Source organism: Roseibium sp. MMSF_3412 (assembly GCF_030733265.1).
Classification (GTDB): domain Bacteria; phylum Pseudomonadota; class Alphaproteobacteria; order Rhizobiales; family Stappiaceae; genus Roseibium.
Genome location: NZ_JASHJI010000003.1, coordinates 398,237 through 455,138, shown reverse-complemented (window position 1 = coordinate 455,138; position 56,902 = coordinate 398,237). Strand labels below are relative to the sequence as shown.

The window sequence follows — 56,902 nt, the reverse complement described above, 5'->3', positions numbered from 1 at the left end:
CCTTCTGAAATGGGTCGGGCTCGGAGACAGAATGCATGTGCTGCCACCCGTTCTTTCCGGCGGTGAGAAACAACGCGCGGCAATCGCTAGAGCGCTGATCACACGGCCCGAGGTTCTGCTTGCCGACGAGCCTACGGGAAACGTGGATCCACCCCTTGCGCGCCGTCTGTTGCGTCTTTTCATAGAATTGAACAAACTCGGCACGTCCGTGGTCATCGCAACACACGATATCGCATTGCTGGAACAGGTGGATGCACGGCGGATGGTGCTCGCGGACGGACGCCTTTCGATATTCGACTAGCAATTCCCCCTTTAAAAAGAAGGGGTGTGGCGGAAGACAGACAACCAGGCAACAGAATGGCCCAACCAGACACAGAAGATGACAAGCAGGCGTCTGTCGTCGAAGTCAAACCGCCGAAACGGCCGGGGCGTCCCAAGCGGACCAGGAAAAAACCGAAGCCGAAAGCCGCAAAACCGGAACAGGGCGATGATGCCAAGCTGCGGCCGTCGGCTGCGATCGTGCCGCCGCAATCGGTCGCCGGCCGCGCGCTGACACTCGTTGTCGCCATCATGAGTTTCCTGGCCTGCCTCACGGTTGGTGCCGTGACCGTCGTCTGGGATGCCGCCGATGCCTGGCAGAACGATCTTGTTCGGGAAATCACGATCCAGATCCGGCCGACGGAAGGCGTCGACATGCTGCGCGAGATCGACAAGGCCGTTGCGCTCGTCCAGGAGTTCCCGGGCATCTCCGCCGTGCGCGCCCTCTCCGACGCGGAAACCAAGTCCCTGTTGGAGCCGTGGCTCGGCGAAGGACTTGAACTCGAAGGACTGCCTGTCCCAAGGCTGATCCAGATCTCGATCGGCGACCCCGACCTCGTGGACCTGCAACAACTGCGCACATCCGTGTCCCAGCAGGTAACAGGTGCCAGTGTCGATGACCACTCCATCTGGACATCGCGCCTTTCGGCAATGGCCGGCGCGGTTGTTGCCGGTGGTGTCGCCATCATGATCCTCGTGCTCGGATCCATGGTGCTCAGCGTGGTGTTTGCGACCCAGTCGGCCATGGCGGGCAACAAGGACGTTGTCTCCGTCCTGCACTTTGTCGGTGCCGAAGACGGTTTCATCGCAAGAGAGTTTCAACGCCACTTCCTTTTGCTCGGCCTCAAGGGGGGAGTGTCGGGCGGTGTCGCCGCGATCCTGTGTTTCGTATTTGTGGATCTGCTCACGCGCCAGTCTTCCGGGCAGGCGGGGTCCGATCAGTTGTCAGCCCTGTTCGGTTCCGTCTCCGTCAGCCTGCCTGGCTACCTGGGTGTGCTGGCGGTGGTCTTTCTTGTCGCGATCCTGACGGCACTGACCTCCGGACTTGCGGTGAAGGCGCATCTGGCAAAAGTGGATTGATTTTAATGGTCAATGCCGCGAAATTGGCTCAATCGAAGACCACACTCGTCCAATGATGCGTTTAGACACAGCGTTTGATTCGGCCTCTCGGAGTGGCCTGGAAGCTGGTGCAGCTGAAGAAAGTGGCACCGGCACCGCAAACGTGTCCGCGGAAATTACCCGGTCCGCGACCGGGGGTGTGCGGAAGAAACGCTTCGGGTTGCGCATTGCCTTCGTTACGGTGCTGCTTGCGCTTGCCGGTGGGATCCTCGGCCAATTTCTCTATTTCGCGCATCAGATCTCGACGGCGACGGTGCCGGACGTGACCAGTGCGGATGCGATTGTTGTGTTGACCGGCGGTCAGGCCCGCGTCAGCGAAGGATTGCGTCTGCTGGAAGAAGGCCACGCCGACCGGCTGCTGATATCCGGTGTGCACCCGGGTACGACGCGTGAGCAGCTGGCGGCTGTGACATCGTCAAGCATGCCGCTTGAAAAGGCCAGCGTCGATCTTGACAGGGTTGCCCTCAACACGGCGGGCAATGCCACGGAAACCGCGGTATGGGTGCAAAAGAACGGCTTCAACTCGCTTCTGGTGGTCACCAGCGCCTACCATATACCGAGAGCGAAGGCGGAACTCTCCGACGTGTTGCCGGACGTCAACCTGATTGCCTACCCGGTCTTCGCCAAAGACCTTGAATTGGACACCTGGTATCAGAAGCCTGCCACGATCCGGCTTCTCATGCGCGAATATGTGAAGTATATCCTCGCCAGACTCCGCAATACCGTAAGGGCCATGAGCTGAATTCGATCAGAACCTGGCTTAGCGGCGACCTTGCTCTGTTCTGGTTTTCTGGTGCCATGATTCTTCTGCGATCTACCCTTTTTCAGGTGCTGTTTTACGCGGTAACCTTCATTGAAATGATCCTGTTCTCGCCGGTGATGCTATTGCCGCGCAAATGGGGCTGGCCCATCGTGCCGTTCTGGTCGCGCAGCCTTATTTGGCTGATGCGCGTGGTCGCAGGCCTGAAGGTGGAGATCAGGGGCCGGGAGCACCTGCCGGAAGGCGGATATATCGCCGCGATGAAACACCAGTCCGCCTGGGAAACGGTGTCGCTTATCCCGTTGTTTTCAAGCCCGACTTTCATCCTGAAACGCGAACTTCGCTGGATACCGATTTTCGGATGGTACACGGCGAAATACCGGCAGATCCCCATCAATCGCGGCAAACGTTCAGAAGCGCTGGCGGCGATGATGGAAGCCGCCAAGGAAGCAATCGCCGAAGAACGCCAGATCATGATCTTCCCGGAAGGGACGCGCCGCCCTGCCGGCGCGGAGCCGAAATACAAATACGGGATCACGCATCTCTACCGGGACCTGAAATGCCCGGTTGTTCCGATCGCGCACAATGCCGGGCTCTACTGGCCGCGTTCGTCGTGGAAGGTCTATCCGGGAACGGTGATCGTCGAAATCCTGCCGCCGATCGAGCCGGGTCTTTCGAACGAGGTTTTCTATGAACAGCTGGTCGAGACGATTGAAACGGCCAGCAACAGGCTGATCGAGGAAGCCAGGACCGCGCCGGAGCCGTCCCCCGTGCTCAAGAATGTCGATGCGGGTAAGCGGGCCGCAGGGGCCGAGGTCATGTCCTCACAGTGATTTCAGGCGTTCGGCGAGCCAGGCAAGATTGCTGTCGGCAATCCCCATTTCCTCAAGATGCGCGGCTGTGTTGATCACGTATTCCGGGTTCTCGCCCGACTTTCCGACCGCCCCGTCCACGATTTTCAGCTGTTCCTCGAGCGGCAGCGCGCCCGCATATTGCGGATGGCCGTGGTCGACCATGTAGACAAGCGCATGCACCTTCTCGCCGCCATCAAGTTCGATGTTGTGCCAATGTTCCTTGTAGACCATCGTGGTCTGCTCACGGGCACGAAGATAGTCCAGAGTGTCCGGCCAGATATCTTCGGCCACCTGGTAGGCCATGCCGCGGCAGGCACCGCCATTGTCCAGTCCGAACACAAGTCCGGGCCGTTCCTGGGTGCCGCGATGAACCCATGAGTAAACACAGAGTGCCCGGTGAGCGCCTCTCAAAAGGGCCGGTGCGGATCGAATATGGTTGAATCCCGGGTTCCACATCAAAGACCCGTAGCCAAATACCCAAAAATTGCTCATATCGTCCTGTCTATCATTATGCCGCTGGCGGAGATAGCAATACCGGGACAATGATTCAATGAAGCGCGCATGCCGGTCTGATAGAGAGCGCCGAACCGAGAGTGATGAAAGCAGTGTCAGAACACGAGAACAAGCCAAGCAAGCCGTCAAGACGCCGGTACATCCTGCTTATGTGCGCCATCGGGCTGGTCATCGCCGGATGGTCGGGCGCCTGGTTCTTCGGCCGGTCCGTGCTCGCCGACCAGCTCGACACACAGCTGCAGGCCCTGAAAACCAACGGACTGGATCTCTCCTGTTCGGACCTTGCGATCGCCGGCTATCCCTTTCGGTACGAAGTATACTGCACGGAACTTGCGTCCAGTGACCGTTACGGTACCAGGGGATCGCTCGGGGGGCTCAATGCCGTCGCGCTGATCTATAACCCCTGGCATATCATTTTCGAGGCCAAGGCACCGGCATCCATCGCCGAACCGCTCGGCGGTGTTCTCGGCGAGATGAGCTGGGACACGGCACGCGCGAGCGTCAAGTTTTCCAGCAGCGCGCTCGGCGCGTTCGATGCCGTCCTGCAAAAGCCCGAGGCGGCTTTTGAAAACCCGGTGTCACGCGGGTTGTTTGCGGCCGAGAAGGCGGAGATCCACCTGCGCAACGCCCCTGAAACAACCAATGCGGTGGACGGTTTTATTTCCGTCGATGCGCTGCAGCTGAAATCTTTGCCGGAATTCGGTGCGGTGATCGACATGCGCGGCCACGTTCAGGTGGCGGGCGGTTCCGCGCTTCTGACCGGAGCCAATCTTGCCGCGCTGGTGCAACAGCAGAACGGCCGGCTTCCGGTCAAGCTGGTGCTGTTTGAGACCGTTGTCGGAGACAGCCGCGTCGATGCGGCCGGAGATCTTCTGGTCAACGGGGATGGAACGGTTTCCGGCAAAATCAATCTGACGATCGGCAATGCAGACGGGTTGCTTGAGTTGATCAAGCCGCTGTTTCCCCCACGCGACAACAGCTTTTCGATTGTCAGCAGTGTGGTTCAAAGCCTGAAAGGGGCGGAAAGCGATATCGACGGTGTTCCATCAATCGCGCTTCCCGTCGCAATCGATCAGGGACTGATACGCATCGGCTTCCTGACGCTCGGCCGGATCCCGCCGCTCTTTTCGGCAGGCACATAACACGGCAAGGGAGCCGTGCGCCGGTCAGTCTCCGGCGACACGGTCGATCGGGATCACATAGCTTTTGCGATGGTCGGGTTCGGCGATTTTTTCGTAAAGCGCAACCGCCGGTGCATTCTTGCCCGGCACGATCCAGCGCAGATGGAGCCAGCCGCGTTTCTTGCCCTCGCTTACGAGAGCCTCGATGATCCTTCTCCCAATACCTTCATTGCGGTGGTCGGGATGGACGTAGATCTCGTCAAGCTGGCCGATGCGCAGTCCCGTGATCAGTTCGGGCAGGTCGAAATACACACCGAACCCGACCAGGTCGTCACCTGAGAATGCGCCGAGCACTTCGGCGTTCCTGTCCGACAGGATCCGCTCCGCGTAGTAGTCGTCGGGGCGCCGTGGCGCGCCACGCTTCAGGGCCTGGGCGTTTTCCGCAATGAGTGGCGCAAGCTTGTGAGCATCATCCTGCCCAAGCGTTCTGATTTCCGCAGTTGTCATGAATTCCCCGGATATCACAGGTCAAAAATCGTGCCCCAACATGTCCCGAAACGGGAGCCGGGATCAAGGACCTGAGTGAAATTCTTCTCAACGCAAAGACACTCTTCCTGTTTTCGGCGAACTGTGCCAAGAGCGCAGGAGGGATTCAGGCGGGCAGGTCACAGTGGCAGATGTGGGACGAACAAGAGCAACGGTGATCGGCCTGAGCGCCGTCCTGATGTGGGCAACGCTTGGTGTCTTCGGCGCGGGCTCCGGGAACGTGCCTCCCTTTTTGCTGAATGCGCTGTGTTTCGGCATTTCCGGCTCGCTTGCGACGATCTGGCTGGCCTCGTCCGGCCGCCTCGGTTTGCTCAGGCAACCGGCCAGGATCTGGATTTTCGGGACCGTCGGGCTGTTCGGCTTCCATTTCTTCTATTTCACGGCCATCCGCAATGCGCCGCCGGTTGAAGCCAATCTCATCAACTACACCTGGCCGCTGCTGATCGTTCTTTTTTCCGCATTTCTTCCCGGAGAGAAGCTTCGCGCGCATCATGTTCTTGGTACGGTGCTCGGACTGGGCGGGGCCGCCCTTCTGATCAGCGGCGGCGACGGCATCCGATTTTCTGATGAGCATGCCATCGGCTATGGGGCGGCGGTTGCGTCTTCCCTTTTCTGGTCGAGCTATTCGGTTCTGTCCAGGCGGCTCGGCAAGGTGCCGACAGAGGCCGTTGCGGGTTTCTGTCTGCTGACCGCCGCGCTTTCGCTTGCCTGTCACCTGGTGCTGGAGCAGACGGTCTGGCCTGAAGATGCCGTGGAATGGGCCTCGGTTTTTGCGCTGGCGCTGTTTCCCGTCGGACTTGCGTTTTTCACCTGGGACATCGGCGTGAAGCGCGGCGACATCCAGGTGCTCGGGGCTGCCGCCTATTCAGCGCCATTGCTGTCGACGCTACTGCTCATTGCCTTCGGCTTCGGAGCGCTGACGCTTTCCGTCGTCATCGCCTGTCTCGCGATCACTCTGGGCGCCGTCATCGCGGCCAGGGACATGATTTTCAAAAAGGGCGGCGGCAACGGAAGCGCTGTGTGAAAACACCCGTCGCCTTCTCCCTTCGGTGAATTTCGCAGCGCGGTACAATCTTCTAGTCTGCGCCGACTTGGTTCCGTATCCACAGGATGTCCCGATGACCGCAACGATCAGGCCCCGCCGTTCCGCCCTCTATATGCCGGGTTCCAATGCCCGCGCGCTTGAAAAAGCGAAAACCCTTGATGTCGACTGCCTGCTGCTGGACCTCGAGGACGCCGTCGCGCCCGATGCCAAGGATCTCGCGCGCAGGCAGATCAGCGATGCGATTGCGGGGGGCGGTTACGGTGACCGGGAAGTCGTCATCCGGATCAACGCGCTGGAAACGCCCTGGGGTGAAACCGATCTCCAGGCGGCGATCCAGGCCGGTCCGGACGCGGTCCTGGTGCCCAAGGTGAACTCGGCGGCCGATCTGCAGCGGGTCGCGCACCTCTTGTCGCTGCACAATGCGCCCGCAAACCTGACGCTCTGGGCGATGATGGAAACACCGGAAGCCATGCTGAATGCCGGTGCCATCGGTGCCTGCGGCAGAGACCCCGAAGTCAGGCTGGACTGTTTCGTCATGGGAACGAACGATCTTGCCAAGGAAACCCGCGCGCAGCTCACACCCGGGCGGGCGGCAATGACGCCATGGCTCATGACATGCGTTGCCGCGGCGCGGGCGGGCGGTATCGACATTCTGGACGGTGTCTACAACGCCTTTCAGAACGAAGAGGGGTTCGCTGCCGAGTGCAGGCAGGGTGCGGAAATGGGCATGGACGGCAAGACCCTTATCCATCCGAAACAGCTTGCGCCCTGCCATGCCGCGTTCAGCCCGAGCGAAGAGGAAATCGACTGGGCACGCAGGATCAACGACGCGTTCGAGCAGCCCGAAAATGCCGACAAGGGCGCAATCCAGGTGGACGGAAAGATGGTCGAGCGGCTACATGCGGAGATGGGCAAGAGGGTTATCGCGATCGCCGATGCCATTGCCGCGCGTGGTTGACGGGACGGACAAATGAAACTCTACAGGCTGATTACAGGTACGGATGACAGCGCATTCTGCCATCGGGTGACCCAGGCACTGAACAATGGCTGGGCGCTTCACGGGTCGCCGTCCATTTCCTTCGACACCGCCAAAGGAACGGCGATCTGCGGACAGGCCGTGGTCAAGGAAGCAGAGGGCACCTATTCGCCCGACATGAAGCTCGGCGAGCAATAGCCGGCTGCAAATGTTTCCGGCACCGGATGTTCAACTGCGAAAGCCCGGTACCGTTCCATCTCAAGAAGCGTCGCTCCGGGGCTAGGGTACGGACCCATAAATGACGCCGATTTGGCGGCAGAAATGGCAAAACCTCGCGAGGAAGCGTGTGCAGAGCGGGCTTTTCGCCCGGTCAAGCGCGGTGACGCTGCGAGATACAGCCATTTTGCCGTCCTTCGGATTTGGCCGTTTTGGCCATCTGCAGCGTCGCGAAAGGCTTGAAAATGAAGCACATTTCCTGCGCTTTCGCTCCTTGCAGTTGGTCAAAACGATCCAAACCAAATTGACTTCATTTGTGAGTCCGTACCCTAGTGTTTCAGCCTGGTCTCCAGAAGCTCGGCAACGCTGGCCGCATCAAACGGCTCCTTGAGGAACTCGAACAAGGGTTCAAGCTTCCCGGCGCCTTCAAGATAATCTTCGTATCTCAGCCGGTGGCAGACCTCGGCGTTCTTTTGCGCATAATCTGCCGTCAGTTCCTCGAAGTTATCCCATTTCCTGCGAACATCTGCGGGCTGCATGTTTTTCCAGAACGACGATTTGACGACATTCTCAAAGGCGCGGTTCTGAAAAATGAAGCGGCTGCCCGGAAAATACGCGCGGATGGTATCGAGAAATTTCGGGAAGTATTTCGGATCGTTGTGATACCGGATTTCCTTGAAGCCGAGAACGCGGGCCTCGCCCTTCGGACAGAGCACCTTGGAAACGAATGTATCGAACAGGCTCAGCGCATAGTCATCGACGCTGACATCCTCCATGCCGTACCATGGATCGAGCGACGTGCCGACCATCTTGCCGAAATAGGGCCGCTCGCTGGAAATGATCGACCGCTGCGGTTCCTGCCTCTGCTGAAAATTCCCCTCGCCGCGGATGGCGGTTACCGAGCGGCACAAATGGACCAGCGCATTGCAGTTCTCCCCCCGCACGAAATAGCCCGGGATGGAATTCAGCAAATGCTGGGTCAGGGTCGAACCGGACCGCCCGAACGCCACCACAAAGATGTATCCATCCTTGGGGAAATACAGCGAAGGATACTGCCTGTGCAGCTGGAAACTGTCCTCCCGGAGCGGCAATACATTCGACATTTTCTTGATCTCCTAAACGAGCGGTGCCTGTACGAACCCCTTGGTCCGCCGGAACGCGCTTTACCCCAACCACCATGCCCGCGATCGCCGGTGCCTACCCGCGTGATTTCCATTACTTGAAACCTGATGTTGGCGGACAGTGTTCGATGCCGGCGATCAGCGGCATACTGAAAAGGAGACATGAAAAATGGCTGTTTTTTGTTGATGTGAAGCTTTGCGCTCTCAAATAGCGAAATTTAATTTGAAACATCGAAATTATTTCTAATTTCATTTCGATTTTTATAGTATTCTCTATCTGGTATCTTCTATTTGAAACTAATTTTCAAATAATTTTTGAAAAAGCGCAGTGTAGACGAACTTGACACATGTCGCTTCGTGAGGACCTTGCCGGTAGAGATTGTTCAACCCGGGGGCTGCGTTCACTTCCAGGACAGCAGCGCCGGCTTCCTGCCTATTGCCGCCGGGAACGATCATGTCCACGCCCGCATATCGCAGACCAAGTGCGGTGGCTGCCGCACGCGCGGTTTCAACGTGTTCGGGCGCGAGACGGTCCGTGACGATTTCAGCGGTTCCACCCGCGGACAGATTGGTCACGGGCAAGACCGCGATCCGCTCGCCGATGCCGGGAATACTGCCACGCGTGTATCCCTGCCGGGTCAGGGCGGCATCGATCCTGGCGTCGGACGCGACGATCTTCGGGTGAGCGTCGATCAGCGCCGCGATACTCAGACGGCCGTCACCGGTGACGGCAGGCGCCTTGCGTTCAACGGCGCACAGGACCACGCCGTCAAGAATGATAACGCGCAAGTCCCGGCCCCTGATTTCCTTTTGAACAAGCAGCTGAGCATGCGTGTCTGAAAGCAGCTGCAGCGCGCGCTCGAACTCAGCGCTGTCGCCGGCGCGCATGACATCCTGCCCTTCCTGACCGATGTTGGGTTTCAGGAAGAGCGGAAAGCCGTTTTTTTCAACGAATTCGGAAATGGATGCAGGCAGCTGGCGGCCATCGCGGATCTGCGAGCCGAAGACAAGCAGGGTTTCCGGGACGCGGACACCTGCCTGCTGCAGGAAGTGGAGCGAATACGCCTTGTCATTTGCGATCTCGGCGCAGCCGAGCGGATTTATGTCGAACCGCGTCCCCTTGAAATACCAGCGCTTCCCGTTACGGTTTTCGACGCAGCCCGCATGACCGTGGCTGTCGCCGGCAGCCAGGCAAAGACCGTGCTCTCTGCAATAGAGTTCAAGTAGATCGAATACGACCGAACGGCCACCCGTGTCCGTGTCGCCTGACCGCCCGGTTCCGTTCAATTCCGGCCTTTGCGCTGATTGGCATTGGCCAGATAATCGATCTTGAAGAGATCGGGATTGGTCGGGGCGTTGGAGACAACGTTGTAGACGGCAACGGATGTGTCGTAGCCCTGCTGATCGGTCACGGTCCATTGCTTGAGGGCGAAATTGTCGGTGTCGAAGATCAGCGTCAGCGTTCCCGAATTGAACCTGGTCTTGTCGAAAATCGTGACGGTGATCAGGTCCTTTTCGACAAGGACGTTCGTGACGTTGGTGTCTTTTTCAAGATCGATCGAGTCGGACAACAGAAAACGGAGCGGGGTCTGGCCCAGGGGCCAGATATCCTGAGTGTTCAGCTTGCGATCCCTGACGGAAACGGATTTGCCGTCTGCGACGATGTCGAGAACGGATGGTTTGTTGTAGTAGAAGCGGACCTTGCCGGGACGCGCCATGTAGAACTTTCCGTCGGACTGGCTGCCGTCCGGGCCGAACTGGATGAAGTCGCCGTGCATCGTCTTGACGGAGTTGAAATAGCTGCTCAGCTCCTTGAGCGTCTTTTGCTCCTGCTGGGTCAGCGCATGCGCCGGCAGCAGACAGGTGAGAACCAGGGCTGCCGCAACAAAAAAGCGGCCAAGATGTTCTATTAGACGGGAGGCAAAGCGTGTCGGCATGATGCAATGTCCTAGGTCGTTAAATATTGCGAATACTATACCCCAGGTAATGCGCCTGTGTGGCAAAGCTTTGGCATTTGCGGCCTAAAACTCTTCCTCGACGCCGTTTTGCACGAGAATTTCCCGCTTTCCGGCATGGTTGGCGGGGCTGATAAGCCCTTCCTGCTCCATCCGCTCGATAAGAGATGCGGCCCGGTTGTAGCCGATGGAAAGCCGTCTCTGGACATAGGAGGTCGACGCCTTCTTGTCGCGCAGCACGATGGCAACGGCCTTGTCGTACAGTTCGTTGCCTTCGCCACCACCGGCCAGGCCACCGCCACCGCCATCATAGGGGCTCTCGGCTTCCTCGTCCTCTTCGGTGACCGCTTCGAGATATTGCGGCGTTCCCTGGACCTTCAGATGCTTGACGATATCCTCGACCTCGTCGTCTGAGACGAACGGCCCGTGAACGCGCTGTATCCGTCCACCGCCGAGCATGAAGAGCATGTCGCCCATGCCGAGAAGCTGTTCGGCCCCCATTTCGCCGAGAATCGTGCGGCTGTCGATCTTGGATGTGACCTGGAACGAGATCCTGGTCGGGAAGTTGGCCTTGATCGTACCGGTGATCACGTCAACGGAGGGACGCTGTGTTGCCATGATCAGGTGAATGCCGGCGGCACGCGCCATCTGGGCAAGGCGCTGGATCGCCCCTTCAATGTCCTTGCCCGCAACCATCATCAGGTCGGCCATCTCGTCGACGATCACGACGATATAGGGCATTTTCTCGAGCGGCAGTTCCTCTTCCTCGTAGATCGGCTGGCCGGTGTCCCGGTCAAATCCGGTCTGGACGGTGCGGGTGAAGCTTTCACCCTTCTCAAGAGCCTGCTTGATACGTGTGTTGTAGCCGTCGATGTTACGCACGCCCATCTTGGACATCTTCTTGTAGCGGTCTTCCATCTCGCGGACGGTCCACTTCAAGGCAACCACGGCTTTTTTCGGATCGGTCACAACCGGCGTCAGGAGATGCGGAATTCCGTCATAGATGGACAGTTCGAGCATCTTCGGATCGATCATGATCAGTTTGCACTGTTCCGGGGTGAGCCGGTACAGCAGCGACAGGATCATGGTGTTGATCGATACCGACTTACCCGAGCCGGTGGTACCGGCGACAAGCAGGTGAGGCATGCGCGCAAGATCCGCGACGACACTTTCGCCATTGATGGTCTTGCCGAGTGCAAGCGGGAGCTTGGCCTTGGATTTTTCGAAATCCTGTGCGGCGATCAGTTCGCGCAGCAACACGGTTTCGCGGCGCGCATTGGGCAGTTCGATGCCGATTGCATTCTTGCCGGGTATGACGGCGACGCGGGCGGAGATCGCGCTCATCGACCTTGCGATGTCATCGGCAAGCCCGATGACGCGGGAAGACTTGATGCCGGGTGCCGGTTCCAGTTCGTAGAGCGTGACAACCGGGCCAGGGCGCACTTCGATAATCTCGCCGCGCACGCCGAAATCCTCAAGGACACCTTCCAGAATGCGCGCATTCTGTTCCAGCGCATCGGCGGAAAGACCCGGAACCTTGCCGCTCGCCTTCGGCTCCGAAAGCAGCCGCAGCGGCGGCAGTTCGTATTCTTCCGGAGCGCCCAGGAAGGAAGGCTGAGCTTCCTCGATCGCCCGCTTGCTCTGTTTCGGTCTCGGGGCGGGCGGGATAACACGGCCGGTCTGTGCCGCCGGGGGAGCGGGCTGTCCAGGTGCAGTCTGGGGCTGGTTCGGCGCCGCGATGCCAACCGGCATCGCCTGCTGACCCGCGACCGGTCCCTTGTCGATCAGAAGATCGTCGGGCTCGAACCCTTCGCCTTCCTCATCGAACGGCTCATCCATGAACGGGCCGTCCGGATCCTCGTCCTCAACGTCACGGCCGCGTTCGTAAAACCGGTCAAGGCCGTCATCGTCATTCGGCATGAGCCGGCCGGTCAGTGCGCGCCGCAATGCGGACAGCCTGCCGCCCTGGCGGTCTTCGCCATGATCGCCGTCTTCGTAATCCGCGTAACCGTCCTCGTCCCAGTCTTCGTCGTCGTCGACATGCTGCGTCCGATTCAGGCCCGCGATCCGGCGCAATTTTGCAGTTCCCTGAAGACGCCAATGATCAACCTGTCCGACCATGGTGCTGAAGAAGACAGAGATCCTGGATTCAGCGTCCTCGTCCTCAAGACCGAGTTCCTCTTCGACCGATCGTCCATGCCCCTTTGCGGCCGCAGCGCGCGAACCGGGAGCAAGGTCCGTTTCAGCATCCATCTCGTCCTTGGCACCAAGCCAGCCGGCCGCCGACAGAAGAAAGAAAATGGCCGGAACACCGAGCCCAAGGCCTCCGATGATGGTCGCGGCGCCAGATGTCATGTTCGATGTGACAAACGCCGGCACCTGATGAACACCGTCGCCGAGAAAGCCGCCCAGCCCGGTCGGAAGAGGCCAGCTCTCCGGCACCGGCAGGGCAGCGAGCGCTCCGGCTGACAGGCTCGATCCGATGAGCCAGTAGAACAGCCGTTTGCGTCCGATCCCAAGCGCATGTCCGGCCATGAGCCGCCAGCCCCAGAGCACCAGTGGTATCAGGAAGACTGCGGTCGCCAGTCCGATGGTCTGCATGAGAATGTCGGCGATGATCGCACCCGGGGCTCCGAGCGCATTTCGGACCGTGCCGTCGGTTGCATGGTTGAGGCTCGGGTCGTTAACGGACCAGGTCGCCAGGGAGGCCGCGAGCATAGCCGCGAGCGCAATGATCGCCAGGCCGGATGCACCGACCAGGTTGCGCCGCAGGAACCGCTTGATCGGGCTTTCGGTGTCCAGCAGGTCGACGGGTGACCGGCGGCCGTTGCCGCGGATTGCGCTGGCGCGTCTCATGCCTGTTCTCCAAACCATTTTGCCATCCGCTCCAGCGCAACTTCGGTCTGTTCGAGCGGAGCTGTCAGCCCGACCCGGATGAAGTCGCGGCCCGGGTTGGTGCCGTCCGACTGATCGGAGGCGAGATAACCGCCAGGAACGACCTTGACCCCGCAGTCGCTCCAGAGCCGGCTGGTGAGCGAAATGCCGTCGCCCCAGCGGCTGACATCGAGCCAGAGGAAGAAGCCGCCCTCGGCGGTGACGTTGCCCATGATCGGGCCGAGGAGCCGCTCGGCAACCTCGAATTTCTGATTGTAGAGCCGCCGGTTTTCGATGACGTGGTCTTCGTCCTGGTAGGCGCGGACGGCAACGGCCTGTGCCGGCAGAGGAACCTGCGGCGCGGCCAATCCCCGGAACTTTGCCCATTTGCGCAGAAAATCCGGGTCGCCGGCGGCAAAACCGCAGCGCAGGCCGGCGAGGTTGGAGCGCTTGGACAGCGAGTTCAGCACGATGATGTTGGCAAAGCCGCCGCCCATTGCCCTGGCAGCTTCCAGGATCCCTGTAGGTGGGGTGTCCCGGTAGATCTCCGAATAGCATTCATCGGCAAAAATGTAGAACCGGTGCTTGCGCGCCAGGCCGATCAGCCGCGTCCAGAAGGCGAGGTCGGCCGGATAACCTTCCGGGTTTGTCGGCGAGGCAACATAAAACGCGACGGTTTCCTCAAGCAGATCCGGGTCAAGGCCGTCGAGATCGGGGAGAAAATTGTTCCCCGGAACGGCATCGAGAAGCACGGCGCGTGCATCGGCAACATGCGCGGCGGCGGCGTAGGTCTGGTAAAACGGGTTCGGCAGGATCACCACCGGATGATCCAGACCCTTGGCGAGTTGATCCCTGGCCGCAATGGCGCCGAACGAAAGACCTTCGCGTGATCCGTTCAGGGGCAGAACGCCGTCTTTCGGATCGATCGCGCCACCCAGATTGTACCTCCGGTCAAGCCAGCCTGCCACCGCGCTGCGGAAAGCGTCGGAGCCGTTGATCGGCGGGTAACGCCTGAAATCGGCCATGTTTTCGGCAAGAACCTCAGCCGTAAACCCGGGAATGGCGTGCTGGGGTTCGCCGATCGTCATGATGATCGGATCAAGTCCGGGGGTCTTGCCGTCCAGGAGTTCGGCAAGGCGCTGAAAAGGATTGGAGCTCGGCAGAACAGCGCCGCGCGTATAGGCTTGAGAGCTGGCAGTCATGCAATATCCGGCAGTCGTTACGCAGTACTTTGATCCGACCCTATCGCCCTCTTGGTAAATCTCTGATTAACCAAGGAACAAATGGTGACTTTCCCGATCGCCGATTGCCTGTGATGCCGTTCTTTTTTAAGGTCACGGCAGGAAATCTGATTGTGATCGCAAAAGGTTGCTCATGACGCTGAAAAAGGATCCCGTTTCCGTCGTCTGTTTCGGAGATTCGCTGACCTGGGGGTTCAATCCCACGGACAAGTCCCGGTACGGTCACGATGTCCGCTGGACACGCCGGTTGCAGCAGGAACTCGGGGCTGAGTTTTTCGTCATTGAGGAAGGTGTGAACGGCCGTACCACTGTTTTCGAAGATCCGACGCGCGGAGACAAGAACGGGTTGGCGCACCTTGTGACGGTGCGCAAGACCCACATGCCGATCGATGTCCTGATCATCATGCTGGGGTCAAACGACCTGCAGGACCGTTTCAACATGAGTGCGGATGCCATCGGGCTCGCCATGGGCAGGGTGCTGTTTGCCGCGACACAGGCGACGGACGATGTCGAAGGGCGTGCGCCCAGGATTTTGCTGATGGCCCCGCCTCCCCTGGGGGATTTTACCGGTCTTGAATATGAAGGCCTTTATTCGAACGCGCATGGCGGTGCGCAATCGAGACGGCTGGCTGCCGTCTACGCCGGGCTCGCGAAGCAGTATGGAACAGCGTTTCTCGACGTGGGAACCATCATGTCGCCGAGCCCGAAGGACGCGGTGCATTTCGAGGCGAAGCCCCAGGCGGAACTGGCCAGGGCGATTGCGGCCGAAGTCCGAAAGCTCGTCGAAGACTGACCTCAGGGCGCGATCCGCTGCAGAGCCTTGCGGATGCGTACCTTCACCGAGCCCGCCGTTTCCCGCGCCATCGCCTCGTTCAGCCGGTCAATGGCCTGATCCCTGTGCGCGGGGAAACGCTCGGAATGAAGAGCGAGGCCGAAATAGGCCCAGGCCCGCAGGAACCTGTTCTCCGACTCCAGCGCCTCAAGGATGAAGTCCAGAAGCGGTGCCTCGGCGTCATCAGGGATCGTCAGACGTTCGAGATATTGCAGAAAGTGAAGACGGGTCTCCCAATGGCCGAAACCTGAAATCCCGGCGAGATGCCGCGTGCTTTGCGCGTTGGAAAGCGTCGGCGGGTCACGGTCGAACGCGTGCTTGAGAAGCCATGTCGCACCGCGCTCGCAACTCTGGTTTTCGCTAAGGTCAATCAGCAGATCGACAAGATCCGGCTCTGCGCGAAGCATTTCGTAGGCAGTTTTCAGAGGCTGCGTCGCCTTGCCGTTCCATCCGGACAGCGTGTGTTCAAGCTCGTCGCGCATGCTGGACGTGCCTTTGGTGTCAGAAGTCGACGGTCAATCCCTTGATTTCCCAGTCATCGTAGCGGGTTGGTTCAAGACCGCCGCGGCCGTTCACCTCGTCCGGCAGGGCGCTTTGTTTCGCGTCGATTTCCCGGCGCCTCGCCTCCGCCTCCTTCAGCGCGCGCTGGGCGGCAGGCGGCAGGTCCTCGAAGCGCTTTTTCGGCTTCTCTTCGATTTGGGTCGCAAGGCTCGGGACGTCGCTCTGGCGATAGGCCTGTGTCGGATTGTCTTGTTCGTCTGTCATGATCGCCTGCGATTGCTTCCAGATTCGCGCTCTACACGCGTTGTTGGACACAATATAGGGCAACTCGATCAGGTTTTGCAGCCGAATGCTGGCTTCTTATCCAAAGAACGCGGGGACATGGCCTGCCTGCTGACTGCCGGCACGGCACAGCCTGTCGCAAGGAGCGGCGCAGGCGTCAGGCCCTTTGCAGGGCGTCGCTGCCGCGAAGGGCGGGTCCGGGTGCTCTGCGCCTTGCAAGCAGGAAGAAGGACATGACCAGCAAGGCCATCAGCAGAAAGACCGTGGCTGCATGCGCCGTGAGGACTGCTGGCAGGAGAGGCAACAGCAGCATGTATATCAGCGGCTGCATCCAGGTCAGGCCGGCCAGGAACTGCAGCTCGATCGGCCAGTCGGGCAATGCGCGGGCGATGAACAGAACGCCTGCCGCGAACAAGGGCCAGCTGTAATACATGAAAGACGGTGCGACGAGGGTGCTGAGAAGCAGCAACATGCCGACGCGCAGCCCGCAGGGCCAGTCCCTCGGGAGCCGGAAAGCGCATACCGCACCGGCAACAATAGCGGCCAGAACCAGGGCTGTTCTCAGATCCGCCGCGACACCCAACCGGCCGAGGAACGACCTGAAAGACGTGTCCCATTCCAGGGCTGTCAGCGCATAAGCCTGATAAAGGGGCGTTGAAAACGCTGCCAGGTAACTTTCAAAAACACCGGGTCCGAACATGACCAACGTCACGATCATCCACGACAGCGTTCCGATTGTCGCCCAGGCGATGCATCGCCATGCACCGATACCGGCCAGGAAGAAGGGAACGAGCAGTCCATATTGCGGCTTGATCGTTGCAACCGAAAGCGCCAGACCAGACAGAACGGGGCGCGATCTGGCGTGCATGGTTGCATACACAATCAGCGCTATCACGAAAACAGAGAGGTTGAGCCGGAGCAGGATCTGAACCGGCGCGGCAGAAGCTGCAAACAGTGCGGAAAGGGCGAAAGTCTGCCCGGCCATGCGAGGGATCGCGAAAAGAGCGATCAGCGTAAGGCAGATGAACCCTATCTTGACCGTGGCAAAGTCTGTCCAGGCAAAAACATGAAACACCGGCAAGGCGTGCGGTGGATTGAGGAATATCAGATCCGAAAGCCGTTCCGACAGACCGTCCCGGAACAGAGACGGGTCATAAACATATGACGCAGCGTCATAATTTGACATTTCAGATGCTCTGTAGAACGCTGCCATATCCTCGACCCGGGCCTGCTTCAACGACGCCGGCAGGTGCAATAGCGGGCCTCTTATGTTGAAGAGGCACACCAGCGTTCCGAACGCGGTGATGATCAGCAGCCAGAGGAACGCAGGACCGCCGAAAGCGGTTCTGATGGCCGGAGATTCCCAGAAGGGAAGCAGGCTGCGTTTTGAAGACATGAGATTGACCCGACGGAAGCAGGGGAAGAGAAAAAAGAAGAAACCAAAGGTTGCAACAAAGATTGAAGATTCTGTTAAACCCAGGATTGTAACACAAATAAGTTGTGGTCTTTTTCGAGCTTCAGAGCCGGTTTCCGAAGACCCGGATTCCGCCGGAAACGTTATCTTGCTGCTGAAAAGCGTGAGGAATACCGGCGCCGGGCGCCTTCCCAGAACCGCCGCGGACGCTCGGCGCAAGCGCTACGCGCGCGCGGCAAACTTGCCAAGATTGCCGGCAATACCCATGTTCAGTCAGGATTTTTAACGAGCCGGCGGCGCAGCCGATGCCGGCAAGCCAGAACAGGAAACGGACACCACACGCGATGAACTACGTACGGACAGCCATGCTGCTGGCGGCCATGACCGCGCTCTTCATGGGCATCGGCTTCATGATCGGCGGCCAGGCGGGCATGATGATCGCGCTCGCGATTGCCGCGGCGATGAACCTGTTCAGCTACTGGAACGCGGACAAGATGGTGCTGCGCATGCATCATGCGCAGGAAGTCGATGAGCGTTCCATGCCCGACTTCTATCGCATGGTGAAGCAATTGGCGCAGAATGCCGACCTGCCGATGCCCAAGGTCTACATCATCGACAACCCGCAGCCCAATGCGTTTGCGACAGGGCGGAACCCCCAAAATGCAGCGGTTGCGGCGACAACGGGTCTGTTGAACATGCTCACGCCCGAAGAGGTTGCCGGCGTCATGGCGCACGAGCTTGCGCATGTGAAAAATCATGACACGCTGATCATGACGATCACGGCGACGATCGCCGGAGCGATTTCCATGCTGGCCAATTTCGCGTTTTTCTTCGGCGGCAACCGCAACAATCCGCTTGGCATTGTCGGCATGCTCCTGATGATGATCGTGGCGCCGATGGCGGCAATGGTGGTTCAGATGGCCATCTCCAGGACCCGGGAATATGCCGCTGACCGGATGGGTGCGCAGATCTGCGGCGAGCCCATGTGGCTTGCCTCCGCCCTCGGCAAGATCGCCGGCGGCGTGCAGCGCATTCACAACCCGGATGCGGAAGCCAACCCGGCAACCGCGCATATGTTCATCATGAACCCGTTGTCCGGCGAGCGCATGGACAATCTCTTTTCAACGCACCCGAACACCCAGAACAGGATCGACGAATTGCGCAAGCTGGCCGGCTCCGGTCTCGGATCGGGCGGTGGCGGGTCTTTCACGGCCGGTGCCGGCGCTCCGCAGCCGGGCCCGTGGTCCGGAATGGGAAGCAGGCCCGCGGACGATGCGCCAGAGCGCTCAAAGGGTCCCTGGGGCTAGAGGCTGAGCGGGACGGCAGATTTTTCTTTCTTGCACGCGAACTTCGCCGTAAAATCTGAATTGCGCGCCGCAGCCGGGGTTCCGGGTCTGCGGCGCTTCGATTTCATCGCGAAAAAGCGATGCTGAACAGGAACACTTCTTGAGTAATCGCGAGACCAGACAGTCGGCTCCGTCCGGCAAAAAAGAGACTGACCGATCGGGCAAGCCGGGGTTTGCGGCGCGAAAGGCCGCAGCGGATATTCTCGGCAACGTCGTCCACAAGAAGAGGCCTCTGGACGGAGAACTCGACGCATCTTCCGGTCATTCGGGTTTCCGCTCCCTGCCCGGAAATGATCGCGCGCTCGTGCGGGCAATTGTGGGCACATCGCTTCGCCGCCATGGCGAAATTTCCGAAATCCTCGATCGGCTGCTCGACAGGCCCATTCCTGAAAAGACGGGACGCGTGGTCGATATTCTGCACGTCGCGATCGCACAGATGCTTTTTATGGATATCCCGGACCGGGCTTCGGTTTCGCTCGCGGTCGACCATGCCGGGCTCGATCGCAGGGCACGGCCCTACAAGGGTCTCGTGAATGGTGTCTTGCGCCGGTTGGGCCGCGAACGCTCCGACCTCGTTTCGGACCTTGATCCGGAGAGGCTGAACACGCCGGATTGGCTTTGGCAGAGCTGGACAGATGGATATGGGGAGAAGACCGCCCGGGCAATTGCCTCGGCGCATCGAAACGAAGCTGCACTTGACCTCAGCGTCAAATCGGATGCTGCAGGCTGGGCTGAAAAACTGGACGGCAAGGTCGTCGTTGGCGGCAGCGTCAGGCTGAACCGCAAGGGCGCAGTCGACGCGCTGGAAGGCTATGAGGCAGGCGCATGGTGGGTGCAGGATGCGGCAGCCTCCCTGCCTGCGCGCTTGCTCGGCAACGTGCAGGGTCTCAGTGTCGCAGACCTTTGCGCAGCGCCCGGTGGCAAGACCGCGCAACTGGCGGCGGCGGGCGCAGCGGTGACGGCGGTCGACATCTCGAAGGGCCGGCTGAAGCGGCTTGAGGAAAACATGCGGCGGCTTAACCTCAATGTGCAGACGGTCGTGTCCGATTTGCGGGAGTATAAGCCCGACGCTCCGTTCGACGCGGTCCTGCTGGACGCGCCCTGCAGCGCGACCGGAACCATCCGGCGGCACCCGGATGTCGCCTGGATCAAGAAACCCTACGACATTGAGAAACTCAGCGAGATACAGCGCGAACTGCTGGACCGGGTTCTTGACTGGGTCAAGCCGGGCGGTCTGATTGTCTATTGCACCTGTTCGCTCGAAAAGGCGGAGGGAGAGCTTCAGGCCGATGCCTTCAAAGCCCGCAATCCGGGCAAGGTCGATCTTGTGCCCGTCGCCGCTCAGGAGATCGGTGGTCTCCAGCATCTGATCACGGAAGAGGGTTATCTGCGGTGCCTGCCGGAACACGCGGCGGATGCAGACGGGGAAATCCGTGGTATGGACGGCTTCTTTGCCGCCCGATTCAGGCGCTCTTAACGTAGCTTAAACCGTTCACTTGCATTGTTTCCTTAAATGAAATGCTAACCTTAATTGTCTGTTTCAGTATCGATGCGCCCTGAGGGGCCCTGGAAACCGGAGAATTCACAATAGTTGCGCGTAAACCATCGGACTCGGGGATGGTTTGGTGAATATAGCTGGCCTGAACGAAAGAAGCCGCGTCTGGCGGCTCGTGGCCCTGCATATCTGGCACCGTACCCTGAAATGGATGCATGGCGGACCCTTCTTCCGCCTGCAGCCGTTTTCGTCTGTGCCCTCGCGCCTGTTGATCGCGCCGCAAGACCTGCGCACCTCGGACGAAACCAACGCCGCCGACATTTACGGCGGCAGGTTCCTGTTTTCCGGACATCTCGTCGAAACACAGGGACGATCTCCCTTTGAAATGAATGCCGTTCACGAGGACTGGCAAAGGGAATTGCACGGGTTTGGCTGGTTGCGGGATCTGAGAGCCGCCGACAGCCAGATCGCACGGCAGAATGCGCGGGTGCTTGTCGAAGACTGGATGAAGTATTGCGGCCGCCGGCACCCGATCGGATGGGAAGCGCCTGTGGTCACCCAGCGGATCCTGTCCTGGCTCGCCCATTCTCCCTTCATTCTCCAGGACGGCGATCATGAGTTTTACCGACGGTTCGTCAAATCCCTTGCCAAACAGGTGCGCTATCTGCGCCAGACCATCAATGAAACCGAAGATGGCGCCGTCCGTCTGCGGGCGTCCATGGCCGTTGCGTCCGCCTGTATCTCCATGGCGGGTCAGGGCCGGTTTGCCCGCCAGAGCTTCCGGCGTCTCGATCATGAGCTGACACGGCAGATACTGCCGGACGGGGGGCATGTTTCGCGCAATCCCCGCGCCCTGATCGACACTCTCGCAGACCTCCTGCCACTGCGGCAGGCCTTTGTCGCGCAGGGACTTGAAATGCCACCGGCCATGGTTCAGTCGGTGGACCGCATGATGCCGATGTTGCGTTTCTTTCGTCACGGCGACGGTGCGCTGGCCCATTTCAACGGCATGGGGTCGACACCGAGCGATCTCGTTGCGACGATCCTTGCCTATGACGATGCACGCGGCGCACCGCCGCTGAATGCGCCCCATTCCGGCTATCAGCGGCTGAGCGGCGGCAACTCCGTCGTCCTGATGGACACCGGACCAGTACCCGCGCTCGCGGTTTCCGGCGATGCCCATGCCGGATGCCTGTCTTTTGAGTTTTCTTCCGCGAATAACCGGCTTGTCGTCAATTGCGGTGTGTCGCCACGGTCGAATCCGCTCTGGCGCAAGGTCAGCCGGTCGACAGCCGCACATTCAACCCTGACCATCGAAGACACCTCCTCTTGCCGTTTCCTGTCTGAAAAGCCGTTTGGCCGGCTGCTCGGCTCTCCCATCCTTTCCGGTCCGTCCTACGTCCCGCTCGAGCGGGAAGACGATATGGCAGGAAGCCGCATCACCGCCTCTCACGACGGTTATGCGGCGGACTTCAACGTCTTCCACGAGCGTGATCTGCGTCTTTCCGGCGACGGGACTGTCCTCGACGGCATCGACACCATACGGGCGCTCGGTTCTGTCGCCGCCGAACATCAATATGCGCTGCGGTTTCATCTGTATCCCGGGCTCAGGACTTCGTTGCTGCGCGGCGGATCCGCTGTCCTGATGGTTTGCCGGGATGGCGAGGCGTGGGAGTTCGAAGCTCCCGGAAGCGAGTTGTCGCTGGAAGAAAGCATTTATCTGTCCGATATCTACGGTCACAGAAAAACGGAACAGATCGTGGTTACGGGGTCCTTGCTGGAAAAACCTGCCGTCGGCTGGCAATTCAGAAAAACGGCCACGGCCAAGCTGAGCCGCCGCGGTACCAGTGAATTCGACGATTTCGACGAGTTGCCGCTGGAGGAATAAGCGCGCGTGTGTGCGGCGACGGACCTTCCGATTTTGCCGAAGACATGTTAGGGCGACGTCGAACCCCCCGATCGTCCCCTTCTGCGAGGCAAATTCATGGCCATTGTGTCCAAAGCCGTCCCTGTTCCCGAGCTGGTTCCCGTCAAACGCGCCCTGTTATCCGTCTTCGACAAAACCGGACTTGTCGCGTTCGCACGGGCGCTCTCTGAACGCGGTGTCGAGCTTGTTTCAACCGGCGGCTCCTACAAGGCACTGGCGGATGCAGGACTTCAGGTCATGGATATTTCCGAGGTGACGGGCTTTCCCGAAATCATGGACGGGCGCGTGAAGACGCTGCATCCGAACGTTCATGGCGGACTTCTGTCGATCCGGGACGATCAGGATCATCAGGCGGCAATGACCGAGCACGGCATCGTCGGGATCGATCTCTTCTGCGGCAATCTCTATCCGTTCGAAGATGTTGTTGCCTCGGGTGCCGATTATGCAACGGGGATCGAGAACATCGATATCGGCGGACCGGCCATGACCCGGGCGGCGGCAAAGAACCACGCCTATGTCACGGTTGTCACCGACCCGTCGGACTATGAGGACGTCATTGCGGAAATCGACGCCAATCAGGGGCAGTCTTCTCTCGGATTGCGCAAGCGGCTTGCGCTCAAGGCGTTCGCGCGCACGGCAGCCTATGATGCTGCGGTTTCCAACTGGATGGCGGAACAGCTCGACGAGGCAACGCCGGCGCATCGCGCCGTTGGCGGAGCGCTTGCCGAGGTCATGCGTTACGGCGAGAACCCCCATCAGACGGCAGGCTTCTACAAGACGGGCGAAAACCGGCCGGGTGTCGCAACGGCCAGACAGATCCAGGGAAAGACGCTTTCCTACAACAATATCAACGATACGGACGCCGCCTTCGAGCTTGTCAGCGAGTTCGATCCGGCGCGCACGAGTGCGGTCGCCATCATCAAGCATGCGAACCCGTGCGGCGTTGCCGAAGGTGTAAGTCTCACGGAGGCCTATGAAAAGGCTCTGCGTTGCGATCCGGTGTCCGCGTTCGGCGGTATCGTTGCCCTGAACAGGACGCTTGATGCTGAGGCTGCCGCGGAGATCGTGAAGGTCTTCACCGAAGTGATCATCGCTCCCGATGCCGACGAGGCAGCGCGGGAGATCATTGCGGCAAAGAAGAACCTGCGGCTCCTGGTCACCGGTGGACTGGCGGATGCGCGCGCGAAGGGCCTGTTCGTCAAGTCGGTTGCGGGCGGTCTGCTGGTGCAGTCGCGCGACAACGGTGTCGTTGATGATCTGGATCTCAAGGTCGTCACCAAGCGCGCGCCGAGCGATCAGGAACTTGCCGATCTGAAATTCGCCTTCCGGGTTGCCAAGCACGTCAAGTCGAATGCGATCGTCTATGCGCGGGACGGTGCGACCGTTGGCGTTGGTGCCGGACAGATGAGCCGGGTGGATTCTGCGCGCATCGCTGCCCGCAAGGCGCTCGATGCGACCGAAGCCGCCGGTCTGACAGAGCCTCTCACCAAGGGCTGCGTGGTTGCCTCCGACGCCTTCTTTCCTTTCGCGGACGGCTTGCTGTCGGCCGCCGAAGCGGGCGCAACGGCGGTGATCCAGCCGGGCGGCTCCATGCGCGACGACGACGTCATTGCCGCCGCCGACGAGGCGGGTCTCGCGATGGTGCTGACGGGAATGCGCCACTTCCGGCATTGATTGGAAAGTGCTCTAGCCGGCGCGCCGTTCGGTCACCCAGAGCATGAGCGCAAAGCCGACCGCGAAGAACACGAGAACCACCGACATGCCGCCGGCCTGACTGCCTGTAAGGGCCGTCACGATGCCGACGGCAAGCGGCGCCATGAAGCTCGTGACCTTTCCGGACAAGGCCAGAAGGCCGAAATACTGCGTCATGTGTTCTTTCGGTGCCAGCCGCACCAGAAGACTGCGCGAGGAGGCCTGAAGCGGACCGGAGACCGCTCCAATGACAGCGCCGAGTGCGATGAACATCTGTTCGGGCAGGGAGGCGAACTGGGCGCCTTCCGGTGCGGCCAGGGTCTTGATGAAGAACAGGACCGTCGTCTTGTCGATGGAGATCATGCCCAATCCGCAGATCATGAGCACGACGAGGGAGACGAGGATCACGGGTTTTGCGCCGAACCTGTCATCCAGACGACCGGCCAGAAGAAGGCCGCCGATCCCCGTGATGATGACAATGATGCCGAAGACGCCGATTTCGATCGACCCCCAGCCGAGTTGACCGGCGGAGTAAATGCCGCCAAAGGCAAAAAGGGCGACCAGGCCATCCTTGAAGATCATGTTCGCGATCAGGAACTGGAAGACATTCCGGTTCGTTTTCGCCTGGGCGAGGCTGGCCGCGAGCTCCGACAAGCCCTCGCGGACCGCGGTTGATATCCTGTTTCTGGCAGGCGCGTCCGGGACGAAGGCAAACATCGGGATAACAAAGACAACATACCAGAGCGCGGAGAAGGGGCCGGTCACCCGGTCGCCTTCCTGCGTTGCCGGATCCAGACCGAAAACGGGACGGATCCCGGCCAGCGTCTTGCCGGTCTCCGCGCTGGCGGAAAACAGCAGAAGCGCAATCGCCAGCGTGATCAGGGCGCTGACATAGCCCATCGCCCAGCCGAAGCTCGATAGCCTGCCCACCCTTTCGTGGGGCACCAGTGACGGCATCATGGCGTTGTTGAAGACGGTGGCGACCTCGATACACAGCGTGCCGACCGCAAAGGCGACAAGAGCAATCGCAATGCTTCCCGATTCGCCGGGCGCGGCGTACCAGAACATCCAGCAGCAGATGACGAAGGGAATGGAAAACAGGAAGATCCAGAGTTTTCGCCGTCCGGTCGCGTCGGCAACCGACCCCAGGATCGGTGCCATCAAGGCAATGCCCAGGCCCGCAATGGCCGTTGCAAAGCCCCAAAGCGATTGGCCTTCCTCGGGCGTATTTGCCAATACGGATGCAAAATAGGGAGAAAAGACGAATGTCGTGATCAGGGTGAAGAACGGCTGTGCCGCCCAGTCGAACAGGGCCCAGGACCAGATGGCGCGGCGGTCCGTGCCATCGGGAAAGTCAGTGGTAACATCCGTCACGTCACACCCTTTTTCGACTGAAAAGACCGGCAGACGTGCTGCCGGCCTCAACTTTACACAGTCGCCTGACCGACTGTTATGCAGAACCGCAGATTTCGGCGAGCAGGCCCGCGGCAACCGTGAATTTGGAGACGCTGAGCCCGCCATCCAGGATCTCATTGACCGCACCATGCCGGCTTTCCGCCTCACTGGCATGCTCCGTCAGCCAGTTGGCGAAACTGCCGGCCCGGATGGCGGCACTTGCAAGGTCCCGATGGGCGGAGAACAGAATCGCGCGTGCGCGGTCGAGCGCAAGGCCATCATAGTAGTCTCGGACTTCAAGACCACTCGCCAGTTCGTGCATGTTGCCGATCTTGAAGTGGTGCGCCACCTGATAGTAGGCCTCCGCAGCCGTTTCGAGATCGGCACCGGTTTCCTCCGACACGATGACGATGTCGGGGATGGCCTGTTCCGCAATCAGCCAGGCAATCCTGCGCGCGAGCGTTTTGGGAACGCCCTTTTCCTCGTATTCGGCGGCACGGGCGTTGAGAAGTTCCGCCGGTTCCTCCGGCAGAAGGCTTTCCAGGCGTTCGCGCAGGTCGGCAATACCGTTCCTGAACCGGTCGACGACCGCCGACAGGCCCTTGTCGAACTGAACGTTGCGCTTGAACCAGACCACCCGTTCCAGGAGCAGCGACTGGACCTCGGTATAGAGATCGAGCTGCAGGCCGCCGTCGATCTTCGTGTCAAGTGCATCGATTTCCGTGTTCAGGTCTGTCAGATCGAAACTGTTGCGCACCGCGACAAAACCTTGAGCGATTTCCGTCGGTGTCGCGCCGGTCTGGTCCATCAACCGGGTCAGGAAGGTCGCACCGCCCCGGTTGATCATGGAGTTCGCCAGCATGGTCGCGATGATCTCGCGGCGCAGGCGATGGCCGTTGATCTCGTCCTGATAGGCTGTTGTCATCTGTTCCGGGAAATAGCGGAACAGTTCCCTCGCAAGATAAGCGTCATCCGGCACGGAGCTGTCCAGAAGCGCGTCATACAAGGTGAGTTTGGCGTAGGCAAGAAGGACACCCAGTTCCGCCCTAGTGAGCAGCTGTCCCGCCTTTCGCATTTCGCGCAGCGTGGCTTCGTCGGGAAGCTGTTCGACAACGCGGTCGAGCAGGTCCGCCTGTTCGAGCTGGCGCATCATGCGAACCTGGAAACCGAAATCCTCCAGTCCGCGCAACTGTGTCATCGAAATCGCAAGGGTCTGCAGATAGTTGTTCCGCAGAACCAGATCGGCCACCTCGTCGGTCATGTCGGCGAGCAGCACGTTGCGTTGCTCGAGCGTGAGTTTGCCGGATTTCACGGCTGCCCCGAGGGCGATCTTGATGTTGACTTCCATATCCGAGGAGTTCACCCCGGCGGAATTGTCGATCGCGTCGGAGTTGCACCGGCCGCCGTTCTTGTTGAACTCGATGCGGGCGAGCTGGGTGAGGCCCAGGTTCGCGCCCTCGCCGATCACCTTCGCGCCGACATCCGGCGCCGTGATCCGGATCGGGTCGTTGGCCCTGTCGCCGGCATCCGCGTCGGTTTCCGTTGTCGCGCGGATATAAGTGCCAATGCCGCCGAACCACAACAGGTCGACATTCATCTTCAGGATCGCCGTCATCACCTCCTGGGGCGTTGCCGCGGTCTGCTCAAGGCCAAGCAGCGCCTGTATCTCCGGGCTCAGCGGGATGGACTTCAACTGGCGCGAGAAAATGCCGCCGCCCTTGGAAATCAGGTCGGTGTTGTAGTCGTTCCACGAGGACCGGCCGAGATCGAACATGCGTTTGCGTTCGTCCCACGTCCTGGCCGGATCCGGGTCCGGATCGATGAAAATGTCGCGGTGATCGAACGCGGCAACCAGCCTGGTTGCCTTGGACAGCAGCATGCCGTTGCCGAAAACGTCGCCCGACATGTCTCCGACACCGGCTGCGGTGAAGGGCTGTGTCTGGATGTCCCGGTTCATCTCGCGGAAATGGCGTTTGACCGCCTCCCAGGCACCGCGCGCGGTGATACCCATTTTCTTGTGGTCATACCCGGCAGAGCCGCCGGAGGCGAAGGCATCGCCAAGCCAGAAGTTCCGGCCTTCAGAAATGCCGTTCGCCGTGTCTGAGAATGTCGCGGTTCCCTTGTCGGCCGCGACGACCAGATAGGGATCGTCGACATCGAAGCGCTGTACCCGTTCGGGCGGCAGGATCCTGTCTTCATCCAGATTGTCCGTGACATCCAGAAGAGCGTTGATGAAGATCTTGTAGCTTTCCGTGCCTTCCTTGAACCAGGCATCCCGGTCGCCGATCGAGGGGAGCTGTTTCGGCACGAAACCGCCCTTGGCACCGACCGGAACAATCACGGCATTCTTGACCTGCTGGGCCTTGACCAGGCCCAGAACCTCGGTCCGGAAGTCCTGCGGGCGGTCTGACCAGCGCAGGCCGCCGCGCGCGACCATGCCGAAACGCAGATGAACCCCCTCGACGCGGGGGCTGTAGACAAAGATCTCGCGGAAGGGCCGCGGTTGCGGCAGGTCGTCGATCTGGCGGCTGTCGATCTTGAAGGCGAAGGTCGGCTTTGGTTGGCCGTCGGTATCCAGCTGGTAGAAGTTGGTGCGCAACACCGAGCCGATGGCGTTCTGGAACCGCCGCAAAATGCGGTCGTCGTCCAGGCTCGAAACGTCTTCCAGGTCAACGCTCAGCTCACCGGCAAGCCGCTCGGAGCCGAGCTCGCGGTCCTTTTCCGTGACGTCCGGATTGAAGCGGAGGTGGAACAGTTCCACCAGCTTTGCCGTGATCGCCGGATAGTTGTTCAGCGTGCGCCACATGTAGTCTTCGGAGAACGGAATGCCCGCCTGGCGCAGGTATTTGGAGAGCGCCCGCACCACGGCAACATCCCGCCAGGCAAGATCGGCCGTCAGGACAAGCCGGTTGTAGCCGTCATTTTCCGCGCGGCCCGTCCAGATCGCCATGAACATGCTTTCAAGCCGGGTCTGGAGTTCCTCCGGCAGATCGAAATCCTCACCGGAATGACTTTCGAGGGTCATTTCGTGCAGGTAGGACATCGGCGTATCGGCCGGCGTGACCCGATAGGTCCGTTCGTTGATAACCTTGAAGCCCATGTTTTCAAGAAGCGGCACGCGGGCCGACAGCGGGATTGGCGAGCCGCAATGATAGACCTTCAGGGACAGGCGGTTGCCGTTGGACCCGGCCGGCCGGTGGAAGGTGATCGTCGTGTCGTCCAGCCCGCTCAGGGTTTCCAGTTTCACGATATCGGAGAGCGCGGACTGGGCGTTGTAGACTTCCTTGTAACCGCCGTGGAAGGACAGGGCGTAGCGTTCGGCGAGCTGGCGTGCCTGAACCGGCGGAAATTCCTTGTTCAGGGCATCTTTGACATTGTCCGACCAGGTGCGGACCATGTCCGCGACGGCATTCTCGAGTTCTTCCTGTTCCGGCTTCGGCGTTTCGCCCGTGTCGCGGCCGATAATGTAGTGGACCCGCGCCAGCGGGCCTTCCAGGTAGGTAACGTACCAGGCAGACAGGCGTCCGTCGTAAATGGAGGCCAGATAGGTTCCGATATTGATCCTGACCTCGGTCGAGTAGCGGTCACGCGGGACGAATACCAGGACGGAGACGTAGCGGTCGAACTTGTCCGGTCTGGACAGGACGCGGATGCGCGGGCGCTCGTCCAGCTGAAGGATGGAGATCGCGAAATCGTAAAGCCGCTCGCGTTCGATCTGGAACAATTCGTCGCGCGGAAAGGCTTCCAGAACATTTCTGAGAGCGCGGCCCGAATGGCTTTCAGAGCCATATCCGGCACGCGCGAGCACGCTGGCGACCTTGCGGCGCAGGAACGGGATCGTGCTGGTGGGTTCGGTATAGGCGGTCGAAGCGAACAGGCCGACAATCCGCAATTCGCCGGTCAGACGGCCGTCGTCGTCGTAGATCTTGGCGCCGACGTAGTCCATGTGCACACGCCTGTGCACCGTGCTGCGCACATTGGCCTTTGCGATGATCAGCGGTTCCGGGTTTTTCAGAAACTCGCGGATTTCGGGCGTGATCTGGACATATTCCGAGCCGCGCCGGAGAACGCGGACGTCCGGATCGGTCAGGAGGCCAAGGCCGGTTCCGTCCGAGGGAGAGAGTTCGCCCTCGTCGACGCCGCCTTCGAACCTGTATTCGCGCATGCCCAGAAAGATGAAGTTGTTCTTTTCCATCCACTCCAGGAAATGGATCGCTTCCCACAGATCGTCGCTGCTGCCCGGGATCTGTGTCGTCTTGAACGTATCAATGGCTTCGGCAAGGCGTTCCTGCATCGGCTTGAAATCATCGACAACCGACCTGACCGAGGTCAGGACGGCGTTGAGACGGGCCTGCAAGGCTTCGCGCGCTTCATCGGAATCGATCCGGGTGACGTGGATATGAATGAAGCTTTCCTGGCGGTCCTTGCGCTTGGGGGGTTTCTTCCGGGCGGTCGAGGACAGCAGTTTTCCGCTTTCGTCGCGTTCCACAATGAAGATCGGATGGAGCACGAGGTGGACGTCAAGCTTGCTGCTTTGCAGCTCGTCCATGACCGAATCAACCAGGAACGGCATGTTGTCGTTGACGATTTCGATGATCGTCAGACTGTCGATCTTGGGGTTCTTGTTCTGTGTCGAGGGATTGGTGATGCTGACACGATGCGTGCCGAGTTCGTGGTCCTGAAAATCCTGCCAGGCGCTCCTGGCAAAGCCGTTCAGTTCTTCCGCCGTATAGGCCACGAGATCCTCGGCGGCGGCCCTGTCGTAGAAGGCAGCCGCGAACTCCGCCAGGGCAGGACTTTCCTGATTCAGACCAGCATGGACCGCGTCGATGAGTTTCTGTTTCTCGACGTCATGTTTGTCCGGCATTTCTTACCCCCTAGGCGATCTTAGTTGTGGCTCTGTCGCATGATATGATTTTGTATTGCTGCGACATAAAAGTTTTCATGACGGGAGAGGCAAATTGTCAAGTAAAGTCACGGCCTTGCTAATCGATTCAAACGAACCTTTGAACGAAAAAACCAAGGCCTACTTCCAATTGTGCGAGGAGAAGCTCGGACTGATCCCCAATGTGCTCAAGGCGTATTCCTTTGATGACACGAAGTTGCGCGCATTCACCGACATGTACAACGATCTCATGCTGGCGGATTGTGGACTCACCAAACTTGAGAGAGAGATGATTGCCGTTGCGGTATCCGCCGTCAACAGCTGTTTCTATTGCCTCACAGCCCATGGCGCGTCCGTTCGAGAGCTGTCCGGTGATCCGGTGCTTGGCGAGCTGATGGTCATGAACTACCGCGTTGCCGAGTTGAGCGACCGGCAGCGGGCGATGCTCGATTTTGCGGTCAAGCTGACCGAAAGGCCTGCCGAAATCCTGGAAAGCGACCGGCAGGCCCTGCGCGATGCAGGTTTCAGCGACCGGGATATCTGGGACGTTGCGTCCGTTGCCGCCTTCTTCAACATGAGCAACCGCGTGGCCGCCGCGACGGATATGCGGCCGAATGATGAGTATCACTCAAGGGCCCGTTGAAGTCTGATCGCGCCGACAATCGGTGACAAGACGTTCGATTGGGTGTATGACGCACTCGATTTTACTCAAGTCGAGGAGAGGAGCGGGCCATGGCCGCGCGCGTGTTCATAGATGGTGAAGCCGGTACGACGGGTCTGCAGATCCGCGAGCGCCTCGCCATGCGCCGCGATCTGGAGCTGATTTCCATTCCCGACGAAAGCCGCAAAGACCCGTCAGCACGCGCTGATTTCCTGAACAAGGCGGATGTCGCGATCCTGTGCCTGCCGGACGCGGCTGCACGGGAAAGCGTCGCGCTGATCGAGAACGACACGACGCGCGTGATCGACGCCTCCAGCGCACACCGGGTTGCCGATGGCTGGGCCTACGGCTTTGCGGAGATGGAACGCGGGCAGGCGGACAACATTGCCGCAGCCATGCGCGTGACCAATCCGGGTTGCTGGCCGCAAGGCCTGATCGCATCCGTGCGCCCGCTGATTGCCAACGGCCTTCTGCCGGCCGACTTCCCGCTGAGCTATCACGGGGTGTCGGGCTATTCCGGCGGCGGCAAGGGCATGATCGCCGACTATGAAGGCCGCGGCACGAGCGCAAATGTCCATGCACCCTACGGGCTCGGCTTCAATCACAAGCATTTGCCGGAAATGACGGCCTATGGACAGCTCGCCTCGGCGCCGCTGTTCACGCCGTCCGTCGGAAATTACTACAAGGGTATGCTCACCGTCGTTCCGCTGAACCTTGCCGGTCTTGACCGGATCCCGACGGGTGCGCAACTGCACGCCGTGCTTGCCGATCATTTTGCGGGCGCTGCGAACGGTTTTGTCGAAGTGGCCCCGCTGGAAGAGATTGAACGTGCCGACTTCCTCGATCCGCAGGCCGTCAACGACACCAATCTTCTGCGGCTGCATGTCTTTGCGAATGATGCGCGTGCGCAGGCGGCCATCATCGCCGTCTACGACAATCTCGGCAAGGGCGCATCGGGTGCGGCAGTGCAGAACCTCAACTTGATGCTCGGCGTCGATCAGACAACCAGCCTCGCGGCCTGAGCCCGAAACATGGCGGCCGCGACCGGCTGAGCCTTCAGGAGAAAGAACAATGGAAAAATTTGAAACCCTGACCGGTGTCGCGGCACCCATGCCGATCGTGAACATCGACACCGACATGATCATTCCGAAGCAGTTCCTGAAAACGATCAAGCGGACCGGTCTCGGCACGGCGCTTTTTCACGAAATGCGGACCAATGACGACGGTTCGGAAAATGTCGACTTCGTTCTGAACAAGGCGGCCTATCGCGATGCGAAGATCCTGATCGCCGGTGACAATTTCGGTTGCGGGTCTTCGCGCGAACACGCGCCCTGGGCGCTTCTGGATTTCGGCATCCGCTGTGTCATTTCAACGTCCTTCGCCGATATTTTCTACAACAACTGCTTCAAGAACGGGATCCTTCCGATCCAGGTCTCCGAAGACGAGTTGGAGACGCTGCTTCATGCGGCAGAACGTGGCGCAAACTTCACGCTGACAATCGATCTGGAAAACCAGGAGATCAAGGGCCTTGAGAGCGGGGATATCGCCTTCAAGATCGACCATTTCCGTAAGCACTGCCTGATCAACGGCCTCGACGATATCGGCCTGACCATGGCCAAGGCCGATCAGATCGACACCTTTGAAGGTGAACTGGGCGAAAGCCGCCCCTGGGTGTGATCGATCCGGTCCGTTCAATCGCAGGCAGATGACGGTTGTCTGCCGCGAGCGCGCCATGGATATGAACCAAAAACCCTGCTTCCGGCGACTGGAGGCAGGGTTTTTTGTTGGTGTCATACAGGCGCGATGAGGTTGCCGGTTCACCCCCGCCGCCCGGACATGATCCCTATCCCGCGCCATCGCGCGATCAGGAACGGGTGAACTCTGCCACTTGTTGCTTCAAGGCATCCCAGTCGGTGAATTCCCGCGTGTCCTGCAGATCCTCGTTGAGATGTCCGGCCAGGTCACCTTCCAGGAGGGCTGATTTCTCGAACCAGTCATAGTTGCCCGGCTTCACCGCACCGGCAATCAGGATGACCTGCACCGGTTTCCAGTGTGTGGCCTCAAGAAGGGTATCGACGTAACCCCTCGCCTCGTTCAGCGTATCCGGGAATGCCGCAGCGAGGCTGACGGAAACGAGAAGGCCGGGGACCTGATTCAGCCGCTCCCGGTTTGCGAAGGCAAACAATTCAAGATCGGGCTGGTGTTTTCCCGAGTGTACCGAACCGGCGACAATCACCTTGTCGTAATCGGTCACGGTCAGGCCGCCGGACAGATCGCTCACATTGTGAAACCGGACCTCGTGACCCTCCTCAGTCAAGGTCGCGGCCATGTACCTGGCGATCTTGTCCGTCTGTCCCTCAGTGGTTGCATAGGCAATCAGAAAATTCACGCGTGCCCCCATCTGCTTTCCTTCGGTCCTTTCAGGCTAGCACACGGCCAACCCGTGATCCGTCCGCAATTCCACGTGTTTTTCCCGGCTGGCTTGCGTCAAATTGACCTGCTCTACCGGCTGTTCCGGCGGTTTGATCTTCAGGCGCGACTGTAATATTCAAGGATCCTGCGTGGAAACTCCTGTAAAGTTTGCCAAGCATTTGCAAGCAATGCGTTTTGATTTTTTGACTGCAACTAGATTTTCAATTGTTGAACTGCGAACTTTGCGTGGTTTAAGTGTTCACTTGTGCGTCCATTGACTTGATCGTAATTTAAGAACCTCATTAGCGTTTGTTTCTCTTTCGAATTAAGCTCGATGCTCAGAAGATGAGCGAGTTAGCATTTATCTAATCTCTTGGTGTTGCACTATCGGTGTGATGATGTGAGGCCCACACGTGATACCCGCGCAAATATTCGACCAGATCACCGACAAGTGCACCGAAGGATTGGCACTTGCGCTGGCTTGTGATGATGACGGTGCGATCATGGAACTCCAGTGGTGCAATACGGCATTCACGCGGATCACCGGATATACGTACGACGACATCATCGGCCGGCGCGGAACAATTCTGATCGGGTCGAGCATGGAACAGGGCGACCACCTGATCATCATCGAGAAACTGATGAATTGGGAACATTTCTCGGTGAAGGTGCTCAACAACCGTAAGAACGGTGACCAGTACTGGCAGAAAATGAGCTGGGTTCCGCTGTCCGACGCGGCGACCGGCAATCGCTGGTGGCTCTGTTCCCTGATGGAGCTGGAAGACCGGCCGCGTGAAACTGCCCGGCGCAGACCCACTCCCGTTGCCGAATCGGATCAGGGACTGCTGGCGGACTATGTCGAAAAAATCGGACGCCTTGAAAAAGAGAATGCGCGGCTGCACGAACTCGCCAAGATCGTTGCCAAGGAATCGAACGAGGATCCGCTGACCGGCCTCTCCAACCGACGGCATTTCGAGGTCGAGCTGAAGTCCTGGATATCGGATCTGCAGCAGGGTGGACCGGATTTTGCCGTCTTCTACATCGACCTCGATCGCTTCAAGTCCGTCAACGATACACTGGGCCACGATGCCGGAGACCGGTTGCTGATCTCCGTCGCCAGCATGCTGCGCAGACTGACCAACGACAGGGATCTGGTGGCCCGGCTCGGCGGAGATGAATTCATAGTCCTCAGGCCGCTCGGCGACAGTGCCCTGAACATAAGCGGTCTGGCGGATGCGATCGTTCAGGAGATGCATGCGCCCTACAGCTTCGAGGGAAAGTCGACCTTCTGCAGCGCAAGCGTGGGAGTTGCGATCGCGACGTCGAAAATGGATGTCCCGGAGCAGGTGGTCGCCGATGCGGACATGGCGCTTTATCACGCGAAATCCCAGGGCAAGGGGCGCTGGTCCTTCTTTACCGAGGAAATGCACGCCGAGGCAGTGGCAACAAAACGGCTGGTTTCGGATCTCCTGATCGCGTGTGAGAAACACGAGTTCGTTCCCTATTTCCAGCCTCTGATCGATGCGGAAACCGGTCAGATCGTGAGTGCCGAAGTTCTTGTCAGGTGGGTTCACCCCAGGCTCGGCCTGCTGCCACCCTCCGCTTTTCTCGAGACGGCAGCGAACATGGGTATCCTGAAGCGGATCGACGAAATCACCTTTGCCGCCCTCCCGGATGTTCTGGCGTCATTTGACAGCGCGGGGGTCGATCTTCCCCGCCTGTCGATCAACATTTCTGCCGGACGGCTGGCGGACCCGACCTTCATCCACGACATCAAGAGCTCCGGGATGGATCCTCAGAGACTGACCATCGAAATACTGGAGTCGGTTTATCTGGAACGGATCGGTGATGTGGTTCAGTGGACGCTTGGCGAACTCAGGGCCTTGGGCGTGACGATCGCGCTTGATGATTTCGGGACGGGTCACGCATCGGTACAGGGGCTTCTGAAAATCAAGCCGGCTGTGCTGAAGATCGACCGTCAGTTCATTCAGCCGATCGTACAGGATGAAACCGCCCGCGCGCTGGTCGCGTCCATCATCGGCATCGGCAAAAGTCTCGGCATGAGCATCGTGGCTGAAGGTGTGGAAACAGAAAGTCACGCACAATTTGCAAGTGCTATGGGGTGCGACTGCCTGCAGGGCTTTCATTTCGGAAAGCCCATGTGTGCGGACGACCTTCAGGCACGACTGGTCGAAACGCGGGGCGAATTCTGGCATCCGAGGACCGAGCTCGCCGGGTCCCGGCGCGTCAATCGGAATTGCTGATCGATCTGGAAACACCGTCTGAGCGCAGTCCCGGGTCAGTCGAACATTCTGTCCTTCATGGAGCGCACACCGGCATTCGCTGACGCGCACGCCATCCTGCTACATCTCAAGTCTATGCAATTTATGGAATAGTTGAAAATTTTCTCAACCTGTTCCGAATTGCTCTTTTTTATTATATACTTGCGCTGAAGGTGTTCTTCGGCAATTGCGGTGGATTGGCACCTGTCTGAGTTCTTGGCGTTCCATTGTCTGTGTAATCGTTTGAGGCATATACGTGGTACCCGCACGGATATTTGACCAAGTCACCGAAAAGTGCACCGAAGGGCTGGCACTTGCGCTGGCTTGTGACAATGACGGGGCCACCATGGACTTCCGGTGGTGCAACAAGGCGTTCACGAGCATTACGGGCTACGCTTACGACGACATTCTCGGTCAGCGGGGAAGCCTATTGGTCGGGCCAAGCCTGGAACAGGGTAATCACCTGATCATCATAGAGAAGCTTTTCAACTGGGAGCATTTCTCATTCAAGGTTCTCAACAACCGAAAAAACGGGGAACAATTCTGGCAAAAAATGAGCTGGACGCCGTTGTCCGATGCCGAAACCGGCGATCGATGGTGGTTGTACTCGCTTGTTGAACTGGAAGAACCGCCCCGTGAACCTGTCAAGCGCACTCCGTTTCCGGCGGCGATCTCGGACCAGGCGCGCTTTGCAGACTACGATTCTAGAATTCAGCGGCTCGAGAAAGAGAATTCCCGCTTGCACGAACTTTCCAAGATCGTGGCGACCGAGATGCATGAAGATCCGCTGACGCGCCTTTCCAATCGGCGCCACTTCGAGGTCGAGTTGAAGTCCTGGATAGCGAAACTTCGACAGGGCGGCCCGGATTTTGCCGTCTTCCATGTCGACCTCGACCGCTTCAAATCGGTGAACGACACGCTGGGTCACGATGCTGGCGACCGCTTGTTGATTTCCGTTGCCGAGACGTTGCGCCGATTGACCAACCAGAGTGATTTCGTTGCGCGTCTCGGAGGAGACGAGTTTATCGTTCTCAGGCCGCTTGGTGACAGCGCCCTGCAGCTAAGCGGTCTGGCTGACGCGATCGTTCAGGAATTGCAGGCACCGTTCGCTTTCGAAGGGAAAACGGTCTATTGCAGCGCCTGCGTAGGCGTTGCTATCGCGGACACTGGGATGGATGTGCCGGAACAGGTTGTCGCGGATGCAGACAGCGCGCTCGGCCGTGCAAAGTCACAGGGCAGGGGACGCTGGTCCTTCTTTACGGCGGACATGCAAGCTGAAGCGACAGCGACAAGGCAGCTGGTGTCAGATCTTCTCTCCGCCTGTGAAAATGGCGAGTTCGTTCCCTACTTCCAGCCCGTCATCGATGCCGGCACCGGCAGGTTCGCGGCTGCCGAGGTTCTCGTCAGATGGCTGCACCCGGCACAGGGTCTTCTGCCACCTTCCGCCTTTCTGGATACGGCAGCGAGCGCGGGGCTCTTGAAGAGGATTGACGAAATCACTTTTGCAGCGCTCCCCGACATCCTGACCTCATTTGACGGCACTGATGTCGGTCTGCCGCGCGTTTCGATCAACATCTCCGCCGGGCGGCTCGTGGATCCGGCATTCATTCACGACATCAAGAGTTCGGGCATTGATCCGGAAAGACTGACGGTTGAAATACTTGAGTCCGTCTATCTGGAACAAATCGGCGATGCTGTTCAATGGACAGTTGACGAACTCAGGGAGCTGGGCGTCACAATCGCGCTCGACGATTTCGGAACGGGGCACGCATCCGTTCAGGGGCTGCTGCAAATCAGGCCGGATTTGCTGAAGGTTGACCGCAAGTTCATCCAACCGATCGTGGAGGACGAAACCGCGCGTGCGCTGGCTGCATCAATCATCGGTATCGGTAAAAGCCTTGGTATCAGTATCGTCGCCGAGGGTGTGGAAACGGAAACACATGCGCACTTCGCAAGCGACATGGGGTGCGATTATCTGCAGGGCTTTCATTTCGGAAAACCCATGGGTTCCGAAGACTTGAGAAAAAGACTGGACGAAACGCAAGGGATCTTCTGGCACCGGTAGCCGGAAGAGACGGGGTGGCATGAGGAGCCGGTTCTCTTGAGTGACCTGAAACCGCAGACAACGCACGTTGCGCAGCATGCGCGACGAGCTTTACCGGAACGGTGCGGGATTGTTGTTTTGCATGCAACCGCGCATGCGCCGGATCAGGTCGTCTGCCGATGAAAATCCGATGTGGGTGCTATAGCGATAGGTTTCGAGCTCTGACTGGATTTTTGCCGAATAACTGATCTGGAACGGCGGAAAATCACGGCCCTTTTCCAACAGCGTGAGCAGAAGCGCCTCAACCAGAACAGGATAGGCGTAAAGACAGAACTTGAAGCCGATGTGAAGCGGATTTGCCGGCAGCACACCATCGCGGTCATGAAATGGCAGGCCGGGTGTTTCGATAACGACACGGCCCTCGTCGAAACCGGTATCCAGTTCATGCACGACGACCTTGCCAAGATGCCCGTTTGCCTGTTTCAGGCCCGCTTCGATCGTGTCCAGAAAGGGCCGGGGGCCACGAATTCCGTGTTGCGTGTCCGACGGGTGCACATTGTACGCACCGAGTTCCGGTGCGCGCAGGACCTCTTCGGGGACGAGCTGGCCATAGAAGGCGGAAAGCACGATGTCCGGGTTGCAGGCTTCCCTCCAGCGTTGAAAGGGCGCGGCATGAACGGAGCCGGAAAAGAACTCGATCCCCCGTTCCGTGCAAAATGAGCGGGTACGCTCGTAAGAAAGCCTGCATTGCGCGGGCGTATAATGCTGCCAAAGACGCTTGCCGGCGCTGATACGCGCATGCGGGTCGGTAATCGCATCCGTCGCAATACCAGCCAGCGCAACGGATCCGGGACGGCTCGCGTTGATATCCTCGATGGCGGCGACACACGCGAACAGCGGCACATCACTGGCAAGCAGCAGGACACGCAGTCCCGGCCCGATAGCCTGCCCGGACGGGATGTGTTCGCCCCAGTCGTCCGCGCGGCTATTCATCTCCGTCAAGACGGGTCCGGTCTCCCCGGTCCCTGATCGAGCCCTGATTGTACCAGGGATTGCCGGAGGCGTTTGATATCAGTTCAAAGGAGGGCTTTTCGTCGATCTCGGCCAGATGCGCGGCAACCGTCGCGAAGAAGTGCAGCGTATGCAGCGTGGTATCAAGGAGCGGGCCTTCGGGTGCGTGGAATTCGTGTATGTCGACATTGGCTGCAGACGGGCATGTTGCCAGCAAAGCCTTCGTAGCTTTCACCCGGTCTTCCTCGAACGGATTGCCCGAAGGCGTGCGCAGGATCAGGATCGCGAGCGGGCGAGCGGTCGGTCCGACGGCTGCGATCTGGCTGTGCGTGAATTCATGGATGAGATTGGTTGCAATGTTGGCCATCGCGATCTCGTTGAAATACATCCGGATCAGCTTGACGACCGATTCATCCCAGACCGGATTTGAAAGCACCAGCAGGTCCCGGCCGACAAGGCGTTCGGCCAGAGCTTCGGCTGCCGCGGGGGTTTGGTGAGCGGTCAGGAAAGTACCTGCCCGTTCAAGGACAGCCTGGCTCGAACCGGACAGAATACCCAGTTCCCGGCAGATTGCGGTCGCGCTGGCAAAGAACTCCACAGCGCTGAACAAGGGATATTCAGGGTCCTCCTCGTTCAGTTGCCACTGAAATGCAGCGTGGCCGTCGGCAAGCGCGCGCGCCTCAAGCTCGTCGCCGCCCTTGCCCGACGACCAGACCACGATGTTGTTCGTTCGCGCGGCAAGATAATCGTAGGCGATCAGGGGCTCCTGGGATGAACCGCTGTAGGAGCAAAGGACGAACACGGTGTGCGGGTCCGCGACGGCCTCGTCGTTGAAGTACCAGTCCAGGCGATAGTCATTGATCACACGGGCGTCGACCTGATTGTGTTCGGAGAACAGGAAGAGCCGCAAAAGGTCTCCGACAACCGCTGAGCAGCCCATTCCCATCAGGACAATGCGCCGGACCCTGTTTTTACCTGCATGGGGGTATGGCTTCAGGCAGCGATAGCTTGTGGTACGCGTGACCTGTTCGGCCATTTTCGCGTTCAGCAGCTTGAACCGTTCAACCCGGTCTCCCAGTGTGCTGGCCTTTGTCTCGCTCATGTCGCCGGTCCTCCCATGAAATGTCCCCGCTCAAAAAGACGGCGGGCTCCCGTTCCTGATTGCAGGAGACAGGGGATTTGTCCAGTCTCCGGCAGCTCCGCCATCGCGCAAGTGCAGAAACGCATGGCTGAATGGAGCTGCCGGCCGGATGGATCAGAAAACGCCCTGGTTCACGGTCAAGCGCGTGCCATCGAACTGGTTGGCAAATCTGCGGCTGGGCTTGGCATCGTCCGCCAGCGGGTTTTGTCCCTTGGCAAAGGCCTTGCCGGTGAAGCTGCCGGTCACGCTTGCAAAACGGCCGTTGTTCTCTCCGGAAAAATTCAAGTCGTAAACGATCTTGGAAGCACCGTTGCTGTCGCTTTCGCGGGCCGGGTCGTTGAAGTCGATAATCGCCGCGCGGGCGCTGTCTGGGCCTGTCATTTCCCAGGTTCCGAGACCGGACGTGTAGCCGCGGACCTGCTGGCCCTGGCTGACGAGACTGACGGAGCCGCCGGGATTGAGCGCGAGCAGCCGCTGGCTTTCATTCGGTTGCACCAGAAGGTATGTGCCTTCCATCGCAGTGGTGTCGGTGTTTGCGGCAAAAGCCACCGGTGCAGCGGTCAGCGCACCTGCCAGGACGGCGGCGGGAAGCAGGGTCTTCATCATGTCATTCATCTCCTCTCGGTTCAGGGACGCTCCGTGAGGAGCGGTTGAACGGGAGGTGGGAACGAATTGTGGCAGCGAACCGGCGGGAACCTTAAACTTTGGCAACGTGGCGGGACGCCTGAACGCGCGAAGCCCGTTCAAAAGCCGGCAAGGTTACTCGCCCTTGGCATCATCCTGAAGACGCCGTTCGGCGTTAAGCTGTTCCAGCTCCGCCATCTTTTCACCGATCGGCCGCAAGGCCGCAATCGTGGTGCGGTATTTCAGCGAATGCTGTTCGAACAGCCGGCGGGCAAGCTCGGGGTATTCCTGGATCATGCGCTTGAAGAGCGCGCGGCGTATCCGGATGATGCTGACCTTGCCAACGGCGTCGGCACGGCAGGGCCGCCTGCTCTCGGTCAGGAGCGCTGTCTGACCAATAAGCGTGCCTGCGCCAACGCGGTCGACTTCCTCAAAACTGTCCTCGTTCTTCTTCAGAAGGACAACGGTTCCGTTCGTAATGACAAGACCGCCGTCAGCGCGCTCATTTTCTTCGAAGAGGCGCTGTCCGTCATGATAGTCCATGCTCTCGGCGCTGAAGGCGAGCAGCCGCAGCTGGTCGTCCTGGAAATCCGAGAGCATCGGTATTTGTCTGAGAATCGCAATGTCTTGGGCAAGGCTCATGCCCAAGATTTACGCTGAATAGCGGTCAGGGCACAAGCTTATATCCACCGGCTTCTGTCACCAGAAGTTCGGCATTGGACGGATCGCGCTCGATTTTCTGCCTGAGGCGGTAAATGTGCGTTTCCAGCGTGTGTGTCGTGACACCTGAATTGTAGCCCCACACTTCATGAAGGAGGACATCTCGTGTGACCGGTTTTTCTCCGGCGCGGTAGAGAAACTTCAATATGGAGGTTTCCTTTTCCGTCAGCCTGACCTTGCTGCCGGCGTCGTCCTGCATCACCTTGGCTGCGGGACGGAAGGAGTAACGGCCGATTGCGAAGGTTGCGTCCTCGCTCTGCTCGTGCTGACGCAGATGGGCGCGGACACGCGCCAGCAGAACCGCAAACTTGAATGGCTTGGTGACGTAGTCGTTCGCGCCGGCTTCCAGACCCAGAATGGTGTCGCTGTCACCGTCATGACCGGTCAGCATGATAATGGGCGCCTTGAATCCGTTCTTGCGCAGGAGCTTGACGGCTTCCCTTCCATCAATATCCGGAAGGCCGACATCCATGAGAAGAAGATCGACATGTTCGTCCTTGGCAAGACCGATGCCGGATGTCGCCGAATCCGCCTGGATGGTTTCGAACTCGTCGTAGAGGGAAAGCTGTTCGACGAGCGCTTCGCGCAGTTCGGTATCATCATCGACAATCAAGATCGTGCGGGCGGTCATGGGTGCGGTCCTCGCCAAGTGTCTTCAATTGATCACGCCAACTTGTGCATACGTCACATGCGTGTTCCTGCCTCTATGTGCGTGGGAAATACTCGCCGCACAAGCAGGCATTCGTCAATTCTTCTTCACGCGGGGTTTAGGTCTGGTTTATCAATGTCTTCAATCGGCAATGGCAGGGCGGGAACCCAAATCATGCTTAATTCGGGCAAACCGGCGGAAACACTGGACGTAAGACCCCTGCCGCGCGACCGGACCAAAGGAATTATCCGGCTTGGTTCGATCACGGTTCCGTGTGCTCTGGGGAGATCGGGCGTGATCGCCCGGAAGAAAGAAGGCGACGGGGCAACACCGTTGGGTTCGTTTGAGCTCCTTCATGTCTTTTACCGCCCGGACAAGGGGCGACCGCCAAGGACGGTCCTGCCGCTTGAACCGCTTACGCCGGATGCCGGCTGGTGCGATGACCCCGGGCATCGTCTGTACAATCGCCCGGTCAAATGCCCCTTCCCTGCAAGTCACGAAAAAATGTGGCGGGATGACCGGCTTTACGATGTCGTCGTGGTGCTTGACTGCAACATGTTTCCGGCCGTCAAGGGACGCGGCAGCGCCATCTTCTTTCACATTGCGCGCGAAACCTATGCGCCGACGGAAGGCTGTGTTGCTGTTTCGCCGAAGCATATGCGCCTGTTGCTGGAAAATGTGGCACCCGGCTCGCGGATGGAAATCAGGCCTTAGGTGCCGGCGCTTTTGACATACCGTTTAACCGTGCCGTCTGATATTGATGACGCAGGGGCAACGGAATGGAAACGGGGTCATGCGCTGGAAAGGCCGCCGCGGCAGCAGCAATATCGATGACAGGCGGGGCAGGAGCCACCGCCGGCGTCTTCGTGTCCCCGGCAGCCGGCGCGCGCGCACCGGCGGCGGAATCGGGCTGACCGGACTTGTCATCGTGGTCGGTGTCGCGTGGCTGATGGGTATCAATCCCCTGACCGTGCTCAGCCAGCTCGATGACGGCGGATCTTATGTGCCCGATATCCAGTCGCAAGCGCCGCAACCGGCGGCCAACGATGAGACGGCCGAGTTCGTTTCCGTCATTCTCGCCGACACGGAAGATACATGGAGCAGCATTTTTTCCGAACTTGGTGGCGACTATCCGGAGCCGACGCTGGTTCTGTTTACAGGGTCCGTTTCGTCCGCATGCGGCTATGCCAGTGCCGCGACAGGTCCGTTTTATTGCGGGGCGGACGACAAGCTTTACATCGATCTGTCCTTCTACCGGCAGCTTGCCGATCAGCTCAATGCGCCCGGCGACTTCGCACAGGCCTATGTTCTGGCGCACGAGGTCGGGCATCACATCCAGAACGTTCTCGGGATCTTGCCGGAGTTTCACAAGATCCGCCGCACCCTGAGCAAGACGGAAGCCAATGCCCTGTCGGTGCGGGTGGAATTGCAGGCGGACTGCTTTGCCGGTATCTGGGCTCATTATGCCGCCCGGCAGCAGGGGTTTGTCGAGGCCGGCGATATAGAAGAAGCGCTCAATGCGGCCAGCCGGATCGGCGACGACACGCTTCAGCTCGAGGCGCAAGGTTATGTCGTTCCGGAAAGTTTCAATCACGGCACCTCCGAACAAAGGGCCAGATGGTTCAGGAAAGGGTTTGATGCCGGGGCGATCGATGCCTGCGACACGTTCAAGGCAGCGCAACTTTAGCGTATGGCCACGACCCCGGGACTCCGGCGCAGGATGCATGGCAGGTCTGAAACGGTCACCCACTGGTAATTTCCCGCGTTTTCCGCCATATAAGGCGCCGGATCGCAAAAAGCCGATCGGTTTTTCAACAACGTGAATGAAGTGCACCCGGTATGGCGTCTGAAACCAGGCCCTTTTTGAAGATGAATGGACTAGGCAACGATTTCGTTGTCTGGGATGCGCGCGAGCAGCCGTTGCGGTTGTCCGGTGACGTCATTGCCAAGCTGGGCGACCGGGAACACGGCATCGGATTCGACCAGATGATCACCGTTGAGCGGTCACCGCTCGGGGTTGATGCCTTCATGCGCATTCACAACCAGAATGGCGGTGAAGTCTCGGCCTGCGGCAACGCGACCCGGTGCATCGGGCGCCTTTTGATGGAAGAGGTCGGCAAGGACCTCGTGACCATCGAGACGAGTGCCGGGCTTCTGCACGCCTTCGACAGCCCGGGACCGCGCAATGTGACGGTCGACATGGGCGCTCCCCGGCTCGGCTGGGAAGAGATCCCGCTGGCCGAAGAGTTTGCGGATACGCGTGCCATCGAGTTGCAGATCGGCCCGATCGACGACCCTGTCCTGCACACGCCGGCTGCCGTCAACATGGGCAATCCCCATGCGATTTTCTGGGTCGATGATGTCGAGGGATATGAGCTGGAGCGGTTTGGCCCCTTGCTCGAACATCATCCGATTTTCCCCGAAGGCGCCAACATATCGCTCGCGCATGTGTTCGGCGAGGACCAGATCCGGCTGAAGGTCTGGGAGCGCGGTGTCGGCCTGACGCTGGCCTGCGGCACGGCTGCCTGCGCGGTTGGCGTCGCGGCGGCGCGTGACAGCAAGACGGGCCGCAAAACGACCGTACACCTGCCGGGCGGTCCGATCGGTATCGAGTGGCGCGAAAGCGACAATCACGTGCTGATGACCGGATTGACGGAAGTCGAATTCGAAGGCGAAGTCGATCTGGACACGCTGCAGTGGCGCAAGACGGGATCCGGGGATGTTGTCGAGGCCGGAGAAGCCTCATGAGCGTTGACGTGGTGACATTCGGCTGCCGGCTCAATTCCTACGAGTCGGAAGTCATGAAGCGCGAAGCGGAAGCGGCCGGGCTCAAGGACGCGATCCTGATCAACACCTGCGCCGTGACCAATGAAGCCGTGCGCCAGGCGCGCCAGGCCGTTCGCAAGGCCAAACGCGACAATCCCGATGCGCGCGTGATCGTGACCGGTTGCGCCGCGCAAACGGAAACCGAAACCTTTTCCGCCATGGCAGAGGTCGACCTGGTGCTCGGGAACACGGAAAAGCTTGAGCGCAAATCCTACCAGGATGTGGTCGCCTTCGGCATTTCGGAAAGTGAAAAGGTTCGCGTCAACGACATCATGAGTGTCGAGGAAACGGCCGGCCACCTGATTGACGGGCTCACCGGACGCGCCCGCGCTTTCGTCCAGGTCCAGAACGGCTGCGATCACCGCTGCACTTTCTGCATCATTCCCTATGGCCGCGGAAATTCCCGTTCGGTGCCGATGGGCGTGGTCATCGATCAGATCAAACGGCTCGTGGGCAACGGCTACAATGAAATTGTCCTGACCGGCGTCGACATCACCTCTTACGGCGCGGACCTGCCGGGTACGCCGAAACTTGGAACGCTGACAGCCAAGATCCTGAAGATGGTGCCCGAGCTGAAGCGCCTGCGCCTGTCCTCCATCGATTCCATCGAGGCGGACGAAGACCTGATGGCCGTGATTGCCGAAGACGAACGGCTGATGCCGCATTTCCACCTGTCGCTACAGGCCGGCGACGACCTTATCCTGAAACGGATGAAGCGCAGACACCTTCGAGACGACACGATCCGGTTTTGCGAAGACGTCAGGCGGATGCGGCCCGACGTGGTTTTCGGCGCCGACATCATTGCCGGGTTCCCGACAGAGACGGAAGAAATGTTCCAGAACTCGCTGCGCATCGTCGATGAGTGCGGGCTCACCCATCTTCACGTGTTTCCGTTCTCGCCAAGGCCGGGCACACCGGCTGCGCGGATGCCGCAGCTGGATCGCAGCATTGTCAAGGAGCGCGGTGCGCGTCTGCGTGCCAAGGGCGAAGACGTTCTGGTGCGTCATCTTGCAAGCGAAGTCGGCAAGGTGCGTCCCGTGCTGATCGAAAAGGAAGGCCTTGGCCGCACAGAGCAGTTCACACAGGTGGAACTCGCAGGCGGGCAGGCCGGAGATATAGTTGAAACCCGAATTATCGGTCATACCGGACGGCATCTGCTCGGCGAAGCGCTTTCGAAGGCCGCGTGATCTGCAGAATGCGTCCGGGTTCACATCAGGACAGCTGTCAGTCCGGTCGCCAGCCAGCGCGACGGACGAGTTTAGGGCAAATTCATGAGCGAGAAAAAACGCGGATTTCTGGGCCGGCTCTTCGGCGGCAAGGATAAACCGGACGAGCAACCGGATATCGCCGCCGAGACACCCTCAGCTCCGGAAGAGTCCGACGAGCGGAAAGATGAAGACACCGCCGATGTGACGGCGTCCGTTGAAATGGATGTCGAACCGGTCGCGGCCATGGCCACGCCCTCCGAGCCGTTCGGTATCGGGGCCGAGCCGCAATTGATCACGGACATGCCGCCAACGCAGGTTTACGCCGGACCGGAAGAGATCCTTTCCACGGACCTTGGCGATGAGCCGGAAGATACGACTGAAACGCCAGATGTCACGGAACCGGAGCCGGTGCAAATGCCAGCGCCGGTGCCGGAACCAGCCCTGGAAGAGCCGAAGCAGTCCTGGTTTCAGCGGCTGAAAAAGGGGCTCTCCCGATCGTCTGCATCGCTGACTGAAGGCATCACGTCGATCTTCACCAAGCGCAAGCTGGATGCCTCCATGCTGGAGGAGCTGGAAGATATCCTGATCCAGGCGGATCTTGGCGTCGACACGGCGATGGCGATCACGGAGCGTTTGTCGGACGGACGTTACAACAAGGAAATTTCGCCGGAAGAGGTTCGGGAAATCCTTGCCGAAGAAGTCGAGAAAGTGCTGGAGCCGGTTGCGCGGCCGCTTGATCTCGATACCGGCAGGAAGCCGCACGTGGTTCTGATGGTCGGCGTCAATGGTACGGGCAAGACGACGACCATCGGCAAGCTCTCCCGCAAGCTGCGCGCCGAAGGCAAGACCGTCATGCTCGCCGCCGGGGATACGTTCCGGGCGGCGGCTGTCGAACAGCTCAAGATCTGGGGTGAACGGACCGGTGCAGAGGTGATCGCCCGGGATACGGGCGCGGATGCCGCCGGGCTTGCCTTTGACGCCATGAAGGAAGCGCAGGAAAAGCAGGTCGATGTTCTCCTGATCGACACGGCAGGAAGGCTTCAGAACAAGGCCGAGTTGATGGACGAGCTTGAAAAAGTCATCCGGGTCATCAAGAAGCACGATCCCGAAGCCCCGCACACCGTTCTTCTGACGCTCGACGCAACGACAGGCCAGAACGCGCTCAACCAGGTCGAGATCTTCGGCAAGGTCTCCGGTGTGACGGGGCTGGTCATGACCAAACTCGACGGCACGGCGCGCGGCGGCATCCTGGTGGCGATCGCCGCCAAGCATGGCCTGCCGGTGCATTTTATCGGTGTCGGCGAGGGTGTGGAGGATCTGGAACCGTTTTCGGCCAGGGACTTTGCCAGCGCGATTGCCGGGTTGGCCTGACGGTTCAGCCGGTCTCAGCCTTTCTTTTTTCGTTCCCTGAAGGCGGCCGTCTTGGCGCGATTGCCGCACAGCTTCATGTCGCACCAGCGGCGCTTCTTGTTTTTCGTGATGTCCGTGAACCAGAATGTGCAGTTGGGACCTGCGCAATTCCGGGTCAGCCGGCACTCCGTGTCCGCCAACAGCCTGGAAACCTGCTCTGCGATCGGTGCGAGAATGTCTTCTGCCGTTTCGATTTCATAACCGCCTGAAAGCCGAAGACCGTCACTCCCGGTGTCGCCCGGCAGCAGCCGCAAGCGATAAGTCCCTGCCGACATCAAGGTATTGACCATCTCGCGGTCTTCAGCAGTGAGCTGCCAGCCGGGGCCGCCGTCCTGCCTGATGACGAGCGCCCGGAACCACTCGCGAAGCTCCCGGGCCTGCCGGGCAGCGTCGTTCAGGTCTTGCGCAGACAGCTTGGTTGTGGCGGTCACTGCCTGGCTCTCGCTCAAAATACCTGCCGCGACCATCCAATCGATCAACGAGCGACCGTCGCCGATCCATTCGATATCGGTCCCATGCGGCGCACCAACCGTGTTCAGGAAATCGAGTGCCGGATGATCGGCAATCAGGATCGGCGGCGGGTTTGCAGGGTCAGTCAATCGATTTCCTTTTCGTGTTCACGGGGTTTTGAAACCGCCAAACGGCTATTTTGCAGGTTGCTCAACTTGTATGTAACCGTCAAATATGTATTTAGAAGGTTGCAAGTTGTTTTTCTTGAAAATCAGGAGTTTTTCAATGACCAGGATCCTGCACATCAACGCGTCGCCGCGTGGGCCGAATTCGCAATCGGCTCAACTGGCAAACGCCTATCTCGACACGCGGAGCCAACGGGAAGCCGCCCTTGAAGTCGACACCTTGTCTCTTTGGGAGGAAGAACTGCCCGAGTTCGACGGCGACAAGAATGCCGCGAAACTGTCCTTCTTCGGTGTCGGCGAGATGGATGCGGCCGGGAAAAGCGCCTGGGATCAGGTGGTGGATGTTACCCAGAGGTTCATTGCCGCCGACGAATACGTCTTCAACATTCCCATGTGGAACGGCGGGATTCCCTACAAGCTGAAACACTATATCGACGTGATCACGCAGCCGGGGCTTCTGTTCGGTTTCGAGCCGGAGCGCGGATATTTCGGTCTTCTGGAGAACAAGACCGCGCATGTGTTCTACAGTTCAGGCGTTTTCGCGCCCGGGGCCGACAAGAAATACGGTGAGGATTTTCACTCGGCCTACATGAACTGGTGGTTCGGACTTGTCGGGATTGAAAAGGTTCTCACGACACGGCATCAGCCGAGCATCCTGACAGCGACGCCCGCAGAAGACCTTGGTAAGGCGATCGAACGGGCAAGGGCGGCTGCCTGACAGGGTGTCTGATTCGAATGACGGCGGTGGCCGCAAAAGCCACCGTCGCGGACCCTGTTGACCGATTGCAAACACTGCCAACGATGGTGCGGGCTGCTCGGTATTCAAAATTGAATTGAACCGATCAATAAATCTTCCGGTCGAGCGGGTCGGGTAATTCTCCGTCCCGGGTAGAGCCTGCAAATCGGCCCGAAACCAACCAGTATACGCTTGCAGACAAAAGCCCGAAAATGCAACCGACAACGGGCAGTATAGAAAACAGAAAATCACTGGAGTTGTATGGCGTTTCAAAAACGTGGCGCGCTCTTTGGAACAACAAATAACTCATCAGAATCCCATTCGCGGCACCAAAGAAGAAGAAGAAACTAATATTTCGAATTTTATAGTATTCCGATGAAATGAAGCAAATTACAAAAACCGGAATTGAATAAAGGAATACCTGTGTGAATGCGTAAAAGTATAAATGAATAATGCCGTCAATTGAGCGAACGTTTAAAAAAGCAACGCAACCCGCCAGAATGAGGCTGCACGACATCAGCACGCTAAACAGATAGCCGGCGGTCACTCGCAAAAACGATGGCCATCTGGATGTTGTTTCAAGTGCAGAGCTAAGACGCAGCAACCAGTTCATTGAGCCGTCGGTTCCCAGCCGTCCGGTGCCATTTCGAAGCCTTCAAACTGAAAACCGGGTGCGACCGTGCAGCCGACGAGTGTCCAGGCACCGAGCGAGCGTGCCTGTTGCCAGCCATCGCGCGGCACGATGCCCTGCGGCCGCTCGCCGGCGGCAAGGTTGTTGCCCAGCCTGAGATCCTGTCTCTGCACTCCGTCGGTGCTGATGGAAAGTTCCAGCGGTGCGCCACCGTACCAGTGCCAGGTTTCGACAGCGTCAACCTTGTGCCAGCGCGATACAATGCCGTCGGGCAAGAGAAAATAGATGAGCGTCGAGGCAGCCCGGCCGTTTTCGTCCGTGACCTCGTCACGAAACGTTTCGACATAGTAGCCGCCCTCGGGATGGGGCTGCATTTTCAGGAGGCTGACGACCTCGTCAGCTGTCATGTCGGCTATGTCCTGCATGTTCAACGAGTGTAGCGTTCAGGATCGAAAACGGTCAAACGCGCTTCATGAAGGGTTTGTGTCCGTGCAATAGGCGAGATCGTCAATGGTTTCGCGCAAGGCGGCGACGACTTCCTCATAGAGTATCTGCATATCCAGCTTGTGGCCGCCGCCATGGTGCATGGGGATCGCCTCGGCCTGGCTCAGGATACGGTGCACGACGTCCTGGGCGCGCTGTTCGGCAGTGCGAGTGGTGGACGTTTCGACATTTGCTGGTGTCATGGTTTCTGCCCCGACATGATCACGATTGGGTGCATATGGGGACAGAAACCGGCGATTTAAGGCTTTTGTTGAAGAAATGAGCCTCGTATTTTTGCCGATTGAACGTTCGGCAAAGAAACGGCGTCAGGCGTTGTCTTTTCGTGTTCTGATTTCGGTAAAAACTTCCGCTGCGGATTTGCCACTCATGCCAAGTGCCTCGGCAACGGAGGCTTCCGCCGCCCGCAGAAACGGGTTCGTCGCCTTTTCGCGACCCATTGTTGTCGGCAGGGTCGGATCACCGCTCGCGCGGATTTGGGCGACTTCTTCGGCACGGGCCTGCAGGTCTTTGTTTCCGGGCTCGATGGTCAGCGCGAACTTTGCGTTGGCCTCGGTGTATTCGTGTCCGCAATAGATGCTGGTCTCGTCTGGAAGCTCGCGTATGAGTTTTTCGAGGGACGACCACATCATTTCCTTGTCGCCTTCGAAAACCCGGCCGCAGCCAAGCGAAAACAGCGTGTCCCCCGTGTGCGCCGCCTTTATATCCGGGATGTACCAGGAAATCTGATCGAGCGTGTGCCCCGGTGTTGCGATTGCCTTGATCTCGTAGGGGCCGCATCTGATGTGGTCCGCATCTTCGACGGTCCGGTCGAGCTGCGCAATCTTCTGCCGGGAGCGTGCCGGCCCGTAAACGGTTGCACCGGTCTTCTGCTTGAGCTCACCGAGGCCCTGAACGTGGTCCCAATGATGATGGGTGATCAGGATATGGGTCAGATCCCAGCCTTTTTCCGCCAGCGCTTTTTCGTATGTCATCGCCTCCGGAACATCGATGGCAATGGTCGTGCCGCTTTCGCTGTCATGAACCAGCACGCCGAAATTGTCGTCGAGGCAGGGAAACTGGTGAATCTCGGTTGTGTCGCTCAAGGTCATGTCGAAGGCTTCCGAAGTGATTGACTTGTTGTTTGCCACAGTGGCAAACAGGAAGCTGGAGGGCAAGACGGGAAGCGACCGCTTTCGGTCCGTGCCGGCACGTTAACCGCCTGAAACCGTTTCGGCCTCATTTTTGAGTCCGTACCCGAGCCAGTTCGAACCCCAATGTATCTCGACGTCGTTCACTTGCGCGCTTTCTACGATCTCCCGCTCGGGCGTCTGCTGCGCAGCCTGATCGGAGCGCCGATCCGGGACATGTGGCCGGAACTTGACGGTCAGCGGCTGCTGGGACTGGGCTATGCCGGTCCGTTCATGCGTCCGTATCTCGACTCAGCCGAACGCGCCATCGCGGCGATGCCGGCCCCGCAGGGCGCGGTGCCCTGGCCGCGCGAACGCGACAGCGCCTGTACGCTCGTCGAGGATGCCAGCCTGCCATTTCCGGATATTTCGTTCGACCGGATCATGCTGGTCCACGCCCTCGATCATTGCTCGGAGCCGGAGGCCGTTCTGAAGGAGGCGTGGCGTCTGCTCAGTCCCGGCGGCCGGCTGATTGCCGTCGTGCCGAACCGGCGCGGGCTTTGGGCGCAATCCGAATTGTCGCCCTTCGGATATGGCCGCCCGTATTCAAGCGGACAGCTGAAGGACCTGCTCAAGAGCTGCGAGTTCAATGTCGTCGACGACAAGGAAGCGCTGTTCATGCCGCCGTCAAAGGCGCGAACGATCCTGCGTGCCGCGCGCACCTGGGAAGGGATCGGCAGGCGGATCTGGCCTGTCTTTGGGGGCGTACTTGTCGTGGAGGCGGAGAAAGTCGTCTTCCAGAGCCTGCCGGCCGACGGCAAGAAAAGCCGCTTAAGGGTCTTGCGCCCGGTGTTCATTCCCGAAGGCGTGGCCACCGGTCTGAAGCCGGTCAGGGCGGTGCGCTCACAAAAGACAATTCTGTCGCGTGAAGCGCCGGAGGGGTCCTGATCCCGAACCATCAGTGCGGGAAAGCGGTGGATCACCTTTTCAGGAGGAAAACAGCCTGCTCGGCGACGATGTTCCAGACCCACCACGGGGCGTTGACCGGGATCTTGTTGCCATGCGCGCTCAGGGCGATCGCCTTTTCAACATCCGCGTCCAGCTCATGGCAGAGTTCGACGAAGTCGCGCAATGAGCAGAAGTGGATGTTCGGTGTATCGTACCATTCATAGGGCAGGTATTTCGTGACCGGCATACGGCCGCGGAACAACAGCTGCATGCGGTTGCGCCAATGGGCGAAATTCGGGATCGACACAATCACCTGCTTGCCGATGCGCAAAAGTTCGCGCATCACCTTTTTCGGCTCGCGCGTCGCCTGCAGCGTCTGACTGAGAATGACGACGTCAAAGGCATCGTCCGGGTAGTCCGCCAGATCCTTGTCGGCATCGCCCTGAATGACCGACAGGCCGCGTGCCACGCACCGGTTCACGCCGGCCTGGCTCAATTCGACACCGCGGCCGTCAACCTGGCGTTCGCGCACAAGATGGTCCAGCAGCGCGCCGTCTTCCGAACCGATATCAAGCACGCGCCCGCCGAGCGGAACCAGCGAAGCCACGACCTTGTGGTCTCCACGCACCTCGCCGGCGCGGGTCTGTTTCGGGGCAAGGTTCATGTCAGCCGGCCTCCCCCGGTGCCGGTATGCCGCGTGCATGGGCCGCACCGGTCATGAAACCCTGAATGGTCTCGAACATTTCCGGGACATCCAGCAGAAAGGAATCGTGTCCCCGGTCGCTTTCGATCTCCACAAAGGAAACGTTCGCGGCGGCGGCATTAAGCGCCTTGACCACACTGCGGCTCTCGGAGGTCGGGAACAGCCAGTCGGACGTGAACGACATGACGCAGAAACGGGTTTTCGTGCCGGCGAAGGCCGCAGGCAACGACCCGCCGAATTCGTGCGCCAGATCGAAATAGTCCATGGCCCGCGTCACATAGAGATAGGAATTGGCGTCGAAACGGTCGACGAAGGTCATGCCCTGGTGGCGCAGATAGCTTTCAATCTGGAAATCGGCGTCGAAGCCGAAGGTCAGCCTGTCGCGGTCCTGAAGGTTGCGGCCGAATTTCTGGTGCAGCGATTCGTCGGACATGTAGGTGACATGGGCCGCCATGCGGGCGACCGCGAGGCCCTTGGTCGGTCTCACGTCCTCATCGATATAGCCGCCGCCGCGCCAGTTCGGATCCGCCATGATCGCCTGGCGGCCGACTTCATGAAAGGCAATGTTCTGGGACGTGTGCCGGGCTGCGGCGGCAATCGGAACGGCCGCGAACACGCGTTCCGGATAGCTGGCCGCCCATTGCAGTACCTGCATCCCGCCCATGGACCCGCCGATGACGGTGAAAAGCGTGTCGATGCCGAGATGGTCGACAAGCCGGGCCTGCGCGCGCACCATGTCACGAATGGTGATGACCGGCAGATCGAGGCCATAGGGGGTGCCGGTTTCCGGGTTGATCGATGCCGGTCCCGTCGTGCCGAGGCAACCGCCGAGAACATTGGCGCAGACAACGAAATAGTGATTGGTGTCGATCGGTTTGCCCGGACCAACCATCAGATCCCACCAGCCGGGCTTTCCGGTCACCGGGTTGGTCGAGGCGACATACTGGTCACCGGTCAGGGCATGACAGACAAGAATGGCGTTCGACTTGTCGGAATTGAGCGCGCCATAAGTCTCATAGGCAATCTGCCAGGGTGCCAGCTGAACGCCCGAGTCCAGCTCCAGCGGCTGGTCCGCCGGAAAGCGGGCGAGCTTGCTCGACGGCGTCTCTGCCTGGTTCGCTTTCACGGGGTCAAGCGCTTCCGGATGTTTGCTCTCAGTTGGCATGACGGGTGGGGCGCTCTTCTCGCTTTAACCAGGAAACCTCGGGCAATGACGCTATGTGGGATTGCGCGCGCCCTGAATCCAGCTTGAGAGACGGGCTTCGGCAAATCAGCCAGACGAGCGACCTAGCCGCGCGGGGCTCAATGAGTCAATGATTTCTTTTGCGTTTGGGCGATCACATGAATATGACTATGCGCCGCTGCACTTTTAACCAGGCTGGGACTTCAGATGCCTCAAACACCGGACGATGGCATGACAACCGTCGACCTGCGCGCCCGTATCGACGAAATCGATACGCGCATCCATGAGGCGTTGATGGAGCGCGCGGATGCGGAAACCGCGATCCGGGGTGCCGGCGGCGACAGCGCGGAAACGGCCCTGTCCTATCGTCCGGATCGGGATGCGGACAGCGTCCGGCAAATGCTGGAACGGCATCGCGGCAATCTGCCGGTCACCACGGTGGAACAGATCTGGCGCGACATTATCTGCGCCTGCACGCTTCAGGGGACAGGCACGGTAATCTATCTGGATGGCGGTGCCGAGCTGATCGACATGCTTGATCTGGCACGGTTCTATTTCGGCTTTTCAACGGAACTCGACCCGTGCAGTGATGCGTCGGATGTCGTTGATGCGGTTGGTCTTTCGACAGGGCACGCGATCGGTCTCGTCGCCCTGAACGACCGCGCCGACCTGCCCTGGTGGCGCGGGCTCAGCGAGACGGGTGCCCTTGTCAGAGCGCGTCTGCCGTTCGTCATGCTCGATGAACGCCCGGCCGATTTGCCTGCTCTCGTCCTTTCGCGGGCGGACAACCTTGTCGACAACACCGACGTTACGGTTTATGACGCGCGCTGGTCGGATGTTCTGCCTGGAAAGCTGATGGATCAGGGCATTGAAGTGCTTAGCTTTTTCCGGTCCGGCAGCGGCGTTGACGCGCTTTTGGCGATTTCCGGCGAACTGACGGAAGAAGATGCGCTGGCCGCCTGCGCAGCCGCGGGAGCCAGACCTGATGTCCTGCGCCGCGTCGGTGGGTACGCCGCACCGATCGACGGTGAGAATGATGGCGACGACGAATTCGGCAGCGAAGAGCTGCAGGAATGAGCGGGAAGAAGACAATGAGTGAAGCCGACGTGACCAGACCCGAGCGCCCGCAGCCACGCGCTGGCGTATTGGATATTGCAGCCTATGTTCCCGGCAAATCCAAAGGCACGCATGGCAAGACGGTGCACAAGCTGTCCTCCAACGAGACCCCGCTTGGCGCAAGCCCGAAGGCAAAAGCGGCGATCGAAACGGTTGCACATAACCTTGAACTTTATCCCGACGGTGCCGCCAACGAACTTCGCGATGCCATCGCGGAAACGTATGGGCTGCACCCAGACCGGATCATCTGCGGCGCCGGCTCGGACGAGATTCTGAGCTTTCTTGCCTATGCCTATCTGGGGCAGGGCGACGAAGCGATCTATTCCGAGCATGGCTTCCTGATCTACGACATTGCGATCCGTGCGGCGGGGGCGACGCCCGTTGTCGCGCCGGAAACGGATCTCAAGACCGATGTCGACGCCATCCTTGCCCGGGTGACCGACAAGACCAAGATGGTTTTCATCGCCAATCCGAACAACCCGACCGGCACCTACCTGCCGTTCGAGGAAGTCAAACGTCTGCACGAGGGCCTGCCGGCGCATGTGCTTCTGGTGCTTGATGCGGCCTATGGCGAATATGTGCGCAAGAACGACTACGAGAGCGGGATCGAGCTTGCGGCGACGTCCAACAATGTCGTCATGACACGGACCTTCTCCAAGGTGTACGGGCTTGCCAATCTGCGCATCGGCTGGGGTTTCGGCCCGTCGCACATCATTGATGCGCTCAATCGGATTCGCGGCCCCTTCAACGTCTCGGGGATGGCGATCGCGGCCGGGATTGCCGCGGTTCAGGACCGCGAATTCCTGACACGCGCGGTCGAGCATAACGACGAATGGTTGCCATGGGTGACCAATGAGCTGGAAAGGCTCGGCCTGAAGGTGACGCCGAGCGTCGGCAATTTCGTGCTCGTCCACTTTCCCGACGAGGACGGCAAGCGCGCGGCGGACGCGGATGCCTATCTTCTGGAGCACGGCTGCGTGCTGCGCCAGGTCGCCAATTACGGCCTGCCGAACGCCCTGCGCATGACCGTCGGTTCCGAGGAAGCGAACCGGTTCGTTGTCGAACATCTGAAAAAATTTCTGGGACAGGCCTGAAGGCAGAACAAGAACACATGACTGGTGCTCCCATATTCGATCGTATGGCCCTGATCGGGATCGGCCTTATCGGTTCCTCGCTGGCGCAGGTTGCCCGGCAGCGCGGGCTCGTGAAAGAGATCGCCATTTCGACCCGTTCGACGGCGACATTGCAGCGTGCGGAAGAACTGGGCCTTGGTGATCACTATGCGCTTGACGCAGCGGAGGCGGTCGAGGGTGCGGACCTCGTCATTCTCTGCGTCCCTGTCGGGGCCAACGAGGCCGTTGCCAAGTGGATCGCACCGGCGCTGAAAAAGGGAGCGATCCTGACCGACGCGGGTTCAACCAAGGAATCCGTCGTTGAGCAGGTCAGTCCGCATGTGCCGGACGGTGTCCACTTCATTCCGGGGCACCCGATCGCAGGCACGGAGCATTCCGGCCCGGATGCCGGTTTTCCGACCCTGTTCGACCAGCGCTGGTGCATTCTCACGCCGCCCGAAAACACCGATCCGGCAGCGCTCGCCAGGCTCAAAACCTTCTGGGAAGGCTGCGGCTCAGATGTGGATCTGATGGAGCCGAAACATCACGACCTGGTTCTGGCGATCGTTTCGCACCTGCCGCATCTGATCGCCTACAATATCGTTGGTACTGCCGACGATCTTGCCACCGTGACCAAGTCTCAGGTGATCAAGTATTCCGCGTCCGGTTTCCGCGACTTCACGCGTCTGGCGGCGTCCGATCCGACCATGTGGCGCGATGTCTGCCTGAACAACAAGGAAGCCATCCTGGAGATGCTGGCGCGGTTCTCCGAGGATCTTTCCGCGATGCAGCGGGCGATCCGCTGGGGCGAC

53 protein-coding genes (2 of these 53 cut by a window edge) are annotated in these 56,902 nt (G+C 59.6%); 28 read left to right on the top strand and 25 right to left on the bottom strand.

Features of this window, described 5'->3' with window-relative positions:
- The 4 genes from ftsE to RBB49_RS08370 all read left to right on the top strand — a co-directional run.
- Positions 1-301 carry the 3' portion of a cell division ATP-binding protein FtsE gene (ftsE, locus tag RBB49_RS08385; RefSeq protein WP_306142270.1) on the top strand. It extends 359 nt beyond the left edge of the window, so the window shows 301 of its 660 coding nt (coding positions 360-660); the start codon falls outside the window, past its left edge; it ends in the stop codon at positions 299-301.
- Between the two features lie 56 nt (positions 302-357).
- Positions 358-1,398, top strand: a complete 1,041-nt coding sequence (locus RBB49_RS08380; RefSeq protein WP_306142269.1) for an ABC transporter permease — start codon at positions 358-360, stop codon at positions 1,396-1,398.
- Between the two features lie 142 nt (positions 1,399-1,540).
- Positions 1,541-2,179 (top strand): YdcF family protein, encoded by a 639-nt coding sequence (locus tag RBB49_RS08375; protein WP_306142268.1) that lies wholly within the window; start codon positions 1,541-1,543, stop codon positions 2,177-2,179.
- A gap of 56 nt (positions 2,180-2,235) precedes the next feature.
- Entirely contained in the window at positions 2,236-3,030 is a 795-nt protein-coding gene (locus RBB49_RS08370) for a 1-acyl-sn-glycerol-3-phosphate acyltransferase (protein WP_306142267.1), read from the top strand.
- On the opposite strand, the gene RBB49_RS08365 is transcribed toward RBB49_RS08370, so the two are convergent.
- Entirely contained in the window at positions 3,022-3,543 is a 522-nt protein-coding gene (locus RBB49_RS08365) for a gamma-glutamylcyclotransferase (protein WP_306142266.1), read from the bottom strand. The genes RBB49_RS08370 and RBB49_RS08365 overlap by 9 nt on opposite strands.
- 104 nt (positions 3,544-3,647) lie before the next feature.
- Here RBB49_RS08365 and RBB49_RS08360 point away from each other — a divergent pair, with 104 nt between their 5' ends.
- Positions 3,648-4,706 carry a DUF2125 domain-containing protein gene (locus RBB49_RS08360; RefSeq protein WP_306142265.1) on the top strand — a complete coding sequence of 353 codons (1,059 nt, stop codon included), beginning with the start codon at positions 3,648-3,650 and terminating at the stop codon, positions 4,704-4,706.
- Between the two features lie 24 nt (positions 4,707-4,730).
- Here the strand turns inward: RBB49_RS08360 and RBB49_RS08355 are convergent, their stop codons facing one another.
- On the bottom strand, positions 4,731-5,192 hold the full coding sequence (locus RBB49_RS08355; protein WP_306142264.1) for a GNAT family N-acetyltransferase: 462 nt from the start codon (positions 5,190-5,192) through the stop codon (positions 4,731-4,733).
- Positions 5,193-5,355: 163 nt separating this feature from the next.
- Here RBB49_RS08355 and RBB49_RS08350 point away from each other — a divergent pair, with 163 nt between their 5' ends.
- From RBB49_RS08350 to RBB49_RS08340, 3 genes are all read left to right on the top strand, one after another.
- A complete protein-coding gene (locus RBB49_RS08350; RefSeq protein WP_306142263.1) occupies positions 5,356-6,255 on the top strand; it encodes a DMT family transporter in 900 nt (299 codons plus the stop codon).
- Positions 6,256-6,349: 94 nt separating this feature from the next.
- Positions 6,350-7,234, top strand: a complete 885-nt coding sequence (locus RBB49_RS08345) for a CoA ester lyase (protein ID WP_306142262.1) — start codon at positions 6,350-6,352, stop codon at positions 7,232-7,234.
- Positions 7,235-7,246: 12 nt separating this feature from the next.
- A complete protein-coding gene (locus tag RBB49_RS08340) occupies positions 7,247-7,450 on the top strand; it encodes a DUF1737 domain-containing protein (protein WP_306142261.1) in 204 nt (67 codons plus the stop codon).
- Positions 7,451-7,797: 347 nt separating this feature from the next.
- Here RBB49_RS08340 and RBB49_RS08335 read toward each other — a convergent pair whose 3' ends face one another.
- The 5 genes from RBB49_RS08335 to RBB49_RS08315 form a co-directional block, all read right to left on the bottom strand.
- Positions 7,798-8,571, bottom strand: coding sequence for a sulfotransferase (locus RBB49_RS08335; RefSeq protein ID WP_306142260.1), 774 nt, complete (start codon positions 8,569-8,571; stop codon positions 7,798-7,800).
- 315 nt (positions 8,572-8,886) lie between these two features.
- Entirely contained in the window at positions 8,887-9,876 is a 990-nt protein-coding gene (locus RBB49_RS08330; RefSeq protein ID WP_306142259.1) for a RimK family alpha-L-glutamate ligase, read from the bottom strand.
- Complete coding sequence (locus RBB49_RS08325) at positions 9,873-10,526, bottom strand: outer membrane lipoprotein carrier protein LolA (RefSeq protein WP_306142258.1); 654 nt, start codon at positions 10,524-10,526, stop codon at positions 9,873-9,875. Before RBB49_RS08325 ends, RBB49_RS08330 begins: the two co-directional genes overlap by 4 nt.
- An 84-nt stretch (positions 10,527-10,610) precedes the next feature.
- Positions 10,611-13,400: a DNA translocase FtsK gene (locus RBB49_RS08320; protein WP_306142257.1), complete on the bottom strand. Its 2,790-nt coding sequence runs from the start codon at positions 13,398-13,400 to the stop codon at positions 10,611-10,613.
- A complete protein-coding gene (locus RBB49_RS08315; RefSeq protein ID WP_306142256.1) occupies positions 13,397-14,620 on the bottom strand; it encodes an aminotransferase class I/II-fold pyridoxal phosphate-dependent enzyme in 1,224 nt (407 codons plus the stop codon). The genes RBB49_RS08320 and RBB49_RS08315 overlap by 4 nt, the downstream gene beginning before the upstream one ends.
- 172 nt (positions 14,621-14,792) lie before the next feature.
- Between RBB49_RS08315 and RBB49_RS08310 the strand changes: the two genes are divergently transcribed.
- A complete protein-coding gene (locus tag RBB49_RS08310) occupies positions 14,793-15,452 on the top strand; it encodes an SGNH/GDSL hydrolase family protein (protein ID WP_306142254.1) in 660 nt (219 codons plus the stop codon).
- A gap of 2 nt (positions 15,453-15,454) precedes the next feature.
- Here RBB49_RS08310 and RBB49_RS08305 read toward each other — a convergent pair whose 3' ends face one another.
- The 3 genes from RBB49_RS08305 to RBB49_RS08295 all read right to left on the bottom strand — a co-directional run bounded on the left by RBB49_RS08305 (position 15,455) and on the right by RBB49_RS08295 (position 17,670).
- Positions 15,455-15,973 carry a hypothetical protein gene (locus RBB49_RS08305; protein ID WP_306142253.1) on the bottom strand — a complete coding sequence of 173 codons (519 nt, stop codon included), beginning with the start codon at positions 15,971-15,973 and terminating at the stop codon, positions 15,455-15,457.
- Between the two features lie 19 nt (positions 15,974-15,992).
- Positions 15,993-16,256 carry a DUF1674 domain-containing protein gene (locus RBB49_RS08300; RefSeq protein ID WP_306142252.1) on the bottom strand — a complete coding sequence of 88 codons (264 nt, stop codon included), beginning with the start codon at positions 16,254-16,256 and terminating at the stop codon, positions 15,993-15,995.
- Between the two features lie 175 nt (positions 16,257-16,431).
- Positions 16,432-17,670, bottom strand: a complete 1,239-nt coding sequence (locus tag RBB49_RS08295) for a glycosyltransferase family 87 protein (RefSeq protein ID WP_306142251.1) — start codon at positions 17,668-17,670, stop codon at positions 16,432-16,434.
- 362 nt (positions 17,671-18,032) lie between these two features.
- On the opposite strand from RBB49_RS08295, the gene htpX reads away from it, so the two are divergent.
- The 4 genes from htpX (at position 18,033) to purH (ending at position 24,130) form a co-directional block, all read left to right on the top strand.
- Positions 18,033-18,995: a zinc metalloprotease HtpX gene (htpX, locus tag RBB49_RS08290; RefSeq protein WP_306142250.1), complete on the top strand. Its 963-nt coding sequence runs from the start codon at positions 18,033-18,035 to the stop codon at positions 18,993-18,995.
- Positions 18,996-19,134: 139 nt separating this feature from the next.
- Positions 19,135-20,511 carry an RsmB/NOP family class I SAM-dependent RNA methyltransferase gene (locus RBB49_RS08285; protein WP_306142249.1) on the top strand — a complete coding sequence of 459 codons (1,377 nt, stop codon included), beginning with the start codon at positions 19,135-19,137 and terminating at the stop codon, positions 20,509-20,511.
- A 148-nt stretch (positions 20,512-20,659) separates the two neighbouring features.
- Positions 20,660-22,417 (top strand): heparinase II/III family protein, encoded by a 1,758-nt coding sequence (locus tag RBB49_RS08280; RefSeq protein ID WP_336623406.1) that lies wholly within the window; start codon positions 20,660-20,662, stop codon positions 22,415-22,417.
- A 96-nt stretch (positions 22,418-22,513) separates the two neighbouring features.
- The gene (gene purH, locus RBB49_RS08275) at positions 22,514-24,130 is read left to right on the top strand and encodes a bifunctional phosphoribosylaminoimidazolecarboxamide formyltransferase/IMP cyclohydrolase (protein WP_306142248.1); all 1,617 of its coding nucleotides are present in this window, start codon (positions 22,514-22,516) and stop codon (positions 24,128-24,130) included.
- A gap of 12 nt (positions 24,131-24,142) precedes the next feature.
- Here purH and RBB49_RS08270 read toward each other — a convergent pair whose 3' ends face one another.
- Together RBB49_RS08270 and RBB49_RS08265 are read right to left on the bottom strand one after the other, a co-directional pair.
- Positions 24,143-25,522: an MFS transporter gene (locus tag RBB49_RS08270; RefSeq protein ID WP_306142247.1), complete on the bottom strand. Its 1,380-nt coding sequence runs from the start codon at positions 25,520-25,522 to the stop codon at positions 24,143-24,145.
- A gap of 76 nt (positions 25,523-25,598) precedes the next feature.
- Positions 25,599-30,410 (bottom strand): NAD-glutamate dehydrogenase, encoded by a 4,812-nt coding sequence (locus tag RBB49_RS08265; RefSeq protein ID WP_306142246.1) that lies wholly within the window; start codon positions 30,408-30,410, stop codon positions 25,599-25,601.
- 94 nt (positions 30,411-30,504) lie between these two features.
- Between RBB49_RS08265 and RBB49_RS08260 the strand changes: the two genes are divergently transcribed.
- From RBB49_RS08260 to leuD, 3 genes are all read left to right on the top strand, one after another.
- Positions 30,505-31,071 (top strand): peroxidase-related enzyme, encoded by a 567-nt coding sequence (locus tag RBB49_RS08260; protein WP_306142245.1) that lies wholly within the window; start codon positions 30,505-30,507, stop codon positions 31,069-31,071.
- An 89-nt stretch (positions 31,072-31,160) separates the two neighbouring features.
- Positions 31,161-32,111, top strand: a complete 951-nt coding sequence (argC, locus tag RBB49_RS08255) for an N-acetyl-gamma-glutamyl-phosphate reductase (RefSeq protein ID WP_306142244.1) — start codon at positions 31,161-31,163, stop codon at positions 32,109-32,111.
- Between the two features lie 49 nt (positions 32,112-32,160).
- Positions 32,161-32,766, top strand: a complete 606-nt coding sequence (leuD, locus tag RBB49_RS08250; protein ID WP_306142243.1) for a 3-isopropylmalate dehydratase small subunit — start codon at positions 32,161-32,163, stop codon at positions 32,764-32,766.
- A gap of 187 nt (positions 32,767-32,953) precedes the next feature.
- On the opposite strand, the gene RBB49_RS08245 is transcribed toward leuD, so the two are convergent.
- Positions 32,954-33,490, bottom strand: coding sequence for a flavodoxin domain-containing protein (locus RBB49_RS08245; RefSeq protein WP_306142242.1), 537 nt, complete (start codon positions 33,488-33,490; stop codon positions 32,954-32,956).
- A 424-nt stretch (positions 33,491-33,914) separates the two neighbouring features.
- On the opposite strand from RBB49_RS08245, the gene RBB49_RS08240 reads away from it, so the two are divergent.
- Both RBB49_RS08240 and RBB49_RS08235 read left to right on the top strand, forming a co-directional pair.
- On the top strand, positions 33,915-35,765 hold the full coding sequence (locus tag RBB49_RS08240; RefSeq protein ID WP_306142241.1) for an EAL domain-containing protein: 1,851 nt from the start codon (positions 33,915-33,917) through the stop codon (positions 35,763-35,765).
- 364 nt (positions 35,766-36,129) lie between these two features.
- The gene (locus RBB49_RS08235) at positions 36,130-37,848 is read left to right on the top strand and encodes an EAL domain-containing protein (RefSeq protein ID WP_306142240.1); all 1,719 of its coding nucleotides are present in this window, start codon (positions 36,130-36,132) and stop codon (positions 37,846-37,848) included.
- Between the two features lie 90 nt (positions 37,849-37,938).
- Here the strand turns inward: RBB49_RS08235 and RBB49_RS08230 are convergent, their stop codons facing one another.
- The 5 genes from RBB49_RS08230 to RBB49_RS08210 form a co-directional block, all read right to left on the bottom strand.
- Complete coding sequence (locus RBB49_RS08230; protein WP_306142388.1) at positions 37,939-38,820, bottom strand: formyltransferase family protein; 882 nt, start codon at positions 38,818-38,820, stop codon at positions 37,939-37,941.
- The gene (locus RBB49_RS08225) at positions 38,813-39,940 is read right to left on the bottom strand and encodes an SIS domain-containing protein (protein ID WP_306142239.1); all 1,128 of its coding nucleotides are present in this window, start codon (positions 39,938-39,940) and stop codon (positions 38,813-38,815) included. The genes RBB49_RS08230 and RBB49_RS08225 overlap by 8 nt, the downstream gene beginning before the upstream one ends.
- Positions 39,941-40,093: 153 nt before the next feature.
- On the bottom strand, positions 40,094-40,585 hold the full coding sequence (locus RBB49_RS08220; RefSeq protein WP_306142238.1) for a hypothetical protein: 492 nt from the start codon (positions 40,583-40,585) through the stop codon (positions 40,094-40,096).
- A gap of 153 nt (positions 40,586-40,738) precedes the next feature.
- On the bottom strand, positions 40,739-41,245 hold the full coding sequence (locus tag RBB49_RS08215) for a Crp/Fnr family transcriptional regulator (RefSeq protein ID WP_306142237.1): 507 nt from the start codon (positions 41,243-41,245) through the stop codon (positions 40,739-40,741).
- A gap of 25 nt (positions 41,246-41,270) precedes the next feature.
- Positions 41,271-41,954, bottom strand: coding sequence for a response regulator transcription factor (locus tag RBB49_RS08210; RefSeq protein ID WP_299477884.1), 684 nt, complete (start codon positions 41,952-41,954; stop codon positions 41,271-41,273).
- A 192-nt stretch (positions 41,955-42,146) separates the two neighbouring features.
- On the opposite strand from RBB49_RS08210, the gene RBB49_RS08205 reads away from it, so the two are divergent.
- From RBB49_RS08205 to ftsY, 5 genes are all read left to right on the top strand, one after another.
- Complete coding sequence (locus RBB49_RS08205; protein WP_306142235.1) at positions 42,147-42,686, top strand: L,D-transpeptidase; 540 nt, start codon at positions 42,147-42,149, stop codon at positions 42,684-42,686.
- A gap of 79 nt (positions 42,687-42,765) precedes the next feature.
- Complete coding sequence (locus tag RBB49_RS08200; RefSeq protein ID WP_306142234.1) at positions 42,766-43,659, top strand: neutral zinc metallopeptidase; 894 nt, start codon at positions 42,766-42,768, stop codon at positions 43,657-43,659.
- Positions 43,660-43,841: 182 nt separating this feature from the next.
- Positions 43,842-44,720 carry a diaminopimelate epimerase gene (gene dapF, locus RBB49_RS08195; RefSeq protein ID WP_306142233.1) on the top strand — a complete coding sequence of 293 codons (879 nt, stop codon included), beginning with the start codon at positions 43,842-43,844 and terminating at the stop codon, positions 44,718-44,720.
- Positions 44,717-45,985, top strand: coding sequence for a tRNA (N(6)-L-threonylcarbamoyladenosine(37)-C(2))-methylthiotransferase MtaB (mtaB, locus tag RBB49_RS08190; protein ID WP_306142232.1), 1,269 nt, complete (start codon positions 44,717-44,719; stop codon positions 45,983-45,985). The genes dapF and mtaB overlap by 4 nt, the downstream gene beginning before the upstream one ends.
- Positions 45,986-46,069: 84 nt before the next feature.
- The gene (ftsY, locus tag RBB49_RS08185) at positions 46,070-47,377 is read left to right on the top strand and encodes a signal recognition particle-docking protein FtsY (protein WP_306142231.1); all 1,308 of its coding nucleotides are present in this window, start codon (positions 46,070-46,072) and stop codon (positions 47,375-47,377) included.
- Between the two features lie 14 nt (positions 47,378-47,391).
- On the opposite strand, the gene RBB49_RS08180 is transcribed toward ftsY, so the two are convergent.
- The gene (locus RBB49_RS08180; RefSeq protein WP_306142229.1) at positions 47,392-48,015 is read right to left on the bottom strand and encodes an ABATE domain-containing protein; all 624 of its coding nucleotides are present in this window, start codon (positions 48,013-48,015) and stop codon (positions 47,392-47,394) included.
- A gap of 136 nt (positions 48,016-48,151) precedes the next feature.
- On the opposite strand from RBB49_RS08180, the gene RBB49_RS08175 reads away from it, so the two are divergent.
- Complete coding sequence (locus RBB49_RS08175) at positions 48,152-48,769, top strand: FMN-dependent NADH-azoreductase (RefSeq protein ID WP_306142228.1); 618 nt, start codon at positions 48,152-48,154, stop codon at positions 48,767-48,769.
- A gap of 124 nt (positions 48,770-48,893) precedes the next feature.
- Here RBB49_RS08175 and RBB49_RS08170 read toward each other — a convergent pair whose 3' ends face one another.
- The 4 genes from RBB49_RS08170 to gloB all read right to left on the bottom strand — a co-directional run bounded on the left by RBB49_RS08170 (position 48,894) and on the right by gloB (position 51,010).
- Positions 48,894-49,400 (bottom strand): hypothetical protein, encoded by a 507-nt coding sequence (locus RBB49_RS08170; RefSeq protein ID WP_306142227.1) that lies wholly within the window; start codon positions 49,398-49,400, stop codon positions 48,894-48,896.
- On the bottom strand, positions 49,397-49,825 hold the full coding sequence (locus tag RBB49_RS08165) for a cupin domain-containing protein (protein ID WP_306142226.1): 429 nt from the start codon (positions 49,823-49,825) through the stop codon (positions 49,397-49,399). Before RBB49_RS08165 ends, RBB49_RS08170 begins: the two co-directional genes overlap by 4 nt.
- 63 nt (positions 49,826-49,888) lie before the next feature.
- Positions 49,889-50,104, bottom strand: coding sequence for a hypothetical protein (locus tag RBB49_RS08160; RefSeq protein WP_306142225.1), 216 nt, complete (start codon positions 50,102-50,104; stop codon positions 49,889-49,891).
- A 123-nt stretch (positions 50,105-50,227) separates the two neighbouring features.
- A complete protein-coding gene (gene gloB / locus RBB49_RS08155; RefSeq protein ID WP_306142224.1) occupies positions 50,228-51,010 on the bottom strand; it encodes a hydroxyacylglutathione hydrolase in 783 nt (260 codons plus the stop codon).
- Between the two features lie 165 nt (positions 51,011-51,175).
- On the opposite strand from gloB, the gene RBB49_RS08150 reads away from it, so the two are divergent.
- Entirely contained in the window at positions 51,176-51,976 is an 801-nt protein-coding gene (locus tag RBB49_RS08150; RefSeq protein WP_306142223.1) for a class I SAM-dependent methyltransferase, read from the top strand.
- Between the two features lie 31 nt (positions 51,977-52,007).
- Here the strand turns inward: RBB49_RS08150 and metW are convergent, their stop codons facing one another.
- Together metW and RBB49_RS08140 are read right to left on the bottom strand one after the other, a co-directional pair.
- Positions 52,008-52,640 (bottom strand): methionine biosynthesis protein MetW, encoded by a 633-nt coding sequence (metW, locus tag RBB49_RS08145; protein WP_306142222.1) that lies wholly within the window; start codon positions 52,638-52,640, stop codon positions 52,008-52,010.
- A 1-nt stretch (position 52,641) separates the two neighbouring features.
- Positions 52,642-53,844 carry a homoserine O-acetyltransferase gene (locus tag RBB49_RS08140; RefSeq protein WP_306142221.1) on the bottom strand — a complete coding sequence of 401 codons (1,203 nt, stop codon included), beginning with the start codon at positions 53,842-53,844 and terminating at the stop codon, positions 52,642-52,644.
- Between the two features lie 249 nt (positions 53,845-54,093).
- On the opposite strand from RBB49_RS08140, the gene RBB49_RS08135 reads away from it, so the two are divergent.
- The 3 genes in view from RBB49_RS08135 to RBB49_RS08125 are tightly spaced (at most 17 nt apart) and all read left to right on the top strand, a layout consistent with a single transcriptional unit that may run on beyond the window.
- Positions 54,094-54,939 (top strand): chorismate mutase, encoded by an 846-nt coding sequence (locus RBB49_RS08135; RefSeq protein ID WP_306142220.1) that lies wholly within the window; start codon positions 54,094-54,096, stop codon positions 54,937-54,939.
- 14 nt (positions 54,940-54,953) lie between these two features.
- Complete coding sequence (gene hisC, locus RBB49_RS08130) at positions 54,954-56,072, top strand: histidinol-phosphate transaminase (RefSeq protein WP_306142219.1); 1,119 nt, start codon at positions 54,954-54,956, stop codon at positions 56,070-56,072.
- Between the two features lie 17 nt (positions 56,073-56,089).
- On the top strand, positions 56,090-56,902 hold the 5' portion of the coding sequence (locus RBB49_RS08125; RefSeq protein ID WP_306142218.1) for a prephenate/arogenate dehydrogenase family protein. The gene runs 132 nt beyond the window's last position; the window shows 813 of its 945 coding nt (coding positions 1-813); it begins with the start codon at positions 56,090-56,092; its stop codon lies beyond the right edge, outside the window.

Bases quoted from the DNA above. Each gene is read 5' to 3' on its own strand.
- RBB49_RS08380 (WP_306142269.1), top strand. From the start codon at position 358: ATGGCCCAACCAGACACAGAAGATGACAAGCAGGCGTCTGTCGTCGAA.
- RBB49_RS08370 (WP_306142267.1), top strand. From the start codon at position 2,236: ATGATTCTTCTGCGATCTACCCTTTTTCAGGTGCTGTTTTACGCGGTA.
- RBB49_RS08365 (WP_306142266.1), bottom strand. From the start codon at position 3,543: ATGAGCAATTTTTGGGTATTTGGCTACGGGTCTTTGATGTGGAACCCG.
- RBB49_RS08360 (WP_306142265.1), top strand. From the start codon at position 3,648: ATGAAAGCAGTGTCAGAACACGAGAACAAGCCAAGCAAGCCGTCAAGA.
- RBB49_RS08355 (WP_306142264.1), bottom strand. From the start codon at position 5,192: ATGACAACTGCGGAAATCAGAACGCTTGGGCAGGATGATGCTCACAAG.
- RBB49_RS08345 (WP_306142262.1), top strand. From the start codon at position 6,350: ATGACCGCAACGATCAGGCCCCGCCGTTCCGCCCTCTATATGCCGGGT.
- RBB49_RS08340 (WP_306142261.1), top strand. From the start codon at position 7,247: ATGAAACTCTACAGGCTGATTACAGGTACGGATGACAGCGCATTCTGC.
- RBB49_RS08335 (WP_306142260.1), bottom strand. From the start codon at position 8,571: ATGTCGAATGTATTGCCGCTCCGGGAGGACAGTTTCCAGCTGCACAGG.
- RBB49_RS08325 (WP_306142258.1), bottom strand. From the start codon at position 10,526: ATGCCGACACGCTTTGCCTCCCGTCTAATAGAACATCTTGGCCGCTTT.
- RBB49_RS08320 (WP_306142257.1), bottom strand. From the start codon at position 13,400: ATGAGACGCGCCAGCGCAATCCGCGGCAACGGCCGCCGGTCACCCGTC.
- RBB49_RS08315 (WP_306142256.1), bottom strand. From the start codon at position 14,620: ATGACTGCCAGCTCTCAAGCCTATACGCGCGGCGCTGTTCTGCCGAGC.
- RBB49_RS08310 (WP_306142254.1), top strand. From the start codon at position 14,793: ATGACGCTGAAAAAGGATCCCGTTTCCGTCGTCTGTTTCGGAGATTCG.
- RBB49_RS08305 (WP_306142253.1), bottom strand. From the start codon at position 15,973: ATGCGCGACGAGCTTGAACACACGCTGTCCGGATGGAACGGCAAGGCG.
- RBB49_RS08300 (WP_306142252.1), bottom strand. From the start codon at position 16,256: ATGACAGACGAACAAGACAATCCGACACAGGCCTATCGCCAGAGCGAC.
- RBB49_RS08295 (WP_306142251.1), bottom strand. From the start codon at position 17,670: ATGTCTTCAAAACGCAGCCTGCTTCCCTTCTGGGAATCTCCGGCCATC.
- htpX (WP_306142250.1), top strand. From the start codon at position 18,033: ATGAACTACGTACGGACAGCCATGCTGCTGGCGGCCATGACCGCGCTC.
- purH (WP_306142248.1), top strand. From the start codon at position 22,514: ATGGCCATTGTGTCCAAAGCCGTCCCTGTTCCCGAGCTGGTTCCCGTC.
- RBB49_RS08265 (WP_306142246.1), bottom strand. From the start codon at position 30,410: ATGCCGGACAAACATGACGTCGAGAAACAGAAACTCATCGACGCGGTC.
- argC (WP_306142244.1), top strand. From the start codon at position 31,161: ATGGCCGCGCGCGTGTTCATAGATGGTGAAGCCGGTACGACGGGTCTG.
- leuD (WP_306142243.1), top strand. From the start codon at position 32,161: ATGGAAAAATTTGAAACCCTGACCGGTGTCGCGGCACCCATGCCGATC.
- RBB49_RS08245 (WP_306142242.1), bottom strand. From the start codon at position 33,490: ATGGGGGCACGCGTGAATTTTCTGATTGCCTATGCAACCACTGAGGGA.
- RBB49_RS08235 (WP_306142240.1), top strand. From the start codon at position 36,130: ATGGACTTCCGGTGGTGCAACAAGGCGTTCACGAGCATTACGGGCTAC.
- RBB49_RS08230 (WP_306142388.1), bottom strand. From the start codon at position 38,820: ATGAATAGCCGCGCGGACGACTGGGGCGAACACATCCCGTCCGGGCAG.
- RBB49_RS08225 (WP_306142239.1), bottom strand. From the start codon at position 39,940: ATGAGCGAGACAAAGGCCAGCACACTGGGAGACCGGGTTGAACGGTTC.
- RBB49_RS08220 (WP_306142238.1), bottom strand. From the start codon at position 40,585: ATGATGAAGACCCTGCTTCCCGCCGCCGTCCTGGCAGGTGCGCTGACC.
- RBB49_RS08215 (WP_306142237.1), bottom strand. From the start codon at position 41,245: ATGAGCCTTGCCCAAGACATTGCGATTCTCAGACAAATACCGATGCTC.
- RBB49_RS08210 (WP_299477884.1), bottom strand. From the start codon at position 41,954: ATGACCGCCCGCACGATCTTGATTGTCGATGATGATACCGAACTGCGC.
- RBB49_RS08205 (WP_306142235.1), top strand. From the start codon at position 42,147: ATGCTTAATTCGGGCAAACCGGCGGAAACACTGGACGTAAGACCCCTG.
- RBB49_RS08200 (WP_306142234.1), top strand. From the start codon at position 42,766: ATGCGCTGGAAAGGCCGCCGCGGCAGCAGCAATATCGATGACAGGCGG.
- dapF (WP_306142233.1), top strand. From the start codon at position 43,842: ATGAATGGACTAGGCAACGATTTCGTTGTCTGGGATGCGCGCGAGCAG.
- mtaB (WP_306142232.1), top strand. From the start codon at position 44,717: ATGAGCGTTGACGTGGTGACATTCGGCTGCCGGCTCAATTCCTACGAG.
- ftsY (WP_306142231.1), top strand. From the start codon at position 46,070: ATGAGCGAGAAAAAACGCGGATTTCTGGGCCGGCTCTTCGGCGGCAAG.
- RBB49_RS08175 (WP_306142228.1), top strand. From the start codon at position 48,152: ATGACCAGGATCCTGCACATCAACGCGTCGCCGCGTGGGCCGAATTCG.
- RBB49_RS08170 (WP_306142227.1), bottom strand. From the start codon at position 49,400: ATGAACTGGTTGCTGCGTCTTAGCTCTGCACTTGAAACAACATCCAGA.
- RBB49_RS08165 (WP_306142226.1), bottom strand. From the start codon at position 49,825: ATGACAGCTGACGAGGTCGTCAGCCTCCTGAAAATGCAGCCCCATCCC.
- RBB49_RS08160 (WP_306142225.1), bottom strand. From the start codon at position 50,104: ATGACACCAGCAAATGTCGAAACGTCCACCACTCGCACTGCCGAACAG.
- gloB (WP_306142224.1), bottom strand. From the start codon at position 51,010: ATGACCTTGAGCGACACAACCGAGATTCACCAGTTTCCCTGCCTCGAC.
- RBB49_RS08150 (WP_306142223.1), top strand. From the start codon at position 51,176: ATGTATCTCGACGTCGTTCACTTGCGCGCTTTCTACGATCTCCCGCTC.
- metW (WP_306142222.1), bottom strand. From the start codon at position 52,640: ATGAACCTTGCCCCGAAACAGACCCGCGCCGGCGAGGTGCGTGGAGAC.
- RBB49_RS08140 (WP_306142221.1), bottom strand. From the start codon at position 53,844: ATGCCAACTGAGAGCAAACATCCGGAAGCGCTTGACCCCGTGAAAGCG.
- RBB49_RS08135 (WP_306142220.1), top strand. From the start codon at position 54,094: ATGACAACCGTCGACCTGCGCGCCCGTATCGACGAAATCGATACGCGC.
- hisC (WP_306142219.1), top strand. From the start codon at position 54,954: ATGAGTGAAGCCGACGTGACCAGACCCGAGCGCCCGCAGCCACGCGCT.